The sequence below is a fragment of the Buchananella hordeovulneris genome (genome assembly GCF_001907235.1).
Lineage (GTDB): Bacteria > Actinomycetota > Actinomycetes > Actinomycetales > Actinomycetaceae > Buchananella > Buchananella hordeovulneris.
On the sequence record NZ_MQVS01000003.1, the window covers coordinates 55,651 to 113,321 of the forward strand.

General features: G+C 67.4%; 43 protein-coding genes and 3 tRNA genes (2 of these 46 only partly in view). 33 read left to right on the top strand and 13 right to left on the bottom strand.

The window, feature by feature from the left end; translation table 11 throughout:
• The 6 genes from BSZ40_RS03595 to BSZ40_RS03620 form a co-directional block, all read left to right on the top strand.
• Nucleotides 1-1,154 carry the 3' portion of a hemolysin family protein gene (locus tag BSZ40_RS03595; RefSeq protein ID WP_073823429.1) on the top strand. 124 nt of this gene lie to the left of the window's left edge, so the window shows 1,154 of its 1,278 coding nt (coding positions 125-1,278); its start codon lies beyond the left edge, outside the window; its stop codon occupies nucleotides 1,152-1,154.
• The gene (gene era, locus BSZ40_RS03600; protein ID WP_073823431.1) at nucleotides 1,138-2,142 is read left to right on the top strand and encodes a GTPase Era; all 1,005 of its coding nucleotides are present in this window, start codon (nucleotides 1,138-1,140) and stop codon (nucleotides 2,140-2,142) included. The genes BSZ40_RS03595 and era overlap by 17 nt, the downstream gene beginning before the upstream one ends.
• Before the next feature lie 171 nt (nucleotides 2,143-2,313).
• Nucleotides 2,314-4,068 (top strand): 2-isopropylmalate synthase, encoded by a 1,755-nt coding sequence (gene leuA, locus BSZ40_RS03605; protein ID WP_073823433.1) that lies wholly within the window; start codon nucleotides 2,314-2,316, stop codon nucleotides 4,066-4,068.
• 33 nt (nucleotides 4,069-4,101) lie between these two features.
• Nucleotides 4,102-4,947, top strand: a complete 846-nt coding sequence (locus tag BSZ40_RS03610; protein WP_073823435.1) for a methyltransferase domain-containing protein — start codon at nucleotides 4,102-4,104, stop codon at nucleotides 4,945-4,947.
• Between the two features lie 73 nt (nucleotides 4,948-5,020).
• Entirely contained in the window at nucleotides 5,021-5,755 is a 735-nt protein-coding gene (recO, locus tag BSZ40_RS03615; RefSeq protein WP_073823437.1) for a DNA repair protein RecO, read from the top strand.
• Nucleotides 5,752-6,528, top strand: coding sequence for an isoprenyl transferase (locus BSZ40_RS03620; protein WP_073823439.1), 777 nt, complete (start codon nucleotides 5,752-5,754; stop codon nucleotides 6,526-6,528). Before recO ends, BSZ40_RS03620 begins: the two co-directional genes overlap by 4 nt.
• Nucleotides 6,529-6,554: 26 nt before the next feature.
• Here BSZ40_RS03620 and BSZ40_RS03625 read toward each other — a convergent pair whose 3' ends face one another.
• The 5 genes from BSZ40_RS03625 to BSZ40_RS03645 are packed head-to-tail and all read right to left on the bottom strand — an operon-like array spanning nucleotide 6,555 to nucleotide 10,210.
• The gene (locus tag BSZ40_RS03625) at nucleotides 6,555-7,073 is read right to left on the bottom strand and encodes an SNARE-associated domain-containing protein (RefSeq protein WP_073823441.1); all 519 of its coding nucleotides are present in this window, start codon (nucleotides 7,071-7,073) and stop codon (nucleotides 6,555-6,557) included.
• The gene (locus tag BSZ40_RS03630) at nucleotides 7,073-7,483 is read right to left on the bottom strand and encodes a Fur family transcriptional regulator (protein ID WP_073823443.1); all 411 of its coding nucleotides are present in this window, start codon (nucleotides 7,481-7,483) and stop codon (nucleotides 7,073-7,075) included. The genes BSZ40_RS03625 and BSZ40_RS03630 overlap by 1 nt, the downstream gene beginning before the upstream one ends.
• Before the next feature lie 20 nt (nucleotides 7,484-7,503).
• Nucleotides 7,504-8,430, bottom strand: a complete 927-nt coding sequence (locus BSZ40_RS03635) for a metal ABC transporter permease (protein ID WP_084542599.1) — start codon at nucleotides 8,428-8,430, stop codon at nucleotides 7,504-7,506.
• A complete protein-coding gene (locus BSZ40_RS03640; protein WP_073823445.1) occupies nucleotides 8,421-9,164 on the bottom strand; it encodes a metal ABC transporter ATP-binding protein in 744 nt (247 codons plus the stop codon). Before BSZ40_RS03640 ends, BSZ40_RS03635 begins: the two co-directional genes overlap by 10 nt.
• Nucleotides 9,164-10,210 carry a metal ABC transporter substrate-binding protein gene (locus BSZ40_RS03645; protein ID WP_084542600.1) on the bottom strand — a complete coding sequence of 349 codons (1,047 nt, stop codon included), beginning with the start codon at nucleotides 10,208-10,210 and terminating at the stop codon, nucleotides 9,164-9,166. Before BSZ40_RS03645 ends, BSZ40_RS03640 begins: the two co-directional genes overlap by 1 nt.
• A gap of 157 nt (nucleotides 10,211-10,367) precedes the next feature.
• Here BSZ40_RS03645 and glnA point away from each other — a divergent pair, with 157 nt between their 5' ends.
• The 3 genes from glnA (at nucleotide 10,368) to dusB (ending at nucleotide 14,650) form a co-directional block, all read left to right on the top strand.
• Nucleotides 10,368-11,792: a type I glutamate--ammonia ligase gene (glnA, locus tag BSZ40_RS03650; RefSeq protein ID WP_073823447.1), complete on the top strand. Its 1,425-nt coding sequence runs from the start codon at nucleotides 10,368-10,370 to the stop codon at nucleotides 11,790-11,792.
• A gap of 146 nt (nucleotides 11,793-11,938) precedes the next feature.
• On the top strand, nucleotides 11,939-13,321 hold the full coding sequence (locus tag BSZ40_RS03655; protein WP_073823449.1) for a glycine--tRNA ligase: 1,383 nt from the start codon (nucleotides 11,939-11,941) through the stop codon (nucleotides 13,319-13,321).
• A gap of 120 nt (nucleotides 13,322-13,441) precedes the next feature.
• Complete coding sequence (gene dusB / locus BSZ40_RS03660; RefSeq protein ID WP_073823451.1) at nucleotides 13,442-14,650, top strand: tRNA dihydrouridine synthase DusB; 1,209 nt, start codon at nucleotides 13,442-13,444, stop codon at nucleotides 14,648-14,650.
• 7 nt (nucleotides 14,651-14,657) lie between these two features.
• Here the strand turns inward: dusB and BSZ40_RS03665 are convergent, their stop codons facing one another.
• Entirely contained in the window at nucleotides 14,658-15,683 is a 1,026-nt protein-coding gene (locus tag BSZ40_RS03665; RefSeq protein WP_222842743.1) for a LacI family DNA-binding transcriptional regulator, read from the bottom strand.
• 349 nt (nucleotides 15,684-16,032) lie between these two features.
• Here BSZ40_RS03665 and BSZ40_RS03670 point away from each other — a divergent pair, with 349 nt between their 5' ends.
• The 4 genes from BSZ40_RS03670 (at nucleotide 16,033) to lacZ (ending at nucleotide 22,180) form a co-directional block, all read left to right on the top strand.
• Entirely contained in the window at nucleotides 16,033-17,349 is a 1,317-nt protein-coding gene (locus BSZ40_RS03670; protein WP_073823453.1) for an ABC transporter substrate-binding protein, read from the top strand.
• Between the two features lie 70 nt (nucleotides 17,350-17,419).
• A complete protein-coding gene (locus BSZ40_RS03675; protein ID WP_084542601.1) occupies nucleotides 17,420-18,361 on the top strand; it encodes a carbohydrate ABC transporter permease in 942 nt (313 codons plus the stop codon).
• Nucleotides 18,354-19,163, top strand: coding sequence for a carbohydrate ABC transporter permease (locus BSZ40_RS03680; RefSeq protein WP_245793816.1), 810 nt, complete (start codon nucleotides 18,354-18,356; stop codon nucleotides 19,161-19,163). Before BSZ40_RS03675 ends, BSZ40_RS03680 begins: the two co-directional genes overlap by 8 nt.
• Nucleotides 19,160-22,180, top strand: a complete 3,021-nt coding sequence (gene lacZ / locus BSZ40_RS03685; protein WP_073823455.1) for a beta-galactosidase, LacZ type — start codon at nucleotides 19,160-19,162, stop codon at nucleotides 22,178-22,180. Before BSZ40_RS03680 ends, lacZ begins: the two co-directional genes overlap by 4 nt.
• A 355-nt stretch (nucleotides 22,181-22,535) precedes the next feature.
• Here the strand turns inward: lacZ and BSZ40_RS03690 are convergent, their stop codons facing one another.
• On the bottom strand, nucleotides 22,536-24,764 hold the full coding sequence (locus BSZ40_RS03690) for an FAD-dependent oxidoreductase (RefSeq protein WP_073823457.1): 2,229 nt from the start codon (nucleotides 24,762-24,764) through the stop codon (nucleotides 22,536-22,538).
• Nucleotides 24,765-24,846: 82 nt separating this feature from the next.
• Here BSZ40_RS03690 and BSZ40_RS03695 point away from each other — a divergent pair, with 82 nt between their 5' ends.
• Entirely contained in the window at nucleotides 24,847-25,464 is a 618-nt protein-coding gene (locus BSZ40_RS03695) for a TetR/AcrR family transcriptional regulator (RefSeq protein ID WP_073823459.1), read from the top strand.
• A gap of 350 nt (nucleotides 25,465-25,814) precedes the next feature.
• On the opposite strand, the gene BSZ40_RS03700 is transcribed toward BSZ40_RS03695, so the two are convergent.
• Both BSZ40_RS03700 and BSZ40_RS03705 read right to left on the bottom strand, forming a co-directional pair.
• Complete coding sequence (locus BSZ40_RS03700; RefSeq protein ID WP_073823461.1) at nucleotides 25,815-27,497, bottom strand: glycoside hydrolase family 13 protein; 1,683 nt, start codon at nucleotides 27,495-27,497, stop codon at nucleotides 25,815-25,817.
• Entirely contained in the window at nucleotides 27,481-28,515 is a 1,035-nt protein-coding gene (locus BSZ40_RS03705; RefSeq protein WP_073823463.1) for a LacI family DNA-binding transcriptional regulator, read from the bottom strand. The genes BSZ40_RS03700 and BSZ40_RS03705 overlap by 17 nt, the downstream gene beginning before the upstream one ends.
• 152 nt (nucleotides 28,516-28,667) lie before the next feature.
• On the opposite strand from BSZ40_RS03705, the gene BSZ40_RS03710 reads away from it, so the two are divergent.
• The 3 genes from BSZ40_RS03710 (at nucleotide 28,668) to BSZ40_RS03720 (ending at nucleotide 32,545) form a co-directional block, all read left to right on the top strand.
• The gene (locus tag BSZ40_RS03710) at nucleotides 28,668-29,936 is read left to right on the top strand and encodes a sugar ABC transporter substrate-binding protein (protein ID WP_073823465.1); all 1,269 of its coding nucleotides are present in this window, start codon (nucleotides 28,668-28,670) and stop codon (nucleotides 29,934-29,936) included.
• A 90-nt stretch (nucleotides 29,937-30,026) separates the two neighbouring features.
• Complete coding sequence (locus BSZ40_RS03715; RefSeq protein ID WP_073823467.1) at nucleotides 30,027-31,610, top strand: ABC transporter permease subunit; 1,584 nt, start codon at nucleotides 30,027-30,029, stop codon at nucleotides 31,608-31,610.
• Complete coding sequence (locus BSZ40_RS03720; RefSeq protein WP_084542602.1) at nucleotides 31,610-32,545, top strand: sugar ABC transporter permease; 936 nt, start codon at nucleotides 31,610-31,612, stop codon at nucleotides 32,543-32,545. The genes BSZ40_RS03715 and BSZ40_RS03720 overlap by 1 nt, the downstream gene beginning before the upstream one ends.
• Nucleotides 32,546-32,614: 69 nt before the next feature.
• Here BSZ40_RS03720 and BSZ40_RS03725 read toward each other — a convergent pair whose 3' ends face one another.
• Complete coding sequence (locus BSZ40_RS03725; RefSeq protein WP_073823468.1) at nucleotides 32,615-33,886, bottom strand: alpha-amylase family protein; 1,272 nt, start codon at nucleotides 33,884-33,886, stop codon at nucleotides 32,615-32,617.
• A gap of 68 nt (nucleotides 33,887-33,954) precedes the next feature.
• Here BSZ40_RS03725 and BSZ40_RS03730 point away from each other — a divergent pair, with 68 nt between their 5' ends.
• The 3 genes from BSZ40_RS03730 to BSZ40_RS03740 all read left to right on the top strand — a co-directional run bounded on the left by BSZ40_RS03730 (nucleotide 33,955) and on the right by BSZ40_RS03740 (nucleotide 41,445).
• Complete coding sequence (locus BSZ40_RS03730) at nucleotides 33,955-35,247, top strand: deoxyguanosinetriphosphate triphosphohydrolase (protein ID WP_281246631.1); 1,293 nt, start codon at nucleotides 33,955-33,957, stop codon at nucleotides 35,245-35,247.
• Between the two features lie 40 nt (nucleotides 35,248-35,287).
• Nucleotides 35,288-37,204 (top strand): DNA primase, encoded by a 1,917-nt coding sequence (gene dnaG / locus BSZ40_RS03735; RefSeq protein WP_073823470.1) that lies wholly within the window; start codon nucleotides 35,288-35,290, stop codon nucleotides 37,202-37,204.
• A gap of 71 nt (nucleotides 37,205-37,275) precedes the next feature.
• Nucleotides 37,276-41,445: a cell wall-binding repeat-containing protein gene (locus tag BSZ40_RS03740; RefSeq protein WP_073823472.1), complete on the top strand. Its 4,170-nt coding sequence runs from the start codon at nucleotides 37,276-37,278 to the stop codon at nucleotides 41,443-41,445.
• A gap of 92 nt (nucleotides 41,446-41,537) precedes the next feature.
• Here the strand turns inward: BSZ40_RS03740 and BSZ40_RS03745 are convergent.
• A tRNA-Ile gene (locus BSZ40_RS03745) sits at nucleotides 41,538-41,614 on the bottom strand.
• Nucleotides 41,615-41,671: 57 nt separating this feature from the next.
• Between BSZ40_RS03745 and BSZ40_RS03750 the strand changes: the two genes are divergently transcribed.
• The 8 genes from BSZ40_RS03750 to BSZ40_RS03805 all read left to right on the top strand — a co-directional run bounded on the left by BSZ40_RS03750 (nucleotide 41,672) and on the right by BSZ40_RS03805 (nucleotide 51,015).
• Nucleotides 41,672-42,166, top strand: coding sequence for a hypothetical protein (locus tag BSZ40_RS03750; RefSeq protein ID WP_143180871.1), 495 nt, complete (start codon nucleotides 41,672-41,674; stop codon nucleotides 42,164-42,166).
• A gap of 63 nt (nucleotides 42,167-42,229) precedes the next feature.
• Nucleotides 42,230-42,301 (top strand) — tRNA-Asn (locus BSZ40_RS03755).
• A gap of 26 nt (nucleotides 42,302-42,327) precedes the next feature.
• Nucleotides 42,328-42,400 (top strand) — tRNA-Glu (locus BSZ40_RS03760).
• Between the two features lie 312 nt (nucleotides 42,401-42,712).
• Nucleotides 42,713-46,726 carry an HtaA domain-containing protein gene (locus BSZ40_RS11230; protein ID WP_084542603.1) on the top strand — a complete coding sequence of 1,338 codons (4,014 nt, stop codon included), beginning with the start codon at nucleotides 42,713-42,715 and terminating at the stop codon, nucleotides 46,724-46,726.
• A gap of 128 nt (nucleotides 46,727-46,854) precedes the next feature.
• A complete protein-coding gene (locus BSZ40_RS03790; RefSeq protein WP_187343206.1) occupies nucleotides 46,855-47,982 on the top strand; it encodes a heme/hemin ABC transporter substrate-binding protein in 1,128 nt (375 codons plus the stop codon).
• Nucleotides 47,979-49,034 carry a FecCD family ABC transporter permease gene (locus BSZ40_RS03795; protein WP_073823476.1) on the top strand — a complete coding sequence of 352 codons (1,056 nt, stop codon included), beginning with the start codon at nucleotides 47,979-47,981 and terminating at the stop codon, nucleotides 49,032-49,034. Before BSZ40_RS03790 ends, BSZ40_RS03795 begins: the two co-directional genes overlap by 4 nt.
• A complete protein-coding gene (locus tag BSZ40_RS03800; protein WP_073823478.1) occupies nucleotides 49,031-49,816 on the top strand; it encodes a heme ABC transporter ATP-binding protein in 786 nt (261 codons plus the stop codon). Before BSZ40_RS03795 ends, BSZ40_RS03800 begins: the two co-directional genes overlap by 4 nt.
• A gap of 71 nt (nucleotides 49,817-49,887) precedes the next feature.
• The gene (locus BSZ40_RS03805; RefSeq protein WP_073823480.1) at nucleotides 49,888-51,015 is read left to right on the top strand and encodes a glycosyltransferase family 4 protein; all 1,128 of its coding nucleotides are present in this window, start codon (nucleotides 49,888-49,890) and stop codon (nucleotides 51,013-51,015) included.
• On the opposite strand, the gene BSZ40_RS03810 is transcribed toward BSZ40_RS03805, so the two are convergent.
• A complete protein-coding gene (locus tag BSZ40_RS03810) occupies nucleotides 50,992-51,720 on the bottom strand; it encodes an IclR family transcriptional regulator (RefSeq protein WP_281246632.1) in 729 nt (242 codons plus the stop codon). The genes BSZ40_RS03805 and BSZ40_RS03810 overlap by 24 nt on opposite strands.
• Nucleotides 51,721-51,796: 76 nt before the next feature.
• Between BSZ40_RS03810 and leuC the strand changes: the two genes are divergently transcribed.
• The 5 genes from leuC (at nucleotide 51,797) to BSZ40_RS03835 (ending at nucleotide 57,118) form a co-directional block, all read left to right on the top strand.
• Nucleotides 51,797-53,209, top strand: a complete 1,413-nt coding sequence (gene leuC / locus BSZ40_RS03815) for a 3-isopropylmalate dehydratase large subunit (protein WP_084542604.1) — start codon at nucleotides 51,797-51,799, stop codon at nucleotides 53,207-53,209.
• Between the two features lie 10 nt (nucleotides 53,210-53,219).
• Nucleotides 53,220-53,819 carry a 3-isopropylmalate dehydratase small subunit gene (leuD, locus tag BSZ40_RS03820; RefSeq protein WP_073823484.1) on the top strand — a complete coding sequence of 200 codons (600 nt, stop codon included), beginning with the start codon at nucleotides 53,220-53,222 and terminating at the stop codon, nucleotides 53,817-53,819.
• A gap of 153 nt (nucleotides 53,820-53,972) precedes the next feature.
• Nucleotides 53,973-55,289 carry a UDP-N-acetylglucosamine 1-carboxyvinyltransferase gene (gene murA / locus BSZ40_RS03825; RefSeq protein ID WP_073823485.1) on the top strand — a complete coding sequence of 439 codons (1,317 nt, stop codon included), beginning with the start codon at nucleotides 53,973-53,975 and terminating at the stop codon, nucleotides 55,287-55,289.
• Nucleotides 55,290-55,298: 9 nt separating this feature from the next.
• The gene (locus tag BSZ40_RS03830; protein WP_073823487.1) at nucleotides 55,299-56,105 is read left to right on the top strand and encodes a lysophospholipid acyltransferase family protein; all 807 of its coding nucleotides are present in this window, start codon (nucleotides 55,299-55,301) and stop codon (nucleotides 56,103-56,105) included.
• Complete coding sequence (locus BSZ40_RS03835; protein WP_073823489.1) at nucleotides 56,102-57,118, top strand: NAD(P)H-dependent glycerol-3-phosphate dehydrogenase; 1,017 nt, start codon at nucleotides 56,102-56,104, stop codon at nucleotides 57,116-57,118. Before BSZ40_RS03830 ends, BSZ40_RS03835 begins: the two co-directional genes overlap by 4 nt.
• Here BSZ40_RS03835 and BSZ40_RS03840 read toward each other — a convergent pair.
• Nucleotides 57,115-57,671, bottom strand: partial view of an AMIN-like domain-containing (lipo)protein gene (locus BSZ40_RS03840; RefSeq protein ID WP_073823491.1) — the 3' portion only. It continues 130 nt past the right edge of the window; 557 of the gene's 687 nt are visible here — the last part of the coding sequence; its start codon lies beyond the right edge, outside the window; the stop codon is at nucleotides 57,115-57,117. The two genes, BSZ40_RS03835 and BSZ40_RS03840, sit on opposite strands and share 4 nt — an antisense overlap.

Here is a 57,671-nt window from a genome sequence, read left to right on the forward strand (position 1 = left end):
AGACCAACGGGGAGCGCGGCACCGCCCGGCTGGTGGAGTTCGTGGAGCAGCGGGCCGTCGCCTTGGCTGGGGTGGCGGGCGCCCGCTACCTGTGCGAAACGGTCGGCGCGGTGGCCCTCGCCCTGGCCTTTGGACGGGTGCTGGACGAGTGGTGGCTGGCCGGGCTGGCCACTTTCGCGGTGCTCATCCTGCTGGCAGCCCTCTTCAGCCTCATCGGGGTCACCCGGTGGGGACGCCGCCACCCGGTGGCGGTGGCGCGGCGGCTCCGGCTCGCCATCGCGGTGCCCATGCGCTTTGTCACCGTGTCCGCCATGCGGCTGGAGAAGTTCTCCCCACCCGCCACCACCGACGTCGAGGCGCGGGAAGAGATTGCCGACGACCTCCGCGAGCTGGTCGACCGGGTGGGGGAAGCCGAGGGTTTTGCGGAGGAAGACCGCCAGATGCTGCGGGGGGTGTTCGAACTCGGGCAAACCCTGGCCCACGAGGTCATGGTGCCGCGTCCCGACATGGTCAGCGTGGAGAGCGAGACCTCGCTGACCGAGGCCCTGGGCGTCTTCGTGCGCTCGGGTTTCTCGCGCCTGCCGATGGTGGATGCGGCCGCCGACGTCGTCGGCCTGGTCTACTTCAAAGATCTGGTCCACCACCTGCACTACCACCCCGAGGCGCATGCGCGGCCGGTGCGGGACATTGCCCGTACTCCCTTCTTCGTGCCCGAGTTTGTGCCCGCTGATGACCTGCTGCGCCAGATGCAGGCCAATGCCCGGCACGCCGCCGTCTTGGTCGACGAGTACGGGGGTGTGGCCGGGCTGGTAACCATTGAGGACCTGCTGGAAGAACTCGTCGGCGAGCTGACCGACGAGCACGACCGCGCCGAACCCGAGGTGGAAGACTTGGGGGCGGGTACCTGGCGGGTGCCCGCCCGCCTGCCGATCGACGAGCTGGGGGAGTTGTTCGGTCTGGACATCGACGACGACGACGTCGAGACCGCCGGCGGACTGCTGACGAAGGCACTGGGGCGCCTGCCCTTGGCCGGGGACCGGGCGTGTGCCCTCGGGGTGTGCCTAGAGGCCGAGGCGCTCGGCGGGCGCCGTCACCAACTAGTCTCCCTATTGGCCACCCGCGACGAGGAGGAAGATGATGCGGTTTCCGTCTGATGATGAGCTGATGGCGGGGCCCAATGCGTTCGCTGACGAGGCCTACGTCGACCTGGCCGACTTAGCTACCGAGCGCCTGGCCCAGTACGGCGAGAACTACCGCGCCGGCTTCGTGTCCCTGGTGGGCCGCCCCAACGCGGGCAAGTCGACGCTCACCAACGCGCTGGTGGGGCAGAAGGTGGCCATCACCTCCATGCGTCCCCAGACCACGCGCCACACCATTCGCGGTATCGTTCACCGCCCCGACGCCCAGCTCGTGCTGGTTGACACGCCGGGGATTCACCGGCCCCGCAACCTGCTGGGCAAGCGGCTGAACAGCCTGGTCAAGGAGACAATGGCCGAGGTGGACGTCGTCGTCATGTGCATTCCCGCCGACGAGAAGATCGGCCCGGGGGACCGCTACATCGCCGCCGAGATTTCCCACCTGCGTGCCACGAAGGTGGCCGCGGTCACCAAGAGCGAGAAGGTCTCTCGCGAGGCGTTGCTGGCCCAGTTGCTGGCGGTGCAGGAGCTGGGGATCTTCGACGAGATCATTCCCGTCTCGGCGCTGGCGGGGCGGCAGATTGATGACCTAGCGGACCTGCTGGCCCGCCTGGTGCCCCTCAGCCCGCCGCTTTACCCGGCCGACTCGGTCACCGACGAGACCGATGACAAGCGCATCGCCGAGCTGGTGCGGGAGGCGGCCCTGGAGGGGGTACGGGACGAGCTGCCCCATTCGCTGGCGGTGACCGTCGACGAGATCATTGAGCGAGAGGGCACCGGGGGCAAGCCCGGGGTGCTGGCGGTGCACATTTCCATCCATGTGGAACGCGATTCCCAAAAGGCCATTGTCATCGGCAAGGGTGGGGCGCGCCTGCGAGAGGTGGGCACCGCGGCCCGGCGGGAAATTGAGGCGTTGCTGGGGCGCCGCATCTACCTGGACCTGCACGTGCGCACCGCCAAGGACTGGCAGCGCGACCCTAAGCAGCTCGGCAAACTCGGTTTCTAGGCCGCCGGTGTCACATAGTGAAATGTGACGAAGCTCAGGGTGGGGCGCGCTACACTGCCCGACATGGCACGGCTGCTCCTTACCGGCCGCGTCGGGGTCTGACGGTTCGGCTCCCCGACGCGGGTTTGCGTTGTCCGAACTCCTCAGATCCCACCGCCTCAGGGAGAGCCCATGAAGACCGCCGCCCGTCCCGCCCCGCAAAATCCCTCCGGCATGCCGTACCGCAAGTACCGGCCCTTCCTGGATACCAATCCGGTTGATCTGCCGGACCGGACCTGGCCCACCAAGCGCCTGACGCGGGCGCCCCGCTGGCTCAGCACCGACCTGCGGGACGGAAACCAGTCCCTGATGGAACCGATGGATCCGGCCCGCAAGCGGCAGATGTTCGACATGCTGGTGCGGCTGGGGTTCAAGGAGATCGAGATCGGTTTCCCGGCCGCTTCCCAAACGGACTACGACTTCGTGCGGGACCTCATCACGACCGGGGCGGTCCCACCGGATGTGACCATCTCCGTTCTCACGCAGGCCCGTCCCGACCTCATTCACCGCACCGTGGAGGCGCTGATCGGCTGTCCGCGCGCCACGGTCCACCTGTACAACGCCACCGCGCCCCTCTTTCGCGACGTGGTCTTCCGGATGAGCCCTAGCCAGGTCATCGACCTGGCCGTGGCCGGGACCCGCGAGGTGATGGCCCACGCCGAGAAGGTTCTCGGCGAGGAGACGCTCTTCGGCTACGAGTACTCGCCTGAGATCTTCGTCGACACCGAGCGAGACTACGCCTTGGAGGTGTGCGAGCACGTCCTGGCCACGTGGCAGCCCGACCCCCAGCGCGAGATCATCCTGAACCTGCCCGCCACCGTTGAGCGGGCCACCCCCAACGTGTATGCCGACCAGATCGAGTGGTTCTCCCGCTCCATCTCCCACCGGCAGCACGTCTGCCTGTCCATCCACCCGCATAACGACCGCGGCACCGGGGTAGCCAGCGCCGAGCTGGCGCTGCTGGCCGGGGCCGATCGGGTGGAGGGCTGCCTGTTTGGGCACGGGGAACGCACCGGCAATGTCGACCTGACCACCCTGGCGCTCAACCTGTTCAGCCAGGGCATCGACCCGCAGCTCGACCTGTCGGATATCGATGCGGTGCGCCGCACCGTCGTGCACTGCACCCAGATGGACGTGCCCGAGCGCCACCCCTACGTCGGCGACCTCGTCTACACCTCGTTTTCTGGCTCCCACCAGGACGCCATCAAGAAGGGCTTCGAGGCGCGCGCCGCGGCCGTGGCGCAGGCGGGCGGCGACGAGCTGGCGGTGCCGTGGGCGCTGCCGTACCTCCCGATCGACCCGCACGACGTCGGCCGCAGCTACGACGCGGTGGTGCGGGTCAACTCCCAGTCCGGCAAGGGCGGGGTGGCTTACCTGCTGAAGACCGTGCACCACATGGATCTGCCGCGCCGCCTGCAGATCGAGTTCTCCCGCATCGTGCAGCAGCACACGGAGGCCAGTGGCGGGGAGATCGATGCGGCAAGCCTGTGGCGCCTGTTCGTCGACGAGTACCTGCCCTACGACCTGGCTGACGACCTGCAACCGTGGGGCCGCTACCACCTGCAGTCCTCGTCGTCCTCCAGTCCGCGCGGGGCCGACACCCACGTGGAGACCACGATCACGGATGCTGGGCAGCCCGTAGTGTTGCGCGCGGCCAGCAGCGGGCCGCTGGCCGCCTTCATCAACGCGTTGGAGCAGGTGGGGGTGCACTTGACGGTGCGCGACTTCGCGCAGCACGCCCTCGGCTCGGGCCGGGAGGCGCAGGCCGCGGCCTACATCGAGGTGGAGGTCGACGGTCAGGTACTGTGGGGCGTCGGCATCGACACCTCCATCATGACCGCCTCGTTTAGGGCGGTTATCTCCGCCGTCAACCGAGCGGTGCGGTAGCGCGAGGCAACTGCCGCGGATAAGGAGCGCAGGGTGGAAACGTCGAGCGGGCAGGCCGACTGGTTTGCCGATAATCAGCGCAATTGGGACGATCGTGCCGATCTGCACATGGCCGGGGGCTACCAGGGGGTGGAGGAACTGGTGGCGGACCGGGACGCCATCAGCGCGGAGCTGGCGCCGGACATGCACCGGTTCGGGGACCTGACGGGCAAACATGTGCTGCATCTGCAGTGCCACGTGGGCACCGACACCATCGGTTTCGCCCGGCGGGGCGCGGGGCGCGTGGTGGGGCTCGACCTTTCCCCCAACTCGCTGGTTCACGCCCGCAGGCTGGCCGCCCGCGCGGCCGTCGACATCGAGTTTGTGCAGGCCAACGTCTACGACGCGCGCACGGCGGTGACGGGCGACTTCGACCTGGTCTACACCTCGCTGGGCGTGTTGTGCTGGCTGCCCGACATCGCCCGGTGGGCCCGCGTGGTGGCCTCCCTCTTGCGGCCCGGCGGGCTGTTCTTCATTCGGGACGACCACCCGATGTTCCTGGCCGTGGGCGACGACACGAGCACCGGCCTGCAACTCGCCTACCCCTATTTCGAGACTCCGCTGCCCGTCTCGGCGGACAGCGCGGGCAGCTACGTCTCGGCTCCCGACGCTCCTGTTATCGCCCATACGCGCAGCCACCAGTGGAACCACGGGCTGGGCGAGATCATCACCGCCCTGATCAAGGCGGGGCTGACGATCACGGCCGTGGAGGAGTTCACCTCCGCCGCCTGGTGCCGGTGGCCGGAGCTCATGCAACAACTGCCGGACGGGACGTGGGCCCTGACGCAGGCTCCCGAACGGTTGCCGCTGCAGTTTGCGATCACCGCGCGCAAGCAGTGAGAAAGTCGAGCCTGCCCGCGGCGCCCGCCCGGGCAACGCAGGTGAGCAGGGCGGCCTGTGGGACACTGGGGGCGTGACGAGCAGGCTGTACCGAGACGAGGCGGTGGTGTTGCGTACCCACCCGCTCGGCGAAGCCGACCGCATCGTCACGCTGCTGACCCGGGGCCGTGGCCAGGTGCGGGCGGTGGCCAAGGGGGTGCGGCGCACCAGCTCCCGGTTCGGGGCGCGCCTGGAGCCCTTCGGCGTCGTCGACGTGCAGCTGCACCGGGGCCGCACCCTGGACGTCCTCACCCAGGCCGAGACCATCGCACCGTATGGCCGGACGCTCATGGCGGACTATTCGCTCTACACGTGCGCCGCGGTCATTGCCGAGACGGCCGCCCAGTTGACAGCGGACGCCGAGCACGCGCACGTTGAGTACGCCCTCGTGATCGGGGCCCTGGCCTCCTTGGCCACGGGTCGTCATCCCGCCGGGCTGGTGGTCGATTCCTTCCTGTTGCGTTCCCTGGCGGTGGCCGGGTGGGCGCCGAGTTTCCATGCCTGCGCCCGGTGTGCCCGCCCCGGTCCGCACGCCGCCTTCGATACCCCCAGCGGGGGAGCGGTGTGCGAAGACTGCCGCCCGCCGGGTGCCAGCGCCCCCCAGCCGCGCACCCTGCAGCTGCTCGGCGAACTCCTGTCGGGCGACTGGCCGGGGGCGGTGACCGCCTCGCCTGCCGTGCGGGCGGAGGCTTCCGCCTTGACCGCCGCCTACTGTCAATGGCACCTGGAGCGGCGCCTGAAATCTCTGCCACTTGTGGAGCGAGCATGAAGTATCAAGATCCACCCCCGCACCCCTCCGGCGCGCGTGCCCCCGCGCTCGCCCGCGAGTTTGTGCCGCGGCACGTGGCCATCGTGATGGACGGCAACGGGAGGTGGGCCAACGAGCGGGGCCTGCCCCGCACCGAGGGGCACAAGGCGGGGGAGGCCGCGCTGCTGGATGTGGTGGCTGGTGCCATAGAGCTGGGCATCACCCACGTCAGCGCGTACGCCTTCTCCACCGAGAACTGGAAACGTTCGCCCGCCGAGGTCAAGTTCCTGCTTGGTTTCAATCGGGATGTCATCCGTCGTCGCCGCGACATCATGCACGCCTGGGGGGTGCGAGTGCGGTGGGCCGGGCGGCGCCCCCGCCTGTGGGGCAGTGTCATCAAGGAGCTGGAGGCCGCCGAGGAACTGACCGCCGCCAATGACCGCCTGACCCTGACCATGTGCGTCAACTATGGAGGACGGGCCGAGATCGCCGACGCGGCGGCGGCCCTTATCGCCGACGTCCACGCCGGGCGGGTCAAGGGCTCGCGCGTCACCGAGGAACTGCTGGCCAAGTACCTAGACGAACCCGACCTGCCGGACGTGGACATGTTCTGGCGCACGGGTGGGGAGAAACGCATCTCCAACTTCTTGCTGTGGCAGTCGGCCTACGCCGAGCTGGTCTTCACCGACGAGGCCTGGCCGGAGGTGGATCGGCGCCACCTGTGGCGAGCGGTTGAGCGTTACGCCCGCCGCGACCGCCGCTTCGGAGGGGCCTTGGACCGGGTCAGCCAATAGCGACATCGGGCGGGCCGAGCAGCAGGCTAGGGCAGCTTACGCGCCTGCGCAGCGCGGGCGCGGGCGCGGCGCCGGGACCAAACCACGGTCGCCACCGCCACCGCCACACCCCCGGCCAGGGCCGCGATGCCCCACCAGGATCCGGCGGCGGCCGCCAGGGCCGCCTGCCAAGCGGCTAACCCGATGGTGGCGTAGATGACGGCCCACGCTGGGCACCCCGGGAGCATCGCCAGGGTGTAGCGCAGCCACGGCATGCGCAGCACCCCCGCCCCCGCGTTCACCACCGTCTGGAAGCCGACGGTGAGAAACGACAGCGGGATGACCACCCATCCCACCCGCTCGATGGCGGTCACCCCGCGGGCCTGATTGGCCTGCACCCAGTCGTAGGCCCGCCTTCGCCAACCCGCCGCGGGTAGGCGGGCCGCCAGGGCGGCACCACTGACCCACCGGGCCACCCAGTAGGTGCCCTGGGCGCGGCAAAACACCACGCCGGTCAGGAAAGCCACCAGCAGCGGGAAGGGGCCATTGGCGATGAAGCTGGGCATTAGGAGTCGGCCGCTTCTTCGGCGTCGGCGGCGGCCCGGGCGTAGCAGGCATTGCAGGTGCCCAGCAGCTCCAAGGTGTGGGAGACGTTGACGAAGCCGTGCTCGCGACCGACCGCGTCCAGCCACTGCTCGATCGGGTTGCCCGCCAGTTCGACGGTGTGCCCGCACAGGCGGCACACCAGGTGATGGTGGTGCGACTCCAGGGTGCACAACCGGTACAGGGCCTCACCGTCCTCGGCGCGCAGCACGTCCACGGCGCCCTCCGCCGCCAGCTTATTGATGGTGCGGTAGACGGTGGCGAGGCCGGTGGACGAACCGGCCGCCCGCAGCGCCTCGTGCAACTGCTGGGCGGAGCGGAAATCCGCCGAGGCCTCCAACAATTCGACGATTTCGGTGCGTTGGCGGGTCATACGTGCCACGGCGCCTCCTGTCAGTCTCCTTGGTGGGGGGAGATTTTCTCGCGACGGTCGGGTGAGGTTTCCAGCCCGCCGGGAATAATGCCGCCAGCGCGGCGGCGACGGCGCGCCGCCACCAGGGGAGCGAGCGCCGCGGTGATGGCGTAGAGAGCCACAGCGAGCACGACGATGGTAGCACCGGGCGAATAGTTCTTAACCGAGGTGATAAACAGGCCGCTGACGGTCACCAGCACCCCGATCGCCATGGCCAGGCCCATCGCGGAGCGAAACGAGCGGGCCACCAACTGGGCGATCGCCACGGGGACGATCATGAGGGCCGAAACCAGCAAGACCCCCACCACCCGCATGGCGACAGACACAGTGAGGGCCGAGACGACGGCCAAGAGTATGTTGAGCAGCGGCACGTTCAGCCCGGCTGCGCGGGCGTATTCCTCGTCGTGGGCGACCGTGAAAAGCTGGCCGCGCAGCCCCAACCCCACGCAGACGATGATGGCCGCCAGCGCCGCCGTCAGCCACACGTCGGTGCGTGAGACGGTGGCGATGGAACCAAACAGGTAACCCGTCAGATTGCCGGTGGTGCCCCCGGCGATGCCGATCAGCAACACGCCGCCGGCGATACCGCCGTAGAACAGCAGGGCCAGCGCGACATCGGCGGAGGTGCGGCCACGTGAGCGCACCCACTCGATGGTCAGCGCCCCGGCCACCGAGGCCAAGATAGCGCCGGGCACCGCGAGCGCGTCCTTCTCGGCCAGGTCGGCGCTGACGCCTGCCAACCAGCCGAGTGCCACGCCGGTGAGGGCGATGTGGCCAATGCCGTCCCCGAGGAGGGCGAGGCGCCGTTGCACCAGGTAGGTGCCGACGACGGGGGCACTTAGGCCCACGAGTATGGCGACGAGCAGGCCGCGCTGGAAGAGGGCGGAACCGAGCAGATCTAGAAACACGCATCCTCCTGGAGGCGGGGCAGCATTTCGACGCTGTGGATGTGTCCGCCCGCCAGGCGCACCGCCTGATCGATGAGCGGGCCGAGTTCTCCAGGTTCGTGCAGCACGCACAGGATCGCGGTGCCCCGCTGCCGCAGCCGGGTCAGGGTGGCCGCCAGGTTCTCGCGCGAGTGGGCGTCCATGCCGGTCAGGGGTTCGTCGAGCACCAGGAGCTGGGGCTGGCGCACCAGGGCGCGGGCCACCAGCACCCGCTGGGCTTGTCCGCCGGAGAAGATCGAGACGGGCTCGTGGGCCCGGTGGGCGAGGGCCACCTCGGTGAGGGCCGCCATGACCCGCTGGCGCTTTTCGGCCCGGCCAAGGCGGGCGAAAAGCGAGCGGGTGCGCAGCCCGCTGGCCACCACCTCGAAGGCGGTGGCGGGCAGGGCCGAGGGGGCAGTCTGGCGCTGGGGCACGTAACCGACCCGGTCCAGCGGGGAGCGGTTGGCGGCCAGGTCGGAACCGAAGAGTTCGACCCGGCCTTCCTGACAGGGCAGGATGCCGACGCAGGCCCGCGCCAGGGTGGACTTGCCTGAACCGTTGGCGCCCAGTAGGGCGACGAACTGGCCGGCCGCGACGGACAGGTCGATGCTGTGGAGGATGACGTTGCCCTCCAGGGCGACCGACACCCGGTGGGCAGCCAGGACCGCGGCCCGCCCTGCCTGCGGGGCGGGCGCGGAGAGGGAAGCGGCGGGCATTACTGGCAGCCCAGTCCGTCCCGCAGGGATTGCAGATTGGCCTGCATAACTGTCAGGTAGTCCTGGGCCGGATCAACCTGGGCTTCGAGCGGGTCGAGCACTCCAAGCTTTACCTGCAGCTCGTCGGCCAGGGTCTGCATGGTCTTATTGGTGCCCGGCTCGGCGAAGATGGTCTTAATGCCCTGGTCCTTTACCTGCTTGGACACCTCCTGCAGGCGCGCCACCGAGGTCTCGGCCTCCGGGTCGATACCGGCCACCCCGATGATTTGCAGGTCATAGGCGCGGGCCAGGTAGCTAAACGCCTCGTGGGCGGTGACCAGAGACCGCGACGAGCAAGTCTTGAGCCCGTCGTGGAAAGACTTGTCCAGGGCCTGCAGCTGCTCCATCAGCTGCTCGGCGTTGGCGTGGTACTGCTCGGCGTGGGCGGGGTCTGCCTCGGCCAGCACGTGCGATAACTCGTGGGCGGCCTCGGACATGATCGTTGGGTCGAGCCACACGTGGGGATCGAGGCCACCGTGGTCGTGGCCGTGGCCGTGGTCGTGGTTGTGGCCCTCGTGGTCGTGGTTGTGGCCCTCGTGGTCATGGTCGTGCCCCGTCTCGGTGGGGCGCGGGGTGGCGGTGGCGGCGTGCTCGTGGCCTTCGTCGCCCCCGTGGTCGTGGCCGTCGTCGGCCTGCAGGTTCGCCACGCTGGCAACATCCAGAACGTGGGCGGGCTTGACCTCCGCCACCGCGGTGTCCACGGACGGCTGGAAGCCCTTGATGTAGACGACGGCGTCGGCCTGCTCCAGGCCCGCGACGTCTGCCGGGGCGAGCTCTAGGTCGTGGGCCTCGGCCCCGGCCGGGGTGAGGGAGGTGACGGTCACTTGCTCCCCGCCGACCTGCTCGGCGAGGTAGACCAACGGGTAGAAGGAGGCGACTACCGTCAATTTGCCGTCTGCCCCCGCGGCGGGCGGGTTGGAGCTGGGCGCGGCGGGATCGGTGGTGGAGGAGCAGGCGGCGAGCGTCAACAGGGCCGCCCCGATGGTGGCAATGATCTTCCGTTTCATGAAAACGATTCTCAGCTGCGGGTTGGGTCGAGTCAAACGTGTTCGCTAACAAAGACACGCACCCGGCCCGTGTCAGCCAGCAAACGCGCCGGGCGGGGCCCGGGCGGGCCGCGTTAGGCTTACCCCGGCATTGCTGGCCCGACCCCGAAGGAACGTCATGTTCGCATCCCCTGCCGAAGCCTTAGCGTTCATCGAGGCGCAGGACATCCAATTCATCGATGTGCGCTTTTGCGATCTGCCGGGGGTGCAGCAGCATTTCACCATCCCGGTGGCGGAGTTTCGGGACTCTGCCCTAAACGACGGCCTCATGTTTGATGGCTCGTCAGTGCGGGGCTTCACCGCGATCCACGAGTCGGACATGAAATTGGTCGCCGACGTCTCCACCGCCTTCGTGGACCCCTTCCGCCTGGCCAAAACCCTGGTGATTAACTTCTCCATCGTTGATCCGTTTACGGACGCGCCGTTCTCCCGCGACCCGCGGCAGGTCGCAGTCAAAGCGGAGGCCTACCTGCGGTCCACCGGCATCGCGGACACCTGCTATGTGGGGGCCGAGGCCGAGTTCTACGTCTTCGACTCGGTGCGCTACGCCACCGCCCCGCAGGCGTCGTTCTACGAACTGGACTCGGATTCGGGCTTCTGGAACACCGGCCGGGCGGAACCGGGAGGCAACCTCGGCTACAAGACCCCCCAGAAGGGGGGCTACTTCCCGGTCACGCCCGCCGACAAGTACGCCGACCTGCGCGATGTCATGAGCCAGACCATGCAGGAGGTGGGATTGGTGGTCGAGCGGGCCCACCACGAGGTGGGGTCCGGCGGCCAGCAGGAGATTAACTACCGGTTTGCTTCCCTGCTGGCAGCCGCCGACGACATGCTGAAGTTCAAGTACGTCATCAAGAACGAGGCCGAGCGCTTCGGCAAGTCCGCCACGTTCATGCCCAAGCCCCTGTTCGGGGACAACGGCTCGGGCATGCACTGCCACTTCTCCCTGTGGAAGGACGGAACCCCCCTGTTCTTCGACGAGCGGGGCTACGGTTCGCTGTCTGATACCGCCCGCTACTTCATCGGCGGATTGCTGGAGCACGCCCCGGCGTTGCTGGCCTTCACCAACCCGTCGGTCAACTCCTACCGGCGGCTGGTGCCCGGCTTCGAGGCCCCCATCAACCTGGTGTACTCGGCTCGCAACCGCTCAGCCTGCATCCGCATCCCCGTCACCGGCACCTCCCCCAAGGCCAAGCGCGTGGAGTACCGGGTGCCGGACCCGTCGGCCAACCCGTACCTGGCGTTCTCGGCCTGCCTCATGGCCGGTCTCGACGGGATCCGCAACCGGATCGAGCCGCGCGAACCAATCGACAAGGACCTCTACGAGCTGCCGCCGGAGGACTACCGCGACATCGCTAAGCTGCCCCACAGCCTAGAAGCGGCGCTGGCGGCCCTGGAGGACGACAACGACTTCCTCACCGAGGGCGACGTCTTCACCACCGACCTCATCGACACGTGGCTGAAGTACAAGCACGACGCCGAGATCGCTCCGCTGCGGCAGTTCCCGCACCCGTACGAGTACGAGCTGTATTACGGCCTGTAACGCCGGGCCGTCGGGGGTACCGGCGGGCAGCGACGTTAGGCCGCTCACCTTGCCGCAACTAGGCCAGTTTTGCGCCGAAGCCCGGGGTAAGGTTGCGCCTTAGTGGCGCGCCACCCAGGTGTGCCGACGCACAAGGAGTGGTATTCATGGCCGAAGTCTCGAAGCTTGACGCCGTCATCAACCTCGCCAAGCGGCGGGGATTCGTTTACCCGTGTGGGGAAATCTACGGCGGCACCCGCTCGGCGTGGGACTACGGGCCGCTCGGGGTGGAGCTGAAGGAGAACATCAAGCGGCAGTGGTGGCGGGCGGTGGTGCAGGGCCGGGAGGACGTCGTCGGGCTCGACTCCTCGGTGATCCTGCCCCGGCAGGTGTGGGTGGCCTCCGGGCACGTCGGGGTCTTCTCCGATCCGTTGACCGAATGCACCAGCTGCCACAAGCGTTTCCGGGCGGACCAGCTGGAGGAGGAGTTCGAGGCCAAGAAGGGGCGCGCCCCGCAGGGGCTGGCGGAGATCGTCTGCACCAACTGCGGCACGCGCGGGCAGTGGACCGAGCCGCGGGACTTCAACATGATGCTGAAGACCTACCTCGGTCCGGTCGAAGACGAGTCTGGGTTGCACTACCTGCGGCCCGAGACCGCGCAGGGCATCTTCGTTAACTTTGCCAACGTCATGACCACGGCGCGTAAGCGTCCGCCGTTCGGCATTGGCCAGATCGGTAAGTCCTTCCGCAACGAGATCACCCCGGGTAACTTCATTTTCCGCACCCGCGAGTTCGAGCAGATGGAGCTGGAATTCTTCGTCGAGCCGGGCACGGACGAGGACTGGCACCAGCAGTGGATCGACGAGCGGACCCAGTGGTACGTCGACCTGGGCATCCCGCGCGCAGACCTGCGCCACTACGAGCACCCGCAGGAGAAGCTCTCGCACTACGCCAAGCGCACGGTCGACATCGAGTTCAAGTTCGGTTTTGCCGGCGGGGAGTGGGGCGAGCTGGAGGGCATCGCCAACCGCACCGACTTCGACCTGGGCACGCACATTGAGCACTCCGGCAAGGACCTGACCTACTTCGACCAGGCCAAGGGCGAGCGGTGGGTGCCGTACGTCATCGAGCCGTCGGCCGGGTTGACCCGCTCGCTCATGGCGTTCCTCATCGCCGCTTATCACGAGGACGAGGCCCCCAACGCCAAGGGCGGGGTGGACAAGCGAGTGGTGTTGAAGCTGGATCCGCGCCTGGCCCCCGTCAAGGTGGCGGTGCTGCCGCTGTCGCGTAACGCCGAGCTGTCGCCGATGGCCCGGCAGGTGGCGGCCCGGCTGCGCAAGTTGTGGAACGTGGAGTTCGACGACGCCGGCGCGGTCGGTCGCCGCTACCGGCGCCAGGACGAGATCGGCACACCATACTGCGTGACCGTGGACTTCGACTCGCTGCAAGACGACGCCGTGACGGTGCGGGAGCGGGACACCATGCAGCAGGAGCGAGTGCCGCTGGCGGAGCTGGAGTCCTACCTCGCGGCCCGGCTGGTGGGCTGCTAGCCCGGTCAGGCAGCACCGGGGCACGCGACCTGTTGGTCGCGTGCCCCGGTTGCTAGGGGTGGGAGCGGTGTGAGGTAGCTCCGGTGGCCTGCCGCGGTCCGGGTGTGGCAGGATGCGCCGGTGACTTTGCAGATCGGCCCCTTGCAGTTAGGTGTCCCGTTGGTGTTGGCCCCGATGGCGGGCGTGACCAACATGGCGTTTCGACGCCTGTGCCGCGAGCAGGCCCTGAGCGCTCTGCCGCCGGGGGGCCCGCTGCCCGCCCCCGGGGGTGGCACGACGGCGCCGGCCGGTTTGTTCGTCACCGAGATGGTTACCTCGCGGGCGCTGGTGGAACGCCACCCGGGCTCGCTGCGCATGACGGAGTCGGATCCCACCGAATTCGTGCGCTCGGTGCAGCTGTACGGGGTCGATCCGGCCACCATCGCGCGGGCGATCGACTTTCTGGTGCGGGAGGACCGCGCCGATCACATCGATTTGAACTTTGGCTGCCCGGTGCCGAAGGTCACGCGCAAGGGTGGAGGCAGCGCCCTGCCGTGGAAGCGCGATCTGTTTGCCGCGATCGTCACGCAGGCGGTGGCGGCGGCCGAGGCGGCCTCGCGTGGCCGCAGCCACCAGGTGCCGGTGACGGTCAAGATGCGCATGGGCATCGACGATACGCACCTGACCTACGTGGAGGCCGCCCAGACTGCGGAGCGGGCCGGGGTGGCGGCCGTCGCCCTGCACGCCCGCACTACCGAGCAGTACTACTCGGGAGCCGCCCGGTGGGAGCATGTGGCCCGGCTGGTGGAAGCGGTAAACATCCCGGTGCTGGGCAACGGAGACATTTTCGCGGGTGACGATGCCGCCCGCCTGCTGGCCGAATCCGGGTGCGCCGGGGTGGTAGTAGGGCGGGGCTGCCAGGGGCGCCCGTGGCTCTTTGCCGACCTGGTATACGCCTTGACGGGCAGCGAGCAACGCATGCGCCCGCACCTGCGGGACGTGGCGGCGATGATCGTGCGGCACGCCGAGCTGCTGATCCCAGAGTTCCGGTCGGAAGAAAAGGCGATGCGGGAGATGCGCAAGCACATCGGCTGGTACTTGAAAGGCTTCGCGGTTGGGGGACCGCAGCGGCGTGACCTGCAACTGGTCTCCACGCTGGCGGAGCTGCGCCAGCGCCTAGCGGCACTCGAGCTGGACCAGGTTTTCCCGCCGGGGGCCGAGGGGCCGCGGGGGCGGGCGGGGACCGCCAAGACCCCGCACCTGCCGCACGGCTGGTTGGCCTCGCGGGAGCTGGCGGCGACGGACAGGCAACTGCTGCTGGGCGCCGAGGTAGATACCTCGGGCGGCTAGCGGACGGCTAGGCGGCCAGGGGTGGCGGGGCGGTCGAGCCACGGACCACCAGCTCCGTGGGCAGGACGAGGCGGCGAGTGCCGTCGGCCAGGCCGTGCTTGACCTGTTCCAGGATGAGGCCGACCATCGCGCTGCCGGCGGCATGGAAGTCTTGGCGCACGGTGGTCAAGGGTGGGGTGGTGAACTCGGCCAGCTCGATGCCGTCGAACCCTACTACTGACACATCGGCGGGGACGCGTTTGCCGTGCTCGGCCAGGGCCCGCATCACCCCGATCGCCACCTCGTCGTTGGCGCAAAATACGGCGGTGACGGTGGGGTCGGCAGCCAGTTGGTGTCCGGCGGCGTAGCCGGCGTGGGCGCTCCAGTCGCCGTCGATGGGGGCGGGCGGGGTGATGCCGGCCGCCTGCAAGGTTTCGGCCCAGGCCGCCTCGCGTGCCAGGGCCGATTGGGAATCGCGGGGCCCGGTGACGTGATGGACGGTGCGGTGGCCGAGAGACAACAGATGGGTGATCGCGGCGCGCACGCCCCCCACCTGGTCAGCTGAGGCGCTCGGGTGCAGCCCGACGAGGGTGGAGTCGGAGACCGCGATAGGCATGCCCGCGGGCAGCGCCAGGTGTTCGGGGGAGGCGGTACCGGCCTGCACGATGACTAACCCGTCGATGGCCTGGTGCGACAGGCGGGCTACGGCACCGGAGACGTCGTCGACCTCCGGGTGTTCCACCTGAATGGTGCATACCGAATACCCGGCGTTGGAGGCCGCCTCGATGACGCCCCCGGCGGTCAAGGTTTCCCCGGTGCGTTGGATCTGTTGGGTGAGCATGCCAATGAGGCGGAAATGGCCGGAGCGCAGGGCCCGGGCGGCCCGGTTGGGGGAGTATCCCAGCTCGGCCATGGCGCGCTGGACGCGGGCCCGGGTGGTGGGGGAGACGTGGCGGGAGGCGTTGGCTACGCGCGAGACCGTTTGGGCGGAAACGCCCGCCAGTTGCGCGACGTCGGCTATCGACGGGGCGCTCAGGGCCCGAGGTTTGCTCATGTCTCGAGGCTAGTCGGCGCGCGGGAGCCCTGCCACGCTGCCGCGCGCGGGAAGACGATTGCCAACGAGCAAGCGAAACGATCTGCGCGTAACCGGCACTAAATGAGAGGAACAGTAAGTGGGGCTTGGCAACGATGCCATCGTTGCAACTGTGGGCAGGGGGAGGTAGATCGTTATCTAACTGTGACGCCTGAAGTGACCCTCTGGAAGACCGCATTCACTACCTTGTTAACGTCACCATGTGGCCTGCATCACGACGGTGTGGCGCCCAACCGACGGGGAGTGACGCGAAGTGGCTGGGACGCCACTGGGCGGCACCGCCCCACCAACGCGATAAGGAGTCTCGAAGATGAGTACCCGCTGGAGCAAAGCCGCGCTCGCCCTGGCCCTGCCCCTGTCTCTCGCCCTGACCGCTTGCGGCGGCTCCGGTGGCGACCAGCAGGGGGGCGGCGACGGCGGTGGCAAGGGTGGCGACGCCAACACCCTGACCGTGTGGACGTGGGACCCGGCTTTCAACATCTATGCCATGCAGGAAGCCGAGAAGATCTATCAAAAGGATCACCCCGACTTCAAACTGGAAATCAAGGAAGTCCCGTGGGACGACGTGCAGGCCAAGCTCACCACGTTGGCCCAGTCGCAGCAATACGATGAGTTGCCAGACATCTTCCTGATGCAGAACAACGCCTTCCAGAAGAACGTCATCAACTACCCCGATGTCTTTGCGGACATGAAGGACGCTGGCATCGACTACTCCCAGTTCCCGCAATCGATCGTCGACTACTCGACCGTGGATGGCGTCAACTACGGGGTGCCCTTCGACTCGGGAACCGCCATTACCGCTTTGCGTACCGACATGCTGGAGCAAGCGGGTTTCACCATCAAGGACTTCACGGACATCACCTGGGATGAGTTCATCGAGAAGGGCAAGGTCGTCAAAGAAAAGACGGGCAAGCCCATGTTTGCTACCACCACCGGCACCTCGGACACCATCATGATGATGTTGCAGAGCGCGGGCGGCAGCCTCTTCGACGACAAGGGCAATCCCACCATCGCCAAGAACGAGATCCTTCTGAAAGCAGCCGACGTCTATAAGCGCCTTGCGGACAGTGGTGTGATGATGCAGGTCAACTCGTGGGACGAGCTGGTTTCCTCCTTCGTCAACGAAGGGGCCGTGGGCACCATTAACGGCGTGTGGATCTCCGGCTCGATTCAAACGGCCAAGGACCAGTCCGGCAAGTGGGCTGTCACCAACGTGCCGTCCTTGCCGGGAGTGGAAGGGGCCACCAACTACACCGCCAACGGGGGTTCGTCGTGGGCCATCAGCTCCACCGCCAACGTTGAACTGGCGCAGGACTTCCTGAAGAGCACCTTCGCTGGCTCGTCCGAGCTCTACGACACCATCCTGCCGACCTCGGGAGCGGTGGCCAACTGGATCCCGGCCGGACAGTCCAAGGTCTACCTGGAACCGCAGGAGTTCTTCGGGGGCCAGGCGATCTACGCCGACGTGGTGAAGTACGGCGAGAAGGTTCCCTCCAACAACACCGGCGTCTACTACTACGAGGGCCGGGATGCGGTCTCGGCGGCGCTGACCAAGATCATCAACGGAGAAGATCCGGCTAAGGCCTTCGAGGAGGCGCAAGCCACCGTCGAGTTCGCCATGAAGTAAGCCGCGGGAGGGCGGGGCTTTGCCCCGCCCTCCACTGGCAGTATCCGTAAAGGAGAAGATAGTGGCAACGATGTCTGCCCCCGTGACGATGCCGCAAAAAAAGGGTCTGTTCGCCCGCCGGAACAACCACGCCAGCCTCGCTACCCGTCGACGCAGCTTGACCGGTTGGGCATTCCTGCTGCCGGCGGCCATTCTCATCGGCATCATGAGCTTCTATCCAATGATCGAGGCCTTCATCTTGTCGTTGAAGACTGGGCGCGGCAGTCGGCTGAACTTTGCTGACCCGCTGTGGTTCAACTATGAGCGCTTAATTAATGACGAGATCTTCCTGCTCACGCTCCGCAACACGTTCATCTACTTGGCGATCCAGGTGCCGATAATGCTGCTCACAGCACTGGGATTGTCGGTGCTGCTCAATGATCCGCGCCTCCGCTTCAAGGGCCTGTGGCGGACCATGATCTTCCTGCCGTGCGCGGTGGGGTTGGTGTCCTACTCGCTGGTGTTTCGCACGATGTTCGCCAGCGATGGCTTTGTCAACGACGTGCTGCTCGGCCTCAGGATTATCGATGCGCCTATCAACTGGCTGGGACAGACCGGCACCGCGCAATTCGTCATAATTCTGGGGTTGCTGTGGCGGTGGACCGGTTACAATATGGTCTTCTTCCTGGCCGGTTTGCAAAACATCGAGCGCAGCACCATTGAGGCGGCCTACATTGACGGCGCCGGGCCCATAAAGACCTTCTGGTACGTGATCGTGCCGCAGCTGAAACCAATGATCATCTTGACGGCCATCATGTCCACAAACGGCACGCTGCAGCTATTTGACGAGTCGTGGAACCTGACGCGGGGCGGGCCGGCCTACACCTCGATGACGATGTCCCACTATCTCTATGAGTTGTCGTTCCTGAAGAATCCAAACGTCGGTTACGGTTCGGCGATATCCTACGCCATCCTGCTGATGGTGGCGGTATTGGCTCTGATTCAGATGAAGGTGGGTGACAAGCGTGATTAGCACCTCGCGCCGCTGGTTCAGCTATATAGTTTTGTCGATATTCTCCCTATTTTCGATCTTCCCCCTTTATTTCATGCTGGTTTCGGCCACCAACACCAGTCAGGACGTGTTGGCGTCCCGCATGGTGCCGGGGAGTAACCTGCTGGAGAACTTCCGGGAGCTGGTCACGCAGCAGAACCTGGGTGGGGCGATGTATCACTCCACCGTGAACGCGGTCGTCACCACGGTGTTGGCGCTGCTGGTTTGCTCGATAGCCGGTTACGGCTTCGAGGTCTATCACTCTCGCGGCAAAGACTTCGTGATGAAGATTTTGCTGCTGGCTATGATGATTCCCTTCGCCGCCACCATGATTCCCCTGTTTAGAATGTTTGCCAAGGCGAACATGATTAACTCGACACTGGCCGTGGTTTTGCCCGCCATCTCCACGCCGCTGCTGATCCTGCTGTTTAGGCAGGCCTCGCGTTCGTTCCCGCACGAGATATTGGAAGCCGCCCGCATCGACGGGCTGGGGGAGATATCTATCTTCCTGCGCATCTACCTGCCCACCATGAAATCCACCTTTGCGGCGGCCGCGGTCATCACCTTCATGGCGGCCTGGAACAACTTCCTCTGGCCCAAGGTGGTGCTCGTGGACAGCGCCTATCAAACGATGCCCATGCTTATCTCCAACCTCAGCGCCGGTTACGTGACAAACTACGGCGTACTGATGTTGGCGGTGCTGCTGGCTTCGCTGCCAGCCATGGTTATTTTCTTCTTCCTGCAGCGTAGTTTCGCTGAAGGCCTGACAGGATCCATCAAATGAGCTTCGACTATTCCCGACTGGCGGATCCCGAGTTCTTTGCAGAGAATCGCCTGCCCGCCCACAGCGCCCACCGGCATTACGCCACCGAGGCGGAGGCTGATGCGCAGGAATCCAGCCTGGTGCAGTGTCTGTCTGGCGTGTGGCGCTTCCACTACGCCCCCCACTTGGACGCCATTCCCAGTGATTTTGCCGATCCGCGCACCGATGTCAGCGGGTGGGACAAGATTGCGGTGCCGGCGCACATCCAGTTGCACGGCTACGACCGCCCGCAGTACGTCAACGTCCAGTACCCGTGGGACGGGCACGAAGACATCGATCCGGGGCAGATCCCCACGCGCTTCAATCCAGTGGCGACCTACGTCCATTCCTTCACCCCGGCCCGCCCGCCGCAGCCTGGACAACGCAGCGTGCTGCGTTTCGACGGGGCGGAGAGCGCCGTGGCGGTCTGGCTCAACGGCCACTACATCGGCTTTGCTGCCGACTCCTTCACGCCGTCCGAGTTCGACGTCACCGACTTCCTGACGCCGGGCAGCAACCACCTGGCCGTGCAAGTCTTCAAATGGACGGCGGGTTCGTGGTGCGAAGACCAGGACTTCTTCCGTTTCTCCGGGCTCTTCCGGGACGTGTGGTTGGTGACCCAGCCGTCGGCCCACGTGCGAGATGTGCGGGTCACCTGCCAGGTCAGCCCGTCCGGGCAGAGCGCCACCGTGACGGTGCGGGCCGATGCGACTGCCGGGGCGCGCCTGGAGGGGGAGATACTCGGCGTTGGGCCGGGGGAGGCCGGAGCGACCGGGGAACTGACCTGGCAGTTGGTTGCCCCCCAGCTGTGGAGTGCGGAACATCCCCACCTGTACGAGCTGCGGCTCCGCGTCTACGACGCCGCTGGCGAGCTCACGGAGGTGGTGCGCCAACCCGTGGGGGTGCGGCAGGTGGCGCTCGTGGATGGGTTGCTGCGCCTCAACGGTCAGCGCCTGGTCTTTCGGGGCGTTAACCGCCACGAGTTCGGTCTGCAGGGCCGGGTGGTGAACCGCGCCCAAACCGAGGCCGACGTCCAAGCCCTGAAAGCGCTCGGCGTTAACGCAGTCCGCACCAGCCACTACCCGAACTCCACCGATCTGTACGAACTGTGCGATGAGTACGGCCTGTACGTCATCGACGAGATGAACCTGGAGTCGCACGGCATGTGGGACGCTATTCGGCACGCCGGGGCCGACATCGACCAGGCGGTGCCGGGCGACAAGCCGGAGTGGCGGGCGGTGCTGCTGGACCGGGCCGCCGCCATGCTGCAGCGGGACAAAAACCATCCCAGTGTCGTCATGTGGTCCTGCGGTAACGAGTCTTTCGGGGGGCAAGTAATCGCCGACGTGGCGGACTATTTCCGCAGCCAAGACGCGCGGCCGGTTCACTACGAGGGCATTTTCTGGGATCGACGTCACCCGGCCACCAGTGACGTGGAGAGTCAGATGTACACCTCGGCCGCCGGGGTGGAACAGTTCCTGGCCGAGCACCCGGACAAACCGCTAATCCTGTGCGAGTACGCCCACGCGATGGGCAACTCGTTCGGGGCGGTGGACCGGTACTGGCGCCTAGTGGAGCGTCAGCCGCGTTTCCAGGGAGCCTTCATTTGGGACTTCGCTGACCAGGCGGTGGTTTGTCGCACTCGGACGGGCCGCGAGTTCTTCGGCTACGGCGGGGACAGTCAAGAGGCCCCGCACGACGGCGATTTTTGCGGTAACGGCATTTTCTTCGCCGACCACTCGCCGAGTCCCAAAGTGCAGGAAGTCAAGTACCTCTACCAAGGGCTGGCCGTGGCGGTGGAGCCGGAACGGGTGACGATCACCAACCGGCTGGCGTTCACGAATGCGGCAGCCTACGAGTGCTGGGTGGTCCTGGCCCAGGAGGACCAGCGGTTGGCGGCCGAGCGACTGGTGGTCGACGTGCCGCCGGGGGAGTCGATCAGCTACCCGCTGCCGGTGGCCATCCCCGACGCCCCCGGGGAGTACACCGTCACCGTCTCCTTCCATCTGGTAGCGGCAGAGAAGTGGGCGCCAGCGGGCCACGAGGTGGCCTACGGGCAGGGCGTCTTTACTGTGCCGACCCCCACGGTGGAGGAGCCGGTGCGGCCCCGACCGGAGGTGGTCGATGGACGGCACAACATTGGGGTGCACGGCCCGACCTTCTCGCTGCTGTTTTCCAAGCTATACGGCCGACTGCTGTCCTACCGCATCGGGGCGGGCCCGGAGAAGCGCGAATTATTGGCCGGGGCGCCGCATGCCAACTTCTGGCACGCGCCCACCGCGAACGAGCGCGGTTGGGGTGCGCCCGGCGAGGACGGGCAGTGGCTGCTGGCCTCCCGGTATGCACGGCCGGAGCCGGGGTCGCTGACCTGGAGCTGGCAGGGCGAGCGGGTGCGGATCAGTCAGCGCTACCTGCTGCCTTCCAGCCCGGCTGGCACGTGCCAGATCAGTTACACGATCGACGGGGGCGGCCGGGTGGAGGTGCAACTCGACCTAGAGCCTGGTGCGGGGCTGGCAGGCCCGCCGGAGTTCAGCATGCTGTTGCCAACGGGGCCGGAGTTTACCAATCTGCAGTGGTACGGCCATGGCCCGGCCGAGAGCTACGTCGATCGCTGCAGCGGAGCCCGGCTTGGGGTCTACAGCGCCGACGTGCGCGGCGAGTTGACGGCCTACCTCAAGCCGCAGGAGGCCGGTAACCACACCGGGGTGCGGTGGGCGCAGGTGACCGACGACGGTGGGCTTGGGTGGCGCCTGGAGGCGCTGGCGGGGCAGGAGCTGGAGTTCTCGGCCCTGGCCTGGAGCCCGTTCGAGGTGGAAAACGCCCCGCATCACCACGAGTTGCCGCCAGTGCATCGTACGTGGCTGCGCCCGGCGTACAGGCGGCGTGGGGTTGCCGGGGATGACTCGTGGGGCGCGCGCCCGCACCCGGAGTACCTGCTGCCTGCTGGGCCGCTGAGCTTCACCTTCGCCTTCGTGGGGGTGCTGCCGACGGAGGGTTAGCGGTCAGGGGGAGCCGGACCGGGCGTCCGGCTCCCCCTGCTACCTCGAGAACGTCACCGGTGGTTGGGGTGTGGTGCCGCGGTCTGTCGGCTATCTCCCCGGTGTCCAGAACGCCCCCGGTGGCTGGGGCCTGGCCACCAGCGCCACCATCATGCCTTTGGTGCACCGCCATGTTCTTAACCATCATGCTCTTGGCGCACCATCATGCCCAAAACTCACCATCATGTTCTTAACGCACCATCATGTTCTTAAAACAGGGAAATAAGGGCATGGTGGTGCCACAGGGACATGGCGGTGCGCTAGAGGTGGGATGGTGCCGCAAAGACACCGCGGCGAGTCCGGCCTGCGGGGCGGGTCAGTAGGGTTCGGTGTATATGTACTGCGCACCACGCTGTGCCAGCAGGGTGGTAGCGTCGGCGACCATCGCTGCCGAGCCGCACAGGAAGAACTCGGTGTCTGCCACGTCGCAGGCAAGCTCGGCCAACACCTCGGTAACCCGTGCCCGCCGTGCTCCCGGCACTTGCTCGCCCGTGATGCAGCGAATGATGTTGGCGGGCAGCGGGTCGTCGAGCAATTGGGTGAGGTCGTCCTTGGCGAAACGGCAACCGAAAAGCAGCAGGTCATCGGTACGCGGGGCCCTCGCCAGCATTGGCAGAAGGGGAGCCAGGCCCGTGCCCGTGGCCACGAACACGCGGCGCCGCTTTGCGCCGGTGCCGGAGAACTGACCGAGTGGCAGCTCCACCACGAGCGCGCTGCCCGGCATGGCCGTGGCGACGAAGCGTGATCCTGGTCCGCCAGTGTGGGTGCTGATCAGCAGCCGCACCTGGTGGCCGTGGATACCGACGATGGAGTAGTCACGCCAGATCGCGGGCGCCACTTCAAGGCGGGCAAACTGTCCCGGGGTGAAGGATTGGACGCCCGGGACATCCAGGACTAGCTCCCAGACGGTGGCGGTCAGCCGCCGAGTGCTGGCCACTCGGCCGTGATACTTGCCTTCTGGCAGCTGCGAGGTGAACGGGCGGGGCGGTTTGCGTAGCCTGGATGCAATCAGCGGGTATCCGTGCGGTCCCAGCACCTGGCTGGCGGCCGCCACCCCACCCATAAGGGCCCCGGCGATGCCGCTGGCCACTACGTCCTGGCCGGTGAGGAATAAACCGGGGACGGGAGTGCGGGGCCCGATGGGGCCCGCTGCTACCCGCTGCGGGGTGCCAGGCAGGCCGTAACACGCACCGCCTGGTTGGGCGGTGTAATGCTCGAAGGTGAGTGGGGTGGAGACATCTACATAATCGATTAACTCCCGCAGGCCCGGTAGGGCTGTCTCAGCTAGAGCTATGAGGCCTGCGGCGAGTCTGTGCTTGAACTCTTCGTAATCCGCTCCACGGTTGTGCGGTGGCCGGTCGGCCCAACGCGCGAAGGGCTCGGGGCCGGTGAAGCTCACGATTTCGGCGGTGTGGTGGGACTCGCCGGATTTCGCGGCAGAGAAGGAGACGAAGACAGAGCGCGGCTGGCCGTGCAGGAGGGCGGCGTCCTGTGGGGCGTCGTGATCGGTATCGCGATAGACCCAGATGTTGCCACCGGATGCCCCGATAGTACGGGGATGCTCTTTCAGTTGCAGATGCACTGAGACCGCTGAGGAGCTGCGCCCAAGTGCGGCCAGCTGCTGGCGGAGCGGGGCGGTAGCTGTGCCGACTGGCGCGGCGGTAGGCAACAGGCCAGTTAGCGTGCTCAGAGCGCCGATGCCGGAGATGATGACCGGCGCCCGATACTCGCGTTGGCGCGACTGCGCGCTGCGCCGGTCGCACACGCGCACACCAACTGCCCGGCCCTGCTCGATAAGGATCTCGGTGACATCCTGCGCTACGCGGACGGCCCCACCTTTCTCCTCGATGCCCTTTTCAATGGTGCGGGCGATCATGGCGCTCCCGCCGGTCGGGAACCATGCCCCGTCCAGGTAGTGCTCCACGATCAACGCGTGGCTAGCGAACGCGCTCTGGTGGGGAGGGAGCCCATAATCGCCCCACTGGCTGGCCAGGAGTGCCTTCAGCTCTGGGGAACGAAACCGGGCGTCTAGAACGGAGCGGGTAGTGGTGGTAGCCAGTGCGCTGGTGCGCCGCTGGAACCACCGTATTGCGGCGCCGATCGGTCCCGGAGTCATGGTTTGTATATAACTGAGCGTCAACCAGTGAGCGGCGCGTCGGGTGTCCCGAAACCAGCGGCGGATAGCGTTGGCCTCGGTTGGGAACAGGGCGGTGAGTTCGGCGATCTGGTTGTCTCTCCCGGTGGGAGCGGCAAAGTCGAGGTCCGGGTAGATGAAGCGGTCATAAGGCGCAGGGATGGGATTCCAGGCCAGTTGGCCGCCGGACAGGAGATCGAAGTAGCGCCTTAGTGGCTTCCCCGGGGCCAGTTGCCCGAGGTAGTGGACTCCGGTATCCCAGGTGGCACCGTTGCGGCTGAATGTGTGGGTCAGGCCGCCCGGAGTGAGGTGCTTCTCCAGCACTAGCACTCGTTGGTTGGCTACCTGCGCGAGTAATCCGGCGGTGGTCAGTCCACCGATTCCCGAGCCGATGACGATGGCGTCGTACATGCTTACCTCCTGACAGTGTCTAATAATTGTGAGGCGGAAAATAGACGGTGTCAATTAAATGGGGTTCGGTTACAGTGGGGGAATGGCGACGAGGGGAAGGGGTAGGCCACGGGCCGCCGAGGGCCGAGACCTGCGGGCGGAACTGCTGCAGGCCAGTCGTCGGCTGTTAGACGAAAGCGGGCCGGCGGCCCTCAGCCTGCGTGAGGTGGCCCGCCGCGCCAACTGCACCCATCAGGCGCCCTATCATTACTTCCCCAACCGGGAGTCCCTCCTGGCCGCCCTCGTGGTGGAAGGATTCACGGAGCTAGCCAACCGTCTCCGCCAGGCCCGGACGCAGGCCGACAACAGGGTGACGGCGCTGGAAAACAGCGCCAATGCCTACGTTGAGTTCGCTTTGCGCAACCCGGGAATCTTCCGGCTAATGTTCCGGCCGGACTACTGCAACCCGGAAGAACATCCCGAGGTCCAAGAGTCCGGCAGCGCGGCCAGGCAGGAGCTCACCCTGATCGCCGCCCCGCCCCAGGCGCATCGGAACGCGGTACTTGAATCAGTGCGGTGGGCGCATGTCCACGGCCTGGCAACTTTGCTGCTGGACGGACCGCTCGCCCTGGAATACGTGACGTTTGAGGACAAGATGGCCCACGCCGCCGAGGTGAATCGCGTGCTGGCGGCGGAGGCGCAGTCCGACCTGGCTATCTAAGCGGGCGCGCCAGCGCGCCAGCGCCATCATTGTCTCTGCGGTATCCGCTGCGGTCTTCGTGAGGGCACCCCCGGCGCGCCAGCGCCACCATCATGCTCTTGGCGCACCATCATGTCCAAAACGCACCATCATGTTCTTAAAACAGGGAAATAAGGGCATGGTGGTGCGTTAAGGACATGGCGGTGCCATAGGGGCATGGTGGTGCCCCAAGGGCATGGCGGTGCCATAGGGGCATGGCGGTGCCCCAAGGGCATGATGGTTGCGGCGCCGTCGCCCCGGGCAAGGCGGTGGCACGCGATCGGTTCGGGTGCGCAGCCGCCCCGCCCCCGGGGCATCAAGCCTGTCGCGGGTTAGGCGTCCCGGCGCGCCCACACGGTGGTGTAGGGCGGCAGCTCGCCAGCGGCCAGCGGCCCAGACTGGGCCAGCACCGTCCAGCCGTCCGGCAGCGTGCTCGGCGCAGCGAACGTCGTGAAGCACAACAGGTCGGCGTCCCCGGCGTGGTTGACGAACGCCAGGGACTCGGGCCCCGTCTCCAGCCACTCCAGGTGCCCCCGGCCCAGCCGCAGTGCCCGGCGGGTGGCCAGGGCCGTGCGGTACATCTCGTACGTCGAGTCCGGCTCGCCTACTTGCTTGTCACGCGCCAGCTGCGCGTACACCGGCGGCTGGGGCAGCCACGTCTGCCCGGTGGGGGAGAAGCCGAGCCCCGGGGCGGTCGAGTCCCACGGCAGCGGCACCCGGCAGCCGTCCCGCCCCAGCTCGGCTCCAGCCGTGCGGAAGAACGCCGGGTCCTGGCGCACCGAGCGCGGCAGCTCGGTGTGGTCCGGCAGGCCGAACTCCTCGCCCTGATACACGTAGGCCCCACCCGGCAGCGCCAGCATCAGCAGGGTCGCGGCCCGGGCCTTTTGCAGACCCAAGGCGGCGTCTGGCTGCGGCATACCTGCCTCGATCCCGTTCGGGTTAGCGCCGTAATATTCCCGGTCCAGCCCCATCCGGGTGGCGTGTCGCATGACGTCGTGATTCGACAGCACCCACGTGGTCGGCGCGCCAACCGCATCGTTCGCCGCCAGCGACTTGGTGATGTCGGCCCGCAGGGCCGCGGGGGTGAACTCGCACACGAGGAACGAAAAATTGAACGCCTGGTGCATCTCGTCAGCCCGCACATAGTCGGCGAGGCGGGCCAGTGGCTCCACCCAGGCCTCTGCCACCAGCATGCGGTCGCCCTCGTACTCGTCCAGGACGCGCCGCCAGCGACGGTAGATGTCGTGCACCCCGTCCTGATCCCACATCGGCGAATCGCACGTGTACTTGGTGCCCTCGGTGCCATCGACCATGCTGGCTTGGCCGTCCCAGTCTGGCAGGGCTGGGTTCTTGACCAGGGCGTGGGCCACGTCGACCCGGAAACCATCCACGCCGCGCTCCAGCCAGAACCGCAGGATCGACTCGAATTCGTCGCCGACCTCCGGGTTGGCCCAGTTCAGGTCCGGCTGGGAGGAATCGAACAGGTTTAGGTACCACTCGTCGTCATCCTGCCACGGCGAACCCGGGGCGTCGGCCCGGTCGCGCACTCGGGTCCAGGCGCTGCCGCCGAAGACGCTCCGCCAGTCGTTGGGCGGTTGCGTCCCCCCGTTCTTCCCGGGCCGGAAATAGTAGCGCTCCCGCTCGGGGCTCCCCGGGCCGGCCGCCAGCGCGGAGCGGAACCACGGGTGGTCGTGCGAGGTGTGGTTCGGCACCAGGTCGATGACGACCTTCAGGCCGCGCGCGTGCGCGCCCGCGATCAGGGCATCGGCGTCGGCCAGGGAACCGAAGAGGGGGTCGACGTCTCGGTAGTTGGCCACGTCGTAGCCGGCATCTAGCTGCGGGGAGGGGTAAAACGGGGAAAGCCACAGCGCATCCACCCCCAGGTGGGGGAAGTGGTCGAGCTGGCTGATGATGCCCGGCAGATCCCCGATACCGTCGCCGTTGGCGTCCTTGAATGAGCGGGGGTAGACCTGGTAGACGACGGCGTCGCGCCACCACTCAGTTTTGCTTGCCATTTTGCTCCTGTCGCGGTGCGGTTGCGGTGGTACCCCGAACGATCAGATCAGGGGCGAAGAGAAATTCGCCGTGACTCGGCTCGGCGCCCGCGATCTCCTCCCGCAGGGCCGCAATCGCGGCCCGGCAGATCGCGGCCACTGGTTGGCGCACCGTGGTCAGGCCGGGGCGCATGTGCAAAGCCAACGGGGAGCCGTCGTAACCGATGACGCTGACGTCCTCGGGAACGGAAAGGCCGAGGGAGTTTGCGGCCTGGATTGCCCCGATCGCCATGAGGTCAGACGAGGCGATGATCGCGGTGGCCCCGGCTTGCAGGGCACGGGTCGCGGCGTTGGCTCCGCCCTCCAGGGTGTAGAGGCTCTGTTCGATGCGCACCGGGGCCTCCGGCAGGCGGGTGGCCAGTGCCTGGGTGAAGGCGGCGGCCTTGCGGGCCGAGGGCACCAGGCGTTTGGGGCCTGTGACCAGCGCGATGTGGGTGTGGCCGAGGTGGCGGAGGTGCGTGAGGGCCAGGCGGATGCCGATGGTGTCATCAGTGCTGAAGTTGACCGCCGGGATGCGGGGATCTAAACCGTTGATGGTGACAAAGGGCAGGCCACGTTCCAGCAGGCGCATGTAGCGGGACTGGTCCCCGGAGACGTCGGCGTGGCGTCCCGAGACGAAGACTAGGCCCGCCACGTTCAGCGTGGTGAAGGTGGTGAGGTATTCGTCCTCACTGATGCCGCCGGCGAACTCGGTGCCCAACAGCGGGGTGAAACCAGTGCCGGTCAGGGCCGAGGCGAGCTCTTGCGCGTAGAGCGGAAAGATGGGGTTGGTCAGTTCCGGGAGAATGATGCCGATCACGCCATTGGTGGTGGGGGCAATGGTTTCGGGCCGTTCGTAGCCCAGCAGGTCCGCCGCGGTCAGGACTGCGCGCCGAGTTTCCTCCGCGACGTGTTGGTGCCCGTTGAGCACCCGCGACACGGTGGCGGTGCTTACCCCCGCCTGCTTAGCAATATCGGCCAGACCAATCCGCCTGCTCATGCCTGCCTCCTTGCAACCGATGCAGCAGTCACCCAAATGTTATCGCAATATTTCTGAAACTCGTTGCAGAATGGGTTACAGTCAACTACGGTTCCCCTCAAGGTCGTCGGCAGCAGTTGCCCCGACCACCAACATCAAAGGAGATTCCCAGGATGCGTCGCAGTATTGCCACGATCAGCGCCGTGGGACTGGCGTTCACCATCGCCGCCTGCGGCGGCACCGGTGAGGCCAAGACCGAAACCGCTGCCCCCTCCGAAGCCGCCACCACCGCTGAAAGCGCCGCCCCCAGTGACGACACTGCGGGCGCCGAGGGCGGTATCACCATCTGGGCCGACGACACCCGGTACGAATCCATCACCGAGTTCTCCAAGGGCTTCACCGAGAAGTTCGGCGCCCCGGTCGAGGTCGTCAAGAAGTCGCCGGACGACATCGCCAAGGAGTTCATCGCCGCCGTGCCCACCGGTAAGGGCCCGGACATCGTCATCACCGCGCACGACCGCCTGGGTGGCTTCGTGACCAACGGCGTGGTCGGTACCGTCGACATCACCGGCATCAAGGACAACTTCCTGAAGTCCGCCGTGGACGGCGTGACCTACGACGGTCAGACCTACGGCGTGCCCTACGCGATTGAGAACATCGCCCTGATCCGCAACAACAAGCTGACCCAGGCCGAGCCGAAGACCTTCGACGAGATGGTCGCCGCCGGCAAGGAGTCGGGCGCCAAGTTCCCGTTCATGGTGCAGCAGGGCGAGAACTCCGACCCGTACCACATGTACCCGTTCCAGTCCTCCTTCGGTGCCTCCGTCTTCAAGCAGAACGCGGACGGCTCCTACTCCCCCGAGCTGAACATGGGCGGCGAGGCCGGGGCCAAGTTCGCCACGTGGCTGGGCGAGCAGGGCGCGGCGAAGAACTTCGACATCTCCGCCGACGGCGAGATCGCCAAGCAGGCCTTCCTGGCCGGCGAGACCCCGTTCATCGTCACCGGCCCGTGGAACCTGAAGGCCTTCCTCGAGGCCGGCCTGGACGTCTCCGTTATCAACGTGCCGCAGGCCGGCGACCAGCCCGCCCAGGCCTTCGTCGGGGTGCAGGCCTTCTTCCCCTCGGCCAAGACCGACAACCCGCTCGTCGTCAACCAGTACCTGACCGAGTACGTCGGGAGCGAAGAGGGGGCCAAGGCCCTGTACGAGCTCGACAAGCGCATCCCGGCCTACAAGAAGCTGGCCGACTCGCTGGACGACAAGCACCTGGCCGGGTTCGCCGCCTTCGGCTCCAACTCCGCCCCGATGCCGGCCCTGCCGCAGATGGACGCGGTGTGGGACCACTGGGGCAAGGCCGAGGCCGCCATCATCAAGGGCACCGCTGACCCCGCCGCGACGTGGGAGCAGATGGTGAACACGGTCGCTGAGGCGATCAAGAAGTAACCATGAGGAACGCAGTGGGCGAGGCCAATGCCTCGCCCACTGCCCACACTCAGTCACCAATTTGTCTCAGCACACAACCCAGGGTGAACAATGACGTCACAAACCTCTTCGTCGGCGCCTCCGCAGCGCGCCACCGCCCGTTCGTCGCATGCCCGCGACTGGGGGGCCGGTTTCTTCGTGAAGCTCTTCCTCATGTGCCTGGTCAACGCGCTGGGCATCTATGGGGCTCTGACCGCCTACCAGGTAGGCAACCTGCCGCTGGCCATCTCGATGGTGGTGCTGCTGCTGGTTGTCAACTACATCTACTTCGCCCGCAAGCGCATCGCGGGTAAATACCTCATTCCGGGCTTGGTCTTCCTGCTGATCTACCAGGTCTTCGTCATGGGCTACACCGGGTACGTGGCCCTCACCAACTACGGGCAGGGACACAACTCCACCAAGGACGACGCGATCACGCAGATTCTGCGCCAGAACGAAAAGCGCGTCGAGGGCTCCGAGTCGGTGCCCGTGGTGCCCATCGACCGGGACGGCGAGATCGGCTTGGCCCTGCTGATCGACGGCAAGATCATGGTCGGGGACGCCCAGACGCCGCTGAGCGAGGCTCAGGGCACCATCGACGGCACCCGGATCACCGCCGTAGACGGCGCCACCTTGATCACCGGCAAGACCTTGAACCAGCGGCAAAAGGAAGTCTTTGCCGTGCGTGTGCCGGTCTCCGACGAGGTGGACGCCCAGACCTACCGCACCGAGACCGGGGCCACCGCCTTCCTCTCGACCTCGATCTACCGCTACGACGAGGCCGCTGACACCCTGACCAACACCGAGACCGGGGTGACGTACACCGCGGGGAAGAACGGGCAGTTCGAGGCGCCCGGGGAGAAGCCCTTGACGCCCGGTTGGCGCGTCGTGGTGGGCTTTGAGAACTTCACCAAGATGTTCTCCGATTCCCAGCTCGCCATGCCGTTCCTCCGGGCTTTCCTGTGGTCGCTGGCATTCGCGTTCCTGTCGGTGGCCTCCACCTTCGTCGTCGGCCTGGTGCTCGCCGTCATCTACAACGACCCGCGCGTGCGGGGACGGACCATCTACCGGTCCCTGTTCATCCTGCCCTACGCCTTCCCCGCCTTCCTGTCGGCGCTGGTGTGGCGTGGCATGTTCAACCAGGGGCACGGCATCATCAACCAGGTGATCCTGGGCGGCGCCGACATCGCCTGGCTGGACAACGAGTGGCTCGCCAAGGGCGTGATCCTCCTGGTCAACATGTGGCTCGGTTTCCCCTACATGTTCCTGGTGTGCACCGGTGCCCTGCAGGCCGTGCCTGAGGACGTCAAGGAGGCCGCCGTCATCGACGGGGCCGGAGCGATGCGGATCTTCCGCTCCATCACCGCGCCCCTGGTCTTCGTGGCCACCGCGCCCCTGTTGATCGCGTCATTCGCGTTCAACTTCAACAACTTCTCCTTGATCTACATGCTCACCGACGGGGGACCCAACTATGAGGGCCTGCCCTACGCGGTCGGCAAGACCGACCTGCTGATCTCCATGGTCTACGGCATCTCCTTCGACGGTGCCCAGAAGCAGTACGGTCTGGGGGCCGCCATGTCGATCATCATCTTTGTCGTGGTCGGTCTTATCTCCTGGTTCGGTTTCCGGGCCACGCGGAAGCTGGAGGAAATCTAATGAACAGCACTTCTTCTCCTGCCCCCGAAGTCTTCGACGAAACCGTCGAAGTTCACGAACCAGCCTGGGATGCCGCGCTGCCCGAGCCCACGGTGTGGCGTTGGCTGCGGACCGTGGGATGGAAGCACTTCTTGGCGTTGATCATCATCGCGATCGCCTCCTTCCCGCTGCTGTATGTCCTGTCTACCGCGTTGAACCCCAACCCGACGCTGGCCGGCTCCAACCAGTTGTTCAGTGACTTCACGGGCGACAACTTCGTGGCGTTGAACAAGACGTACTACTGGAAGTGGGTGACCAACTCCCTGGTGGTCTCCACCGCCACGGCCATCGGCACCGTGTTCATGGCGGCCTGCGCCGCCTACGCGCTCTCCCGCTTCCGCTTCCGCGGGCGGCGCCCCACGCTGACCTTCCTGCTGCTGGTGCAAATGTTCCCGCAGATGCTGGCCTTCGTCGCCATCTTCCTGTTGCTGCACTCGCTGGCGGAGGTCTTCCCGGTGCTGGGCACCGACTCGCTGATCGCCCTGATCTGCGTCTACCTCGGGGGCGCGCTCGGCTCCAACACCTTCCTCATGTACGGCTTCTTCAACACCATCCCCCGGGAACTGGACGAGGCCGCCATGATCGACGGGGCTAGCCACTCGCGCATCTTCTTCACCATCATCCTGCGCATGGTCACTCCGATGCTGGCCGTGGTCGGCCTGCTGTCCTTCGTCAGTTCGCTCGGCGAATTCATCATCGCCAAGCTGGTGCTGCAAAGCGAGTCGCAGTGGACGCTGGCGGTGGGCATGTACGTGTGGGGTTCTGACCAGCGCACCGCGCCGTGGGGCATGTTCGCCGCCGGTGCCGTGGTGGCGGCCGTGCCGGTGATCCTGCTCTTCATGTACCTGCAGCGCTACATCGTCTCCGGCCTGACGGCAGGGGCCGTTAAGGGCTGAGCGTTACGCAAAAGGGGCGGCCCGGGCACGAATTGCCCGGGCCGCCCCTGCCGCGTCTGGGGCTGCGCGCTACAGGTCGTGGTCGTCGGCCACATCCAGCCAGATGGTGGTTTCCGGCGGGACCACGATGCCCTGCGTATCGGCGTCGACCGGGCCGGAAGCCGCCAGCACCTGGGCCTGGCTGGGCACGAACAGCTCACTGGTGCCGAAGTTGAGGACCCCGAGCACGTCCCGGTTGACCAGGGCCAGGGTGTCGGCGGTCTGCCATTGTCCGCCTTCCACCAAGGCGAGTGCTCCGGTGCCCAGGCGACGTTCGGCACGCAGGCGGAGCGCAGCGCGCAGCCGCGAATAGGCCGACTCGGGGTCGGGACGCTGCTCCAGCAACAGGTGCGCCAGCTGGTCGACCAAGGCGTGGGCCGAAGCGGGACGCTTAGTGTTTTCTAGGCCCACCTCATCACCCTGCCGCAGATACACCGCGCCGGGCAGCAGGAGCACCAGCAGATTTAACGCCCGGCCGCGCTGCGTCGGGTCGGCGGTAGTGGCAAACCACGAGTCGGCGCCGAGGGGGCCGAAGTGGTCGTAGGGGAAGGGCGAGTTGGGGCGCCAGGCCAGGCAATCGGACCGCTGCGCGCGCTCCCGAATGTCGGCCGTGATGGCCTCGGCCACGCCCTGCGGGCTCCAGGGCGCCAACAGGAGGCGGTCGTCACGGAGGTGGGCCACCCGGTCCCGCTCCAGGTGCCGCGCCAGCGCTGCCGGGAAACGCGAAGCGGCCGATGCTCCCAGCACCACCTCCGTCTCCCGGGCGGCGATCAGTTGCTGGAGGGCGACGAAGACGTCGTGCAGCAGTTCAGCTTCCTGGTCTTGCCCCGTCAGCTCGGGCTCGACGATGAACCCCAGGTCGATACCGTCGGCCCCGCACGCCAGGAAAGCCTCCGCGCGCGCCACCAGCTCCAGCCCCTCGACTTCCTTGTCGCGAATCGGCCGGGGAATCGGGCCCTCGGCCGCCGTCCGCGGCCCGGGAGTGTCAGCACCGGAAACTTGCACCACGGCTTTCAGCCCGTGCGCGTGGGCCTTATCCACGAGGCGGCGCGCCAGGGCGGCGTCCGCAGGGGTACGGGGATCGAGGTGCGAGGGGCGGAAGGACACCGCGCTGACCCCTAGGCGCGCGGCCGCCGAGATGCAGGCAAAAGTGTTGTCGAGGGTGGCGTCGTCCAACTGGGCGGCGTAAATGTCGTAGACCGTGGCGTCTCGCCACCATTCGCGGGGCCCCCGAAACGATCGATAGATCAGCGTCGTGGTGACCTGGAGGGAGGGCAGGGCGGGGGCAACGTTGTTGGACATTGCCCCATTGTCTCCCATCCGGTGCGGGATGGCAGCAGCGAGCTCGCGCGGACCGATAGGGTCGGACCGTGAGTTTTGAAGTGGCACAAGTTGTGCGACCGCAGTCCCGTAGCTACGACACCGAGGCCGTGGCCCGCCGTCTGCCGGAACCGGACAAGAAACCTGGCCGGGGGGCGTTCGAACGCGATCGGGCGCGGGTGCTGCATTCGGCGGCCCTGCGCCGCCTGGGAGCCAAGACCCAGGTGCTGGGGCCGGGGGCCGACGACTACGTGCGCACCCGCTTGACCCACTCCCTGGAGGTGGCACAGGTGGGGCGGGAGTTGGCCATCAATCTGGGGTGCGACCCAGACGTGGTCGAGACGGCCTGCCTGTCTCACGATCTGGGCCACCCGCCGTTCGGGCACAACGGCGAGCGGGCGCTGGCGGCGGTGGCGGGCCCGTGCGGCGGCTTTGAGGGCAACGCGCAGACGTTCAGGCTCCTGACTCGGCTGGAGCCGAAGGTGGTGGACAGGCAGGGGACCAGTTACGGCTTGAATTTGACGCGCGCCACCTTGGACGCCACACTCAAGTATCCGTGGGCTGCCGCGGCGGCCCCGCTGCGGGCCGACGGCACCCCGTCCGCCAAGTTTGGCGTCTACGGCGACGATGCTGCCGCCTTCGCCTGGGTGCGGCACGGGGTGCCCGCGGGGCAGCGGTGTTTAGAGGCGCAGCTGATGGACTTGGCGGACGACATCGCCTATTGCGTGCACGACGTCGAGGACGCGTTCGGCACGGCCCGCGCCACCCCGGACGCCGTCGTGGCGGACGGCGACCAGATACTGGCCGCCACCCGGCAGTGGTACGGCGAGACGTGGAGCGAGGCGGAGCTGGCGGACGCCCTGCGACGCCTGGTGGAGCTGCCTGCTTGGCCGTCAGGGTTTGCCGGATCCCGGTCAGACTTGGCGCGCTTGAAGAATTTCTCCTCGGCGGTCATCGGACGCTTCGTGGGCCAGACGGTGGAGGCCACCCGCGCCGCGTGTGGGCAGGGGCCCCTGGCGCGCTACGACGCCTCCTTGGTGGTCCCCGCGCAGGCGCGGGCGGAGATAGCGGTCATGAAGGGAATTGCGGTCCGGTACGTGATGGCACCCCGCGAAATCGAGCCGCTCTATCTGTCCCAACGCACGATCCTGTTCGATCTGGTGGCGGCGCTGCAGGAGGCCGGGTGGCGGGCGCTGGAGGCCCCGTTTGCGGCCGACTACCGGCAAGCGGACGACGACGCGGGGCGGCTGCGGGCCGTCATCGATCAGGTGGCGAGCCTGTCCGATCTGGTGGCCCACCAGTGGCACGCCCGTCTGTGTGGGATGCTCTCCTCCTTCAGCTGACGCGGCCGGGTGCGCCGGGCGCGGGCTCTAGACTGGCGGCATGGCCGGACGCATTCAGCGCGCAGACATTGACTTGGTGCGCGAGCGGGCCGACATCGCCGAAATCGTGGGGGCGCACGTCACGTTGAAACCGGCCGGTGTCGGCTCGCTGAAAGGTCTGTGCCCCTTCCACGACGAACGCACCCCGTCGTTCCACGTGCGCCCGCAGCTGGGTTTGTGGCACTGTTTTGGCTGCAACGAGGGGGGTGACGTCATCTCTTTTGTGCAGCGCATCGATCACGTGTCCTTTGCCGAGGCGGTGGAGTTTTTGGCGGGCAAGGCCGGGGTGCAGCTGCACTACGAGGAGGGGGGCGGCCCGGCCCGCCCCGGGGAGGAGCCGGGGCGGCGGCAGCGACTCCTGGACGCCCATCGCCTCGCGGAGGAGTTCTATATCGCGCAGTTGGCGACCCCCGAGGCGGCCCCCGGCCGCCAGTTCCTTGCCGCCCGGGGTTTTGGGCGCGAGGCCGCCCGCCACTTCGGTGTCGGCTACGCCCCGGCCGGGTGGGACGGGCTGCTGCGGCATCTGCGGCAGGCCAACTTCACCGACGCCGAGATTCTGGCCGCCGGTCTGGTCTCGCAGGGGATGCGAGGCATCTACGACCGGTTCCGCGGGCGGCTAATGTGGCCGATCCGCGATTTGACGGGGGCGACCATCGGGTTTGGCGCCCGCAAGTTGCTGGATGACGACCCGGGGCCGAAGTATCTCAACACCCCGGAGACGCCTATCTATAAGAAGCAACAGGTGCTGTACGGGTTGGACTTGGCCAAGCGGGATATTGCCGCCCAGCGCAAACTGGTGGTGGTCGAGGGATACACCGACGTGATGGCCGCCCATTTGGCGGGGGAGACGACGGCGGTGGCCACCTGCGGCACCGCCTTCGGGGAGGGACACATTCGCGTCGCGCGCCGCCTGCTCGGCGACAGTTTTGACCCGGCAGCAGGCGTGATGTTCTCCTCCGGAGCCATCCACGGGGCGGAGGTTATTTTCACCTTTGACGGGGATGAAGCGGGGCGCAAGGCCGCTTTGCGGGCCTTCGATCAGGATCAGCGGTTCGCGGCCCAGACTTTTGTGGCCATCGAGCCCAATGGGCACGACCCGTGCGACGTGCGCCGCCTGGGAGGCGACGCGGCAGTGCGGGCATTGATCGCTTCGCGCAAGCCGTTGTTTGCGTTCGCTATCGAATCGGTGTTGGCGGGGCTGGACACGCGAACTGCGGAGGGCCGGGTGGCGGGCCTGCGCGCCGTCGCCCCGGTGGTGGCCCGGATTCGGGATCGGGCGCTGCGGATGGAATACGCCCGGGAGGCGGCGGGCTGGCTGGGCATGGAGGAAGCAACCGTGCGGGCGGCGGTGGCCAGTGCGGGCAGGCAGGCGGCGGGCCGTCTGCCGGGGACGGGCGAGGAGGCGGGCGCGCCGTCGGCGCCGCCGCTGCCTGCCACGTTCGTGCCGGGGGGACCGGGGGAGGACCCAGTGACCCGGTTGGAGCGGCAGGTATTGGAGGCGATCTTGCAGTTCCCGACGGCCGCCCCCGATTTTGACAGGTTGCCGCCCCAGGCCATGCTGGTGCCGGCTTACCGGGCGCTGCACGAGGCGGTGCGGGCCGCGGGCGGGGTGGCCGCGGCGGAGGCAAGCGGTCCGCGCGCCTGGCTGGCCAGCATCAAGGACTATTTGGAACCAGAGCTGGTGGGGGTGTTGTCCACCCTGGTGGTTAACCCGCTGCCGGTGGGCAACGAGCAGCAGGCCGTGGCCTACGCGCGGGGCTTGGTGGCCGCTTTCGAACGTACCTGGTTGGTGCGGCAGATCGGAGATTTGCGGGCCGCGCACCGGCAGCTGCCGCCCGAATCTGCGCAAGCGCTGGAAGTGTTGGCGCAGGTGCTGGAGCTGGAGGCCCGCCGCCGAGATTTAAGCGAGCAAAACTAAGACAAGCTGTTACTAAGTGCTTAGAATCACTCACGTTGGATCAATGAGGTTCCTACCGAAAGGACGTGAGGATGCGTCTGAGCACTTTCCGGCGGGTCAGTGGAGCTTCCGCGATAGCGGTGTTGTTGGCTCTCGGTCCCACCACCACCTACGCTGACGAACCGGCGGTGATCCACCTGGATGTGGGTTTCGCTGGCTCGATGGCCACGGACAACCAGTACACGACCCAGGGCGACGAGGTGATGCGCGGCGGGCTATCCGTGCACCACGGCGCCACCGTCGAGGAGGCAGCCGACGGGCTGGAGAAACACCTGAAGGTGGACGGCGGCAATCAGCGCCTCGAGTTCGCGGCCGCCAGCTTCGGGGCCGCGGAAGGGCAGGCCCGCACGGGCTTCAAAGCCGAGATGCGGTTCACCCCCAGGGATAACCAACAAGAATTGGGTACCGTCTTCTCCTACGGGGGCAACCTGTTCGTGCGCTATCAAGGCGGGCAGCTGAAGTACGGTTTCTCCTCCCACGCCAACGGGCAGTGGCAGGACCACGCACAAAGCGCGGCTCTGCCGCGGGCCGGACAGGAACACATCCTGCAGTTGGCGTACTTGCCGCAAGACAACGGTGCCACCTTGCAGGTGCGCCTGGACGGCCAGGAACTCCCGGCGGTCACGGCTAACGCCTGGGCCCACAACAGCCAGGGCAATGCCAACAAATTTGCCTTCGGGGGCGAAATTAATGCCGACGCCTCGAACCGGGGTTTACGGGGCGAATACGCGCGCATTCGGGTGACCGACCCGGGCGCAGATTTTGTGCTCACCCCCTCCACCCCGCCGGGGGAAAACCCGGGTAATCCGGACTGCGAGTTCGAGCCCTTCACGCCGGCAAACTTTGTCCCGGTAACGTCGGCCGACTGCCCGCAAAAGATTCTGGCGGCAGCCAGCGCAGCGCGCCCGAATGACAAGCAGGTGCGTTTCCACGAGGCCGGGCTTACCGCCTTCCTGCACTTCGGTATCAACACCTTCTACGGACAAGAGTGGGGGCACGGCACCGAGGATCCGGCTCGCTTTAACCCGAGCCAGCTCGACACCGACCAGTGGGCGCGCACGCTAGCCGCGCAAGGCTTCCGTTACGCGATCCTGACGGTGAAGCACCACGACGGCTTCATGCTCTACAACTCGCGCTACACCGACTTTGATGTCGCCAGCTCTCCCTGGCGAGACGGCCAGGGCGACGTCGTGCGTGACTTCGTCAACTCCGCCCACCGGTATGGATTGAAGGTCGGCATCTACCTGTCCCCGGCGGACTCCAGCATGGAACGCAAGGGCATCTTCGGTAACGGCTCGGAGCGCACCGCGCGGCAAATTCCGACCCTAGTAGAAAACGACGACCGCGCCGCCCGCGTCGCGAGCGGCGACTTGCCTAGCTTCACCTACCAGGCGACCGACTACGGCACCCTCTTCCTGAACACGCTGTACGAACTGCTCACCGAATACGGCCCCATCGATGAGGTGTGGTTCGACGGAGCGGCAGGCAACACGGCGGGCACCGAACGCTTCGACTACGACGCCTTCTACGACCTGATCGGTAAGCTGCAGCCCAATGCCGCGGTGGCAGTGGCAGGCCGCGACGTGCGTTGGGTCGGCAACGAAGGTGGCCTGGCACGCGAGGCGGAGTGGAACCCGCAGGCCGTCCACGAGGCAGTGCCCGGCGGGCGGATCTACCCCAAGCCGAGCGACACCGCCCGCGACCTAGGCAGCAGCCAGTCCATCATTGGCGCCGTGCAATCCGGGACCGCCAACTACCTGCACTGGTGGCCGGCTGAGGCAGACACGTCCATTCGCGGCGGTTGGTTCTGGCACGCCTCCCAGGGGCCCAAGTCTCTGGCTACCCTGCAAGGGGTCTACAACCGTTCAGTGGGACGCAACTCGATCCTGCTGCTAAACGTGCCGCCGGACCGCGCTGGACGCATCGATGGTCGCGATGTGGCGCGGCTCCTGCAGCTGCGGCGGTGGGTGCGCCAATCGATGCCTTACGACCTTGCGGTGGGACGACCGGGAGCCGTGGGAACCACGCAAGCCACGGTGGCGGCCCCAGAGCTGACCGACGGTAACCGCTACACCGCCCCCGCACCGGTACAACTGCCCGCCGTTTTTGAAGTCGACCTGGGTGAGACAACGGAAATCTCCCGGATCGGCCTCGGGGAGGAGATCAAGGGCGGCGGCCAGCAGGTGGAGGCCTACACCGTCGAGGCGCTGACCGAGTCCGGATGGGTCGAGGTCTCCACTGGTCCGACCATCGGCTACAAGCGCCTGGACGTGCTGACCGAGCCGGTGCAGGCCTCCAAGGTACGGTTGACGGTCACCGCCGCGCGCGGTCCGGTGCACATCTCGGCCCTGGAGGTCTTCCGCGCGGACGCCGAGTTCGAGGTTCCGACCGATTACTACCTGGACGTCACCGCCCCGCAGGCGGGCACCGGCCTGAGCGAGCAGTCGCCGTTCAACACCGTCGAGCAGCTCAAGGCGGTGACCTTCCTGCCCGGGACCACCCTGCACGTCAAGCGGGGCACCACCGTCGGCGGCGACCTCGTCTTGTGGGGCTACGGCTCGCAAAGCCGGCCAGCCAAGATCGCGTTCTATGGCACTGGCGCGGACCCCGTGGTGCAAACCGGGGCCGACACCACGGTGACCTGGGAACAGTATTTGGAGGCCAACGCCCTGCGCGCCCGCGGGTTCGTGGTAGGCAACCAGGCCCCCGCTGTTACCGACGGGGACGACCCCGCGCTGGAAGAGGTGGCGCCCCCGTCGTACCCCAACACGATTAATCCCCGCACGATCAGCGTCCAAGCCTCCAGCGAGGAGACCCAGCGGGAAGATGGGCGCGCCAGCAACGTGCTGGACGGTGACGGGGAAACCATTTGGCACTCCCGGTGGTCCGGGGCACCCATCGGCACCCCGCCCAACGAGCTGATATTCGATCTGGGGAAGGAATACGACCTCACCGCGCTGCGGTACACCGCGCGGTCGCAAAGCGACGCCCTGAACTCGAAGATCAAGGACTACGAGATCTACGTCTCGGCGGAGGCCGGGCAGCGGGGCAAACTCGTTGCCAGCGGCGAGTTTACGGAGAGCGCCGACGAACAGCGGGTCACTTTCGCGGCGGCGCGGGGACGGTACGTAACGTTGCGGGCGGTGAGCTCGCAGTCGACCCGGAACGGGTCCTTCTCCTCGGCCGCCGAGGTGCGGCTGGAAGGCACCGTGGGGGGTGGGCAGGCCACGCCGACCCCGACGCCGACGCCGACGGTCACACCGACGCCGACGCCGACGGTCACCCCGACCCCGACGCCGACGGCCGCGCCGCTCGCGACAGAACGTACGGCGGGGCGCAACCGGGTGGAGACGGCGCTCGCGGTAGCTTCCTCGCTGCCCGGCAACTGGCCGACGGTCGTGTTGGCATCGGGCACTAACCACGCCGACGCGCTGGCAGCCACTCCCTTGGCGGCCACGCTGGACGCCCCCATGCTGCTAACCACCGGGGAAAAGCTGGAACCCGCACTGCGGCAGGCGCTAATGGACAAGCAAGTGCAGCGGGTCTACCTGATCGGGGGGACCGGTTCCGTGCCCGAGGCGAAGGTGCAAGAACTCCGGCAGCTGGGGATGCAAGTAGAGCGGGTCGCGGGCCGGAACCGTTTCGCCACGGCCACGGCGGTGGCCGAGACGATGGTTGCCGCCGGGATGCCCATCGAACGGGTGCTGGTAGCCGACGGCCTGAACCACGCCGACGCGCTCGCGGCGGGGGCGGTCGCGGCCGCCGCAGATGCCGTGGTGGTGCTCACGGATGCCCGCGGCGTACCGGCCGAAACCAGGCAGTTCCTGGCCAAGCACCAGACCGACGTTGTCGCCGTCGGCGGGCACGCTGACCGGGCGTTGCGGCAGGCGGGGCTGTCGTCCACCAAGACCATTGTGGGGAGCAACCGCTACGAAACCGCTGCCAAGCTGGCCGACGAGTTCCTCCCGCGCACGGGGGTAGTGGTCTTGGCGTCGGGCGAAACCTATCCCGACGCGTTGGCCGGTGGGACTTTGGCAGCGCGGCTGCAGGCGCGGCTGCTGCTGACGGCGGGCAACCAGCTGTCGGCGCCCACTGCCGAGTTGCTGCGGCGCTCGCCGGAGGTAGGCAAGGTCATACTTGTGGGGGGCGAAGGCTCGCTCTCCGCGCAGGTGACGGAGGCGTTGCGCCAACTGCGTAACTGAGGCCAAACGGTGGGGGCGGTTCCGGCAGGCGCCGGGGCCGCCCCCACTCGTTTTTGTGACGGTGGGCGACGGGCGCACTGCCCTGCGTGCGTTGGTCCCCCGACTGGGACTTGAACCCAGGACCGACGGATTATGAGTCCGCTGCTCTGACCGACTGAGCTATCGGGGGTGGGAGCCGCGAGGCGTTCCGGGCAGAAGCCTACACGGCCTGGGATACGGTGGTGACATGTTCTTTCGACGCCGTCAACGTCCCCCGGCTGCCGTGGCCGCTCACCTGGGAACCGATAGGCGGGCACCGGCCGTGGCGTTAGTGGGGGAGCGGTGGGCAGCCGTGGGGCGCGCCGCCTTAGTGGTTGTTGGGCAAGACGGAGTGGAGCTCTCGCTGCCTTTCCACGCCATCCAGCACGTGTCCTGGCAGGAGGAGAAGGGACGATGGCAGGTGCGGCTGGTCGATCCGCAGCTGGTGCCGCTGGATTTGGTGCCCGCCACTAGCGAGATTGACGACTTTGCCCGGGCGCTGGTCGATGCGGTGGAGCATGCCACGGTCTACTCGCTCACGCGCCAGTTGGGGCAGGGACGCTGGGTGCGGGTGACGGTGCGGCAAGACGAGGCGGGACGTTTGGCGGTCGATGCCGTGGGCACGGCCCAGCCCGGGGTGGACGACGCCGCCGTCGCGGCCGTGGTCAGGCAGGCGCGCGGCCATGTGGGGATGGACACATGAGGTCGTTTTTTGGCAAAAGTGGTGCGTGAGCTGCTGCGGGCCTGGTAGAGTCTTGCCTCGCGATCCTGCGTAGCTCAATGGCAGAGCATCCGACTGTTAATCGGACGGTTGTTGGTTCGAGTCCAACCGCAGGAGCTGGTTCCCCCTCGGGGAGCCCCTAGGGCCCCGTCGTCTAGCGGCCTAGGACACCGCCCTCTCACGGCGGCGGCGCCGGTTCGAATCCGGTCGGGGCTGCTAAAGCGGCTCGGAGTTATCCTCCGGGCCGCTTTGTTGTCTCCAGGCACCGGGTGTGGATTCCTTTCGGGTCCGGCTGCTGCGCGGCCTGCGCCGACAAGTGTGAGGAGAAGCACGCCCGAAAAACGGGGTGGTGGTTCGGCGGTTGTTTGTGGCGGACTTGCAGGCAATGGTGCTGCAACGGTGTAGCGGGCCGGGGTGGTGAGCGGCGGGCCGCTGCTTGCGCGATATTGCAGAGGTAAGGCTGGCCTTACTAGGATCCAGGACGCATCGTTAAGAAGGCAACTATGGCCTAACCTGAGGAGAGCCTGTATGAAGCCCAGTGCTCGACGCACGATTCTTGCGTCGACTCTGTCGGTGCTGCTAGTTGCTGGTGGACTAACCACTGGCACCGCAGCATTGGCAGTGGAGAACCCGGATGCGCCGCCGACAGTGAGCAGCGAAGCCTCCGAAAGTGAGACTGCCCAGCCCGGCAGCGGTGACGAGTCCGAGACGGCGCCGTCGCCCGCTGAGTCGGCTCCGGCAGAGCCGCCGACGAGCCCGGCGGCAGACAGCGAGGAGCCGAGCCAGCCGACGCCAGGTGAGACTGCCCCGGCGGCTCCGGAGGCGTCGGCTGCGCCGGAGGCTCCGAGCGCGCCAAGCGATGGCGGCAACGGCGCGCCGGAGGATGCCAGCTCCACGCCCCCGGCCCCCGCGCCGCGCGTCGTGGAGCTGGCCAAGGGTGTTGCTAACTGGGACTACGTGACCTCGTTCCGCCAGTATGTGGGCATTGAAAACGAAGAACGCTGGGGGATGGGCCTGGTTAAGGAATCGGGCAACCTCGGTTGGTACTTGAAGTCTGGGCAGAAGGTTGACCTAGATAACCTCACCACCGTGCGGTTCGGGGGAGAGGTCGAGTGGAAGAAGTATGAAGGCATCCTTGATGTCAGCATCTCTAACCCGACCGTTGACCTGGCTAACAAGAAGCTCCTCGTGGATGCCAGAACCAAAGGCACGATGGCTGGCGGCGGGGAAGCCGAATTCAAACAGCAGGCAATTCTGGAAATGCCCGACCTGGAATGGGAGGTGCGGCAGGGCTACCTGGTCATCTTCTCCCACAAGCCGCGGTTGACCGACTTGTCGGGCAAGCTGGTGGGATTCTATGCGGGTACGGTGCAGGCCCCCTTCCTGGCGACCGTGAAGATTTACGGGCAGGACGGCGAAGCCCCGGAACCAAACTTGTGGGAGGTTTTCCCGGACCGCTTTCCGCGGCAGGATAATGGCCCCAAGACGGACCCGTCGGTGCCGATCCAGGATGTCACTATCCCAGACAAGACCTTGGAAGCCTGCATTCGCAACGAACTCGACCTGGACGCGAAGGTGCCGATGACCAACAAGGTCATCGAGAAGCTGCAGTCCCTGCAGTGCATCGGGGTGCGCCTGCAGCCTGGGGAAAAGATCAAGGATCTGTCGGGGCTGGAGCACGCCACCAACTTGGGGCGGGTGCGATTGAGCTACCAGGCGATCACTGATCTGCGACCGCTACGTAACTCGGTGCTGTTGAAGGAAATTGACGTCGACCACAACCAGCTGCGGAGCCTGGCGGGGTTGGAGAAGCTGACCAAGCTGCAGAACATCAGCGCGGTGAACAACCAGCTGACTAATGTCAACGAGTTGGCCGGGTTGAGCGAGTTGTCGCTGATCGACGTGGAGAACAACCGGTTGACCGATCTGAGCGGCCTGCCGCAGCCAGGCGAGTCCTTCTACACGTTGCGGGCGGCGAACAACCAACTGCGCGACATCACCCCGCTGGCCAAGCAGCTCTACCTGCGGGAAGTTGACTTGACCCGCAACCACTTGGTCGATCCGTCCCCGTTGGCCAAGCTGCGGGGGCTGGAGAAGGTCAAGCTGGCCCACAACTTCATCACCGACCCCTCCTCCTTGAACCAGTGGGCGAAGACCGCGTTCCGCCTCAATGGCGTGTGGTTGACCAAGAACAAGTTCCGTGACTGGAGCGTAATTACGGAGATCAAGGACAAGGTTCGGGACTGGCCGGAGCCTGGGCAAGAGGATGAGGCGGTGAACGAGTCTGACTTGCCCACCCCGCCCGCGGAGCCGACGGCTGCCCCGACGGCCACGCCGACCACTGCCCCTACCCAGCAGCCGACTACTAACCCCCGCGATCCGCACGCCCGCTTTACGGCCGAGCTGCGGTGGGGAGTGAAGGAATCTTTCCGGAACTACATCAAGAACGGTGCCGCCCGCGGCAAGTGGGAACTGAGCGATGGAGCCACCGGTGAGTTTGTCTTCCCGCTCGCTGAGGGACAGAGTCTGACGCAGGGCCGGTTTGACGGCGCAGCGTTCCGAGGCCAGGTCCGTTTCACCGGACACCATGGGCTGCTCGACCTGCGGGTGGGCGCCCCCACTGTGGAAAAGCGGGCAGATGGCTGGTATCTGACAGCACTGGTGGCCTCCAAGCCGCTGGGCGGCGCGCCGAAGCCGGGATCGGTGCAGGCTGCGGCCGATCTGACTCCGCAGCGGGTGACGGTGGCCAAGCTTTCCGACCCGGTCTACTCCCGCACGCCGGAGATCTCGCTGCACTTCGCCGAGGTGTTGTTGCACGCCGACGCGGTGGCTGCCTTCAGCAGCTTCTACCAGGCGGGGGAGAAGCTCGACCCGATCACGGTCGTCGTGCGACAGGTCGCGCCTGATGGCGAGCCCACCCCCGCGCCGACGACGGAGCCGACGGCCCAGCCAACGACGGAGCCGACCACAGCACCGACGGCCCAGCCGACGGCCGCGCCGACGACGGAGCCCACCCCCGCGCCGACGACGGAGCCTACGGCCCAGCCGACCGCCACGCCCACGGCCCAGCCTGCGCCGCAGCCCACCACCAAGCCAACCAGCCAGCCGACGCCGCCCCCGACGGCCCAGCCGACCGCCACGCCCACGGCCCAGCCGACGCCGCAGCCCACCACCAAGCCAACCAGCCAGCCCACGCCGCCCCCGACGGTGCAGCCTCCGGTTGCCCCGCCAGTGGCCCCGGGAGAGCCGGGCTACCTGAGTTGGGGGCTGAAGGACACGTTCCGCAACTACATCAAGAACGGTCCCGCCCGCGGCAAGTGGGAACTGAGTGACGGAGTCACCGGCGAGTTCAACTTCCCGCTGGTTACCGGGCAGCAGCTGGACGGGGCCAACTTCGCAGGCGCCAAGGCCCGGGGGCGGGTGCGCTTCACCGGGCACGGCGGCAAGCTAGAGATGGTTCTGGCCAACCCGGAGGTCGTCAAGCAGGCAGGCTCCTGGTACCTGGTGGCAGACCTGGCCTCTAAGTCGCTCGAACCGGGGGCCCAGTTGCCGGGCATCCAGCGGGTGCGGCTAGCCCAGCTGTCGGAGCCCGAGCGCACCACCGCCGGGGAGACGACGCTGCGTTTCGCGGAGGCCAAGCTCACCGCGGAAGGAGCCCAGGCATTCGCGGGCTTCTACCAGGCGGGGCAGGCACTGGATCCAGTGGTGGTCAAGCTGGGGGCCAAGTTGCCCGCCGACCCCGCTCCGGGCACACCGGGCACGCCGGGCCAGCCAGATCCCTCGACGCCGGGTGGCTCTACCCCCGGGGGCGCAACGCCGGGGGGTACGAACCCGGGCAAGCCTGGCGGGGGCGGTAGCAAGGCTCAGCAGTGCTCGGCCGACCCGAACCAGAAGGTCATTACTGCCGGCACCCTCAAGTGGGCGCTGCGGGAGTCCTTCACCACCTACATTCGCGGGTCGATCGCCAAGGGCAGCTGGGAACTAAACGGCGCCCAGTGGGACGGCACCCAGTTTGCCTTCCCGGCCGCGGACGGGAACTTCGACGTGGCGAAGAAGTCGGGACGGATCAACTACTCCGGCTCGGTGCACTTCACCGGCCACAACGGCATCTTGGATCTGAAGATCTCCAACCCGTCGCTGGTGGTGAACGGAAACAGCGGGGAGTTGTATCTGACGGTCTCCGGCTCCGACATGAGCGGCAAGAAGTTTGACCTCGGTAACGTGCGGTTTGCGAACGTGAGCTTCTCGGAGGTCAAGACAGAGGGCGAGACCCTGAAACTGGCGGGGGCAGAAGTGACCCTGACCGATGAGGGGGCCAAGGCCTTTGCCGGCTTCTACAAGGCGGGGGAGAAGCTCGCGGGCCTGACTTCCGAGCTGAAGACCGCCCCGGCCTCCTCGTGCGACCCGGCCACCGGCAAGTTGACGCGGCACCCGCTGGCGAAGACCGGAGCCGACGCGCAAGGCCTGGCCCTGGTTGCTTCCTTCCTGCTGGCATGCGGCGCGGCCCTGGTCGTGGCGCAACGGAAGGCTAAGCGTTCCTAGTGCGCTAGGGCGCGTAAGCGGTGCGGGACAAAGCGAACTTTGTCCCGCACCGCCCCGCCGTTGGCGGGAACTATTCCACCAACGGAACCGTGGTTCCGTCCCATCTCACCTAAGCACTCGTGATAATCATGCGACTAAAGAAACTGTTGATTCCTGCCTTTGCCCTGTTGGTGGCGGCGTGCGCGAGTGGCGAGCCTGCGGCCGCCCCGTCGGCCGCCCCGTCGGCGGTGGCCAGCACCCCGGCCGCCAGCCAGGCGCCTGCCACCGACTCCGCCGCCCCCACGCAGGCGGACACTCCCGCCCCGGTGGCCCTGCCAGACCCACGCACGCTGACCGGGCTCAGCGAGGTACCGGAGCTGGCTGACCCCCTGCCGATCGCGGGGACCTTCGCCCAGCAGCTCCCGGTGACGCTTACCGACTTCGAGGGAAACCAGGTGACCGTGGCGGACACGTCCCGCGTGCTGGCGTTGGACCTGTCAGGCACGTTGTCCCGCACGGTCATCGCCCTGGGCTATGGCGACAAGCTAGTGGGGCGGACGGTGTCGTCGACGGAGACCCAGCTGGCTGAGCTGCCGGTGGTCACGAAGGACGGCCACTCGCTCAACGCGGAAGCGATCTTGTCGCTGCAACCCACGCTGATCCTGGCCGACCGCTCGGTGGGGCCGCCGGAGGTTATCGATCAACTGCGAGCAGCTGGCGTGCCGGTGGTGCTGCTGGATCCGGAGCGAAATTTGGAGGCCACGGGCCCGCTGATCACCTCGGTGGCCAACGCGCTGGGGGTCCCGGACGCAGGCAAGGCGCTGGCTGACCGCACGCAGGGGGAGATCGACGCGGCCCTGGCCCAGATCAAGCAGTGGCAGCCAGCCACGCCGCTGGAGGCGTCGTTCCTGTACGTGCGGGGCACGGCAGGCGTGTTCTTCATTCTGGGGCAGGACGAGGGTGCAACGGCCCTCATCACGGCCTTGGGGGCGCAGGACGCGGCCGCCCGCAACGGCATCACGTCCACCACCCCGGCGAATGCGGAGGCGCTAGTGGCCTTGAACCCGGAAGTCATCCTGGTGATGAAGTCGGGCTTGGAGTCGACGAACGGGTTGCCGGGCTTGCTGGAGCGGCCGGGGGTTGCCCAGACGCGGGCGGGGGCCACACAGCGAGTTGTCGCCATTCCGGACGGGGTGGCGCTGTCCTTCGGGCCGCAGGCTGGCGAGGTGCTGCTGGCGGTGGCGCGGGCCCTGTACGGGGTGCCTGCCGGTTCATGAGCCGGGCAGTGCGCACCGGGTTTGCGCACCGTCAGGTGCGCATAACCGTGACCTTTTCCCTGCTGGTGCTGTTGTTGGGGGCAGCGGTGCTCGCCTCCGCCATGCTGGGGCAGTACCAGGTGGCCGTAGCTGACATCGGGCGGGCATTGGGATCCCAATTGCAGTTGGCCGACCCACCGCAAGACCCGTTGGCCTTCTCCACGCTGTGGAACATTCGCTTCCCGCGCATCGCCCTCGGTCTGCTGGTGGGCGGGGCCCTGGCAGTGGCAGGCGCCGTGATGCAGGCCCTGTTTTCCAACCCGCTGGCGGAGCCGGGCATCATTGGGGTGTCATCGGGAGCGTCGGTAGGCGCCTCGCTGACTCTCGTGTTCGCCCCGCACGCCCTGGGTGGACTGAGCGTGCCCTTGGCGGCGTTTGTCTCGGGCCTGGCGGCGGCTACCACCGTCTATCTGCTCTCCCGCTCCCGCGGGCGAGCCGAGGCCATCACGCTGGTGCTCACCGGCATTGCGGTCACCGCGGTGTGCGGGGCGCTAGCGTCCATCGCCACCTATCTGGCGCCCACCACGGCCCGCGACCACATCGTGTTCTGGCAGATGGGTTCGCTCAATGGTGCCTCCTGGCAGCAAGTGGGATTGGTGGGGGTAGTGACGCTGGTGGGCTTAGTGGCCGCCTGGTTCTTGGCCCGGCCTCTGGACACCCTGTCCCTCGGAGAGCGGGCGGCCGGACACATCGGCGTTAACGTGCAGCGGCTGCGGCTAGCGGCCATCACGGTCTCGACGTTGTTGACGGCGGCCGCGGTGTCTTACGCCGGGGTCATCGCGTTCGTCGGGCTGATCGTGCCGCACGTGGTGCGCTTGGCGATGGGCCCCACCAACACGGTGCTGCTGCCCGCGGCGTTGCTGGGCGGGGCACTCTTGGTGACGGTCTCCGATTTGGCGGCTCGCACGCTCGTGCCCTTCGCGGACCTGCCGATCGGCATCTTCACGGCGCTGGCGGGCGGTCCCACCTTCTTCTTCCTGCTGCGAGCCCGGCTGCGAAGGGGGATCGCATGAGTGAGCAATCTCCGTGGGCCGTGCAGGCCCGCGACGTGTCCTTCGCCTACGGCAAGCGGCAGATCTTGGCCGGCGCGAATCTGGCGGTGGAGTTCGGCGAAGTCGTCGGCCTGCTCGGCCCCAATGGGGCAGGTAAGTCGACGTTGGTCGGGGTCTTGTCGGGAGACCTGGAGGCCGCTGGCGGACAGGTGGAGTTCTCGGGGCGCCCCTTGTCCGCCTATGGCCGCCAGGAGCTGGCCCGGATTCGTTCGGTGATGCCGCAGCAATCGACCTTCCCCTTCGCCTATTTTGTGCGCGACATCGTGGCCATGGGCCGACGCTGCTGGCCTGCAGATGCCGCCCGCGATGAGGAGATCGTCGGCGAGGCGATGGAACGCACTGATGTGGCCCACCTGGCCGACCGGGAAGTGACGCGCCTGTCGGGCGGGGAGAAGGCACGGGTGACGTTCGCCCGGGTGTTGACCCAGCAGGCGGGCGTGGTCTTCTTGGATGAGCCCACCGCCGCGCTGGATATCTCCCACCAGGAACGCATCATGGAGATCTGCCGGTCGCTGGCCGCCCAGGGGCACGCTGTTGTCGCTGTCATGCACGAACTGCAGCTGGCGGCCGCCTACTGCGATCGGGTGGCCCTCTTGGAACAAGGAGTGGTGGCAGCCTGCGGGGCGCCGCGGGAGGTGCTGACCGGACCGACATTGTCGCGAATCTACGATTGGCCGATCGAGGTGATGCACTTGGCCGACGACCGGCTCGTGGTGCTACCCGAGAGGAAGCAGGCGCGCTGAGCGCCAGGGAAGGGGGCAGGCGGTGGGCCTGCCTTCTTTCTTTTGCCCGCCGCAGGGGCAACACTGGGCCCATGCGCATCGCCATGATCTCGGACTGCTACCTGCCGCGCCTCGGCGGCATTGAAACCCTGGTGCGGGACTTGTCCCACCAGTTGCAGGCGGCGGGACACCAGGTGCTGGTGTTTACCGCCACCCCCGATCGGGACGCCGTCAGCCCCGCCGAGCCGTTCGTGGTGCGGCGCCTGACCGCCCGCCTGCCCGGCGAGCTGCCGGTGGTGCCGCGGGCGCGGGCACGACTGCGGCGGGAGTTGGCGGCCGCGCGGCCGGATGTGGTCCATGTGCACGCGGGCGTCGTCTCGCCGTTTGCATGGTCCGGTATCGCCGCCGCGCAGGAGCTGGGTCTGCCCGTGGTGATCACTTGGCATTGCACGTTGGGGCCGGTGGGAGCCTGGGTGGGGGCGCGGTGGGGGGCGCCCCGGCGGTGGCAGGAGCGCGGCGCGGTGCTGTCGGCGGTCTCGCGTTACGCGGCCGGGTGGGTGGAACGGGCCGGGGGGCATCAGGTGCGGGTGGTGCCCAACGGGATTACGGTGGCGCACTGGCAGCCCGCGGCGCGTGCGCCACGACAGGGGCGGCCGGTGCGGTGTGTGGCCGCGATTCGGTTGGTGCGCGCGAAACGGCCGCAGGTGTTGGTGGCGCAGTTTGCCCGCGCGGTGGCCGCCGTGCCGCAGGTGGAGGCCGAGTTGGTGCTGTGCGGGAGCGGGCCGCGGCGTCGGGCGCTGCAGCAGCAGATCGCGCGGGCGGGCATAGCGCACCGGGTGCGGTTGGCGGGCCGGGTGACGCGCGAGGAGTTGGCCGCACTGTATCGGCAGTCCGACGTTTACCTCTCGGCGCGCCTAGACGAGGCGTTCGGGATTGCCCCGTTGGAGGCGCGCACGGCGGGGCTGGCCGTGGTGGGGCGGGCGGGCACCGGCATGGACGACTTCATCACGCCCGGCCGCAACGGACTGCTGGCAAACAGTGACGACGAACTGGGGGAGCACCTGGCTTGGCTGCTGGCCAACCCGGGGGAGCTGGCGGCGATTACCGCGCACAACGCCACGACCCCACCGACCGAGGACTGGCCGACGGTGGTCGAGACGGTGGTGGCGGCCTACGCCGCGGCGCAGGGGGCGGCCTCAGGCGGAGGTTTGCTGCAGTAGCTCAGACAGCCGGTTGGCGGCCGCGGCCACCATTTCTCCGTAGATGCGGCCGGGTTGGCGCCCCATGCGCTCGATGGGTCCGGATATGGAGGCGGCCGCGATGACGCGGCCGCCCTTGCCGCGCACTGGGGCCGAGACGGAGCACACGCCGATCTCGCGCTCGGAGACCGATTGCGCCCAGCCGCGGCGGCGCACGCCAGACAAGGTGGTGGCAGTGAAGCTGGCGCCCTTCAGGCCAGCGTGGAGGCGCTCGGGATCCTCCCACGCCAGCAGCACCTGGGCGCCGGAGCCAGCCAACATCGACAGGGTGGCGCCCACCGGCACGGAGTCGCGCAGCCCGGCGGGTCGTTCGGCGGTGGCCACGCAGATGCGGTGGTCCCCTTGGCGGCGGTAGAGCTGGGCGGATTCGTCGGTGTGATCGCGCAGCATGGCCAGCACGGGCCCGGCGCAGGCCAGCAGGCGGTCTTCCCCGGCGGCGGCGGCCAGTTCGGTGATGCGCGGGCCGAGCACGAAACGGCCTCGGGTATCGCGGGTAACTAGCCGGTGGTGTTCTAGTCCGACGGCAAGGCGGTGGGCGGTGGGGCGGGTTAGGTGGGTCGCGGCCACGAGTTGCGCTAGGGTCGCCGGGCCTGCCTCGAGGGCATCGAGGAGGGCGGCGGCCTTGTCCAGCACGCCGATGCCGCTTGAAGTCTGCATCTCGTCCATGCGATGATATTGCCATCCTACAATGTGAGATGCAAGTGGCGGGGCGGAGAGCCCCCCATGGAAAGGACGGCTGACGGTGGGCAAGACGCTGGCCGAAAAGGTCTGGGAGCAGCATGTGGTGTGCAAGGGCCGCGATGGCCAGCCGGACCTGCTCTACATTGACCTGCACCTCGTCCACGAGGTCACCAGTCCGCAAGCCTTCGACGGCCTGCGACTGGCGGGGCGGCCGGTGCGGCGGCCGGACCTGACGATCGCCACGGAGGACCACAACACCCCCACCCGGGACATCGACCAGCCGATCGCCGACCCGATCTCGCGCACCCAGATCGAGACGCTGCGCAAAAATTGTGCCGAGTTCGGGGTGCGCCTGCACTCGCTGGGGGACAAGGAGCAGGGCATCGTCCACGTCGTCGGCCCCCAGCTGGGCCTGACCCAACCCGGGCTGACCATCGTGTGCGGCGACTCCCACACCTCGACCCACGGGGCCTTTGGGGCCCTGGCCTTCGGGATCGGCACGTCCGAGGTGGAACACGTGCTTGCCACCCAGACCCTGCCCCTGAAGCCGTTTAAGACCATGGCCATTAACGTCGACGGCCCCCTGCACCCGGGCACGAGCGCCAAAGATGTCATCTTGGCGGTCATCGCCAAGATCGGGACCGGGGGCGGGGCCGGGCACGTTATCGAGTACCGGGGGCAGGCCTTCGCCGAAATGTCGATGGAGGAGCGCATGACCGTGTGCAACATGTCCATCGAGGCCGGGGCCCGGGCCGGCATGATCGCCCCGGACGCAACCACGTTTGCCTACCTGCAAGGGCGGCCGCACGCCCCGCAGGGGGAAGACTGGCAGGCGGCGGTGGCGGCGTGGTCGCAGTTGCATACTGACGACGACGCCCACTTCGACACCGAGGTCCACCTAGCGGCCAGTGACATCCGCCCCTTCGCCACCTGGGGGACCAACCCCGGGCAGGGCGTGCCGCTGGACGCGGTCGTACCCGACCCCGCCAGTTTCACCGACGAGACCGAGCGGGCCGCCGCCCGCCGGGCGCTGGAATACATGGACCTCCAACCGGGCACCCGCATGAAGGACATCGAGGTGGACACTGTCTTCCTCGGTTCGTGCACCAACGGACGTTTGGAGGATCTGCGCGCCGCCGCCGCCGTGCTGCGCGGCCGCCGCATCAAGGAGGGCCTGCGCATGCTGGTGGTGCCGGGCTCGGCCCGCGTGCGCCTGGCCGCCGAGGCCGAGGGCCTGGACCAGGTGTTCACCGCGGCCGGCGCGGAGTGGCGCAACGCTGGCTGTTCCATGTGTCTGGGGATGAACCCCGATCAACTGGTCGCGGGCCAGCGCTGCGCCTCCACCTCCAATCGCAACTTCGAGGGGCGCCAAGGCCCAGGCGGGCGCACGCACCTGGTCTCCCCGTCGGTGGCCGCCGCCACCGCCCTCACCGGGCGGCTGACCGCCCCCGCCGACCTCGAACCTGCGCGCTGAAAGGCTTCCGATGGACAAGTTCACCACCCACACCGGCATCGGCGTGCCGCTGCGCCGCTCCAACGTAGACACCGACCAGATCATCCCGGCCGTCTACCTCAAGCGCATCACCCGCACCGGTTTCGAAGATGCGCTCTTCGCCGCCTGGCGGCAGGATCCCGCCTTCGTGCTCAACCAGGACGCTTACGCGGCTGGCTCCGTGCTCGTGGCCGACACGGACTTCGGCACCGGTTCCTCCCGGGAACACGCGGTGTGGGCGTTGCGCGACTACGGTTTTCGGGCCGTGCTCGCGCCGCGGTTTGCCGACATTTTTCGTTCTAATGCCGGCAAACAGGGGCTGCTGGTTGGCATCATCGACGAAGCCACCCGTGATGCGCTGTGGCAGCACCTGGAAGCCACGCCCGGCGCCGAGGTGACCGTCGACCTGCTCGAGCGAGAAGTGATATTCGGCCCGCACCGGGCCGCCTTCCAGATTGACGAGCACACGCGTGAGCGGTTGCTGGCAGGGGCCGATGACATCGCCATCACCCTGCAAAACGCTGCCGCCATCGCCCAATATGAGGCCGAGCGGCCCGCCTTTAAGCCGCGGACGCTGCCGGCCCGCACGTGAGTAGCTGGCGGTAGCTGCCCCGGCGGCGGCAACGCTGGGGCCGGGGGCCGCCGCCGACTCCACCCGTACGGCGGGCAGCTGCGGGGTGCGCGCTGGCCGCAGAGGGCGGTCGGTCCACGTATCCTTGGGCGAGCGAACCGGTGAAGGAGAAACATGAGCGTCATGCGAGTGGAAGGTGGGGTCCCCCTCCAGGGGGAGATTTTTGTGCGCGGAGCCAAAAATTTGGTCTCCAAAGCCATGGTGGCGGCACTACTAGCCGACACCCCCTCTCAGCTCTCCAATGTCCCGCTTATCCGCGATGTCGACGTGGTTACCGACCTGCTGCGGTTGCACGGCGTCGAGGTGGACTTCGACCAGGACTCCGGACAGCTCTACATGAACCCGGCGGTAGTCAGCCGCCCCGATGTGGCCGACATGGGGGCCATCGTCGGGGCCTCCCGCATCCCAATCCTCTTTTGTGGTCCGCTGCTGCACCGGCTGGGCAAAGCCTTCATTCCCGACCTGGGCGGCTGCCGCATCGGCGACCGGCCCATCGACTTCCACCTGGCGATCCTGCGACGCTTCGGGGCGGTAGTAGATAAGGTGCCGGACGGCATCGAAATCTCCGCCCCGCGGCGGCTGGAGGGCGCCATCATCGAGCTGGAGTATCCCTCGGTGGGGGCCACTGAGCAGACCCTGCTGACCGCCGTGCGGGCCAAGGGCCGCACCGTGCTGCGCAACGCGGCGGTGGAACCGGAGATCATGGACCTGTGTGCCATCTTGCAAAAGATGGGGGCCCGCATCTCGGTGGCCACCGACCGGCAGATCACCATCGACGGGGTCGAGTCGCTGCAAGGCTACCGACACACCGCCCTGGCCGACCGCATCGAGGCGGCCTCCTGGGGGGCGGCGGCCCTGGCCACCGGCGGTGATGTTTTCGTGCGGGGGGCCACGCAGCCCGAGATGATGACATTCCTCAATGTCTTCCGCAATGTCGGCGGCGCGTTCGATGTGCGCGATGACGGCATTCGCTTCTACCACCCGGGTGACGACCTGCAGGCCATCGCCCTGGAAACCGATGTCCACCCCGGGTTCATGACCGACTGGCAGCAGCCCCTCGTCGTCGCCCTCACCCAGGCCAACGGACTGTCGATCATCCACGAGACCGTCTACGAAAACCGCTTCGGCTTCACCAAGGCACTGCGGGGCATGGGGGCCCACATTCAGGTCTACCCCGAGTGCCTCGGGCCGTTGCGGTGCCGGTTCGGCGCCCGCAACTTCCTCCACTCGGCGGTCGTCTCCGGCCCCACCCCGCTGACGGGGGCCGACATCACCGTGCCCGACCTGCGCGGTGGCTTTTCCCACCTCATCGCCGCCCTGACGGCCACCGGCACCTCCCGGGTGCGGGGCATTGAGCTCATCAACCGGGGCTACGAACACTTCAACGCCAAACTTCGGGCCCTGTCGGCCCGCTGCACAATGGAGAACTAGGGACAATCCGTGAGCCGTTCCTTCACCCCCACCTACCGCGTCGCCGCCGCCATTGGCCGAGGCGTGATGCGCCTAGTGACCCGTCCCACCTGGCTGGGACTAGCAAAGCTCCCGCCGAGCGGCGGCTACCTGGTAGTAGGTAACCACGTATCCAATGCTGACGGGCTCACCCTCATGCACATGCTGTTGGCGCAGCAGATACCCGTCAAGATCCTGGCCAAGCACGAACTGTTCAAAGTGCCGGTGCTCGGTTGGCTGCTCAAACGCACGGGACAGGTGCCCGTCTACCGCGGCTCGGCGCGCGCCACCGAGGCCCTGACCTCCGCCCGGGCCGCCCTGGAAGGAGGCGAGGTCGTCGCCCTCTTCCCCGAAGGCACCCTCACCCGGTCACCACGCATGTGGCCGATGACGGCCAAGACCGGGGCGGCGCGGCTCGCGCTGGCCACCAACGTGCCCGTCATCCCGGTCGGACAGTGGGGCGCTCACGCGCTGCACCGCCGTGCCGGGGGGATGGTGCGTTTCTGGCGCCGTCCGCGGGTGGCCGCGCTCGTGGGGGAGCCGGTAGACCTCAGTGCCTGGCACGGCCGCACCGATAAGGAGGCCTACCAGGAGGCCTCGGTGGCAATCATGGCGGCCATCACCAAGCTGGTGGAGGAGCTGCGCGGTCAACCGGCGCCGGAGCAGGTGTGGGACATGCGCACCGACGGTGATCACCTGGACACGCCGCCGGACCTCGACCGCGGCTGGCAGCCGCGCCCCATCGTCGTCGCTCCCCGCCCGCTGGGAGACAACCCGCCGTCGGAGCTGTCGGCATGAGCGGGCACGTCGCCGTCATCGGCACCGGGTCGTGGGGGACAACCTTCGCTCAGGTCTGTGCGCACGCCGGCCAGGACGTGGTGCTGTGGGGGCGCGACGCCCAAACCGTGGCAGGTATCAACTCCCACCGCAACGACCGCTACCTGCCGGGTATCGAGTTGGACAGCCGCATTCGGGCCACCGGTGACATGGCCGCGGCGGTTGCCGGGGCCGACTTGGTCGTGGTGGCCATTCCCTCCCAGATCGCCCGCGCCGCGCTGGCACCCATTCGCGGCACCCTCGGGCCGGACACGGTGGTGTTGTCCCTCATGAAGGGCATCGAGCTGGAGACGAATCTGCGCATGAGCCAGGTGCTAGCCGCTGCCCTTGCCGTGCCACCGCCCCAGGTCGCGGTGCTCTCCGGCCCGAACCTGGCTAAGGAGATCGCGGCCCAGCAACCCACCGCCACCGTGGTGGCCGCCCCCGAGTTGGAGGTGGCCGCCGCCGTCGCCCACCGGTGCGCCGCCCCCTACTTTCGCCCCTACACCAACACCGACATGATCGGGGTCGAGCTCGGCGGCGCCGTCAAGAACGTCATTGCCCTGGCCGCCGGCATTGCGCGCGGGCTCGGCTTCGGACAGAACACGGCGGCCACCATCATGACGCGGGGGCTGGTGGAAACCAGCCGCCTGGGCCTCGCCCTGGGGGCCAATCCGGAGACCTTCGCGGGCCTGGCCGGGATGGGGGACCTAGTGGCCACCTGTGGTTCGCCGCTCTCGCGCAACCAGTCCTTCGGACAGGCCATCGGGGAGGGGCTGGACCTTGCGGCCGCCCAGGCGCGCACTGGCGGTACCGCCGAGGGAGTCAAGTCGTGCCTGTCTATCAAGGCCTTGGCCGAGAGCGCCGGGGTGGAGATGCCGATAGTCAACGGCATCGTGGCGGTGCTCCACGGTGGGCGCGACCCGCGGGAGGTCACCCAAGCGTTGCTGGCCCGCCCCCGAAAAACCGAGGGCGTGGCGGGCGAACAGCACTAGTCGAACACGTCAACGACGATCCGCAGCGGGTCTTGCAGCAGGAAAGTCCGGAACTTGCGCTGCCCGTCGACGCCCAGGTACAGGTGGCGTTCGGTGCCCGCACCGGTATCGACGTAATAGCCCAAAACCGGCCCGCCGATGGGCGCGCCGCTGCCAGTAAGCCGAGCGGAGCGCTCCAGTTGGGTGGAGGACTGTGCGACTTGGAGCCGCGTCAAGTGGAGGTGCAGCACCGCACTGCCTGGTAGCTCCAGCTCCGCCCCCGCGGCCGTGTTGCTTATGGGGGCCGCGACGTACTCGGCAGTGACTGCCGGCAAGCCCCCGGCAAACTCCAGCACCAGGCGGTCATAGCCCCGGTGGCGCCCGACCCGCACGTGGGTCAGCCACGCCCCGCCTGTGCCCTCCACCACGCGTCGCTCCACCGCCGGTGGCGGCAGGTGCCCTTCGACGATGTCGTCGTCCTGGGTCGAGGAGTCCGCCCGCAGCGGAAGGGTCGTGACCGTAACGGTGGGCTGCGGGGTGGGCGCGGGGGCCTCCTCAGGGATGTGCAACGGGG

Coding starts and splice junctions, on each gene's coding strand:
- BSZ40_RS03645 (WP_084542600.1), bottom strand. CDS start 10,210: ATGAAACGGAAGATCATTGCCACCATCGGGGCGGCCCTGTTGACGCTC.
- murA (WP_073823485.1), top strand. CDS start 53,973: ATGAGCGTCATGCGAGTGGAAGGTGGGGTCCCCCTCCAGGGGGAGATT.
- BSZ40_RS03800 (WP_073823478.1), top strand. CDS start 49,031: ATGAGTGAGCAATCTCCGTGGGCCGTGCAGGCCCGCGACGTGTCCTTC.
- glnA (WP_073823447.1), top strand. CDS start 10,368: ATGTTCGCATCCCCTGCCGAAGCCTTAGCGTTCATCGAGGCGCAGGAC.
- BSZ40_RS03655 (WP_073823449.1), top strand. CDS start 11,939: ATGGCCGAAGTCTCGAAGCTTGACGCCGTCATCAACCTCGCCAAGCGG.
- dnaG (WP_073823470.1), top strand. CDS start 35,288: ATGGCCGGACGCATTCAGCGCGCAGACATTGACTTGGTGCGCGAGCGG.
- BSZ40_RS03710 (WP_073823465.1), top strand. CDS start 28,668: ATGCGTCGCAGTATTGCCACGATCAGCGCCGTGGGACTGGCGTTCACC.
- BSZ40_RS03670 (WP_073823453.1), top strand. CDS start 16,033: ATGAGTACCCGCTGGAGCAAAGCCGCGCTCGCCCTGGCCCTGCCCCTG.
- BSZ40_RS03750 (WP_143180871.1), top strand. CDS start 41,672: ATGTTCTTTCGACGCCGTCAACGTCCCCCGGCTGCCGTGGCCGCTCAC.
- BSZ40_RS03675 (WP_084542601.1), top strand. CDS start 17,420: ATGTCTGCCCCCGTGACGATGCCGCAAAAAAAGGGTCTGTTCGCCCGC.
- BSZ40_RS03810 (WP_281246632.1), bottom strand. CDS start 51,720: ATGGACGAGATGCAGACTTCAAGCGGCATCGGCGTGCTGGACAAGGCC.
- BSZ40_RS03630 (WP_073823443.1), bottom strand. CDS start 7,483: ATGACCCGCCAACGCACCGAAATCGTCGAATTGTTGGAGGCCTCGGCG.
- BSZ40_RS03705 (WP_073823463.1), bottom strand. CDS start 28,515: ATGAGCAGGCGGATTGGTCTGGCCGATATTGCTAAGCAGGCGGGGGTA.
- leuA (WP_073823433.1), top strand. CDS start 2,314: ATGAAGACCGCCGCCCGTCCCGCCCCGCAAAATCCCTCCGGCATGCCG.
- BSZ40_RS03665 (WP_222842743.1), bottom strand. CDS start 15,683: ATGAGCAAACCTCGGGCCCTGAGCGCCCCGTCGATAGCCGACGTCGCG.
- BSZ40_RS03620 (WP_073823439.1), top strand. CDS start 5,752: ATGAAGTATCAAGATCCACCCCCGCACCCCTCCGGCGCGCGTGCCCCC.
- BSZ40_RS03835 (WP_073823489.1), top strand. CDS start 56,102: ATGAGCGGGCACGTCGCCGTCATCGGCACCGGGTCGTGGGGGACAACC.
- BSZ40_RS03695 (WP_073823459.1), top strand. CDS start 24,847: ATGGCGACGAGGGGAAGGGGTAGGCCACGGGCCGCCGAGGGCCGAGAC.
- BSZ40_RS03625 (WP_073823441.1), bottom strand. CDS start 7,073: ATGCCCAGCTTCATCGCCAATGGCCCCTTCCCGCTGCTGGTGGCTTTC.
- BSZ40_RS03715 (WP_073823467.1), top strand. CDS start 30,027: ATGACGTCACAAACCTCTTCGTCGGCGCCTCCGCAGCGCGCCACCGCC.
- BSZ40_RS03740 (WP_073823472.1), top strand. CDS start 37,276: ATGCGTCTGAGCACTTTCCGGCGGGTCAGTGGAGCTTCCGCGATAGCG.
- BSZ40_RS03805 (WP_073823480.1), top strand. CDS start 49,888: ATGCGCATCGCCATGATCTCGGACTGCTACCTGCCGCGCCTCGGCGGC.
- BSZ40_RS03725 (WP_073823468.1), bottom strand. CDS start 33,886: ATGTCCAACAACGTTGCCCCCGCCCTGCCCTCCCTCCAGGTCACCACG.
- era (WP_073823431.1), top strand. CDS start 1,138: ATGCGGTTTCCGTCTGATGATGAGCTGATGGCGGGGCCCAATGCGTTC.
- leuD (WP_073823484.1), top strand. CDS start 53,220: ATGGACAAGTTCACCACCCACACCGGCATCGGCGTGCCGCTGCGCCGC.
- BSZ40_RS03700 (WP_073823461.1), bottom strand. CDS start 27,497: ATGGCAAGCAAAACTGAGTGGTGGCGCGACGCCGTCGTCTACCAGGTC.
- BSZ40_RS11230 (WP_084542603.1), top strand. CDS start 42,713: ATGAAGCCCAGTGCTCGACGCACGATTCTTGCGTCGACTCTGTCGGTG.
- BSZ40_RS03790 (WP_187343206.1), top strand. CDS start 46,855: ATGCGACTAAAGAAACTGTTGATTCCTGCCTTTGCCCTGTTGGTGGCG.
- BSZ40_RS03640 (WP_073823445.1), bottom strand. CDS start 9,164: ATGCCCGCCGCTTCCCTCTCCGCGCCCGCCCCGCAGGCAGGGCGGGCC.
- BSZ40_RS03795 (WP_073823476.1), top strand. CDS start 47,979: ATGAGCCGGGCAGTGCGCACCGGGTTTGCGCACCGTCAGGTGCGCATA.
- BSZ40_RS03720 (WP_084542602.1), top strand. CDS start 31,610: ATGAACAGCACTTCTTCTCCTGCCCCCGAAGTCTTCGACGAAACCGTC.
- lacZ (WP_073823455.1), top strand. CDS start 19,160: ATGAGCTTCGACTATTCCCGACTGGCGGATCCCGAGTTCTTTGCAGAG.
- BSZ40_RS03690 (WP_073823457.1), bottom strand. CDS start 24,764: ATGTACGACGCCATCGTCATCGGCTCGGGAATCGGTGGACTGACCACC.